Below are 57671 nucleotides of genomic sequence, written 5' to 3'. Positions count from 1 at the left end.
ACCTGTCGCATCCGTGGTCATAGTTTGGCCATTGACTACTTCAGTGCCACTTGCAGCTAAAATAGTCGCTGGGTTAATTGGGTCTAATTTACCATTCTGGTTAGCATCTTCTAGAGCATCCAAAATACCATTGTTGTTGGCATCTTCGTTAAGACACATCACAGCACCAGGTGTGGTAACGCCCCAACTGTCATAATGTCTAATTCCCCATTTTGCTGGAACTTCAGGTACTGCTGGACTAGACTCATCTTGAGCAGTGTTAGGATCATCTTTTACTTCAGGTACAGCTGGTATTTTTGGAATTACATAGTATTCTCCTAACAGATACTGTACAGGAATAATCGACACTGACACAGGCTGATTGGCAGCTGGCTGACTAATATTGTTATTAACAAAAATAGAACCATCGTAAACATAGTAAATATTGCGACCATCTGGATGCTGGCGAATCTTATCAGCAAAACCGAAACCAATAAATGTTGCATTGGTCTGTACAGTCAAGGTCTTAATTTCGGAAGTCAATGGGGTAACTGTTTGTGCATTGCCATTTACCTGAATTGAATTAACCGTCGTACGAATTTGTACAGCATCGTTTGCTGTTGGAGTACGACCTGAATAGTATTTAACTGTCGCATTACCGCTATCATCTGTAATGGCATAACCTTTCTCGAGACGTCCACCTGAAGCGTCTTGAACAAGTGAAAATTCAACAATCGCATTCTTAACAGGCAAGTCGTTTGAGTCTTTAACAGTGGCAATCACATTGGTTTCGCCATTGGTCGATAATGTTGTACGCTCAATTTGAAGTAATAGCTTTTTAACATCTGTGGTTAGGAAGCTAATGCTATCTGTAAATACTTGCTCACCATTGTATTCAAGAACTAGATTGGCTGTATTGGCAACAGACGAGTTAATAGAGAAAATTAATTGCTGATTTTTATCTACTATACCTTCAACTCTAGTACCTTGACCATTTAATGCACCTTTATTGGTTGATAAATAGACCTTTGAGCCCTCAACAAGTAAATTACCTGCTTTATCTTTAGGTCTTAAAATCGTAATTTGACCTGTGGTATTGACCAAGATTTCATTATTTGCCATTAACACATTATTGGCTCTTACTTCTAACTTGGTTTCAGTTTGGCTAACAACCTTCAGTTCAGTCAAAGCTATTGGTGAAGAGCTAATCTCAACGCCTTGTGAATTAGTACCAAATAACTTCACTGATAGCGGATATTTGGTTGCTTGTCCACCGAGTTCTGCTTGAGAAACGGTAAAGGTAAACTTACCCTGTGCATCTGTGGTAACAAATTTAGGCATGGCTAATGACTTATCATTCAACAATAATTCAACTTTAGTATTGGCAAAAGGTTTGCCACTACCATCTAAAGCCGTTGCTGAAATAGTGCTGTTAGTGGTAGCACTGATTTCTTTATTAGAAACAAATAAGTTATCAATCGTTGTGCCTGTAATTGGGATTGTGACTTCCTCTTTTTCAGCTCTATATACACCATCGTTTACGATTACGCTGATTTTACCAGTGCCATTGAGTCGAGAAACTAGACCAATATCATTTTGTGATAAATCAACAGTGACAAGTCCTTTATCATCTGTTTTTAAGGTTGAAACTTTGTTAAATGATAAACCACGTGCAATGCCGTCTTCAAGAATTTGTAGATAAACTGGCACATTTGCCTTAATACCACCATTAATATCTGTTACTCGGATAGTCATTGACAGGCTATCATTACCAGTTCTCAGTTCATCTTTAGATTTACTGACAAATACATTGTAAGCTTGGGTTGCTGATTGACTGCTTGCACTGACGATAGTGGTCGTACCTACAGACACACCAGATTGGGCAGTGACGACTAAACCCTTTTGTAAAGCAGTCGTTGCCTTGGCAAGGTCTTTGATTTCAACTTCAATGGTTGCTTCACCATTGGCGTTGGTATTGACAACCGCACCTGTGTTATTGACCAAGCCAGAATCCGTTGGAACTTTGAAGCTGACTTGCGCATTTGGCACGACGGCGCCGTTTTTATCTATTGCAAGCGCTGTGACTTTAACTTTTGAGCCAACAGCCAATTGAATTGCTGAATCACTGGTTAATAGCAATGTGTTGACGCTATTGGCCGTAATCGCTTCTTGGGTTCTTAAGGTGACCGTTGAGCTAGTGATAGCACCGGCAGTTGCTTTAAATGATAGACCACTGGTTTGTAGATAATATTTTTGGTCTGGGGTGAGCGCACCGACTTTTAAGGTTAATACCGCTTCACCATTGACATTGGTGGTTGCCTGAAGTGGGGTGGTATTAGTTATACCCGTTGCAGCTGCCGCATCCAATAGCGTAAAGCTGACAGGCATGTTCGCTAGGCTGAAATTTTTGGCATCACGCACTTGGGCAGTCACATTGATAGTATCACCATTATTGGTAGTTAGGGTATTAACATCTGTAACCAAATTGACTTTAGCAATGTCATTCACTGTCGGTTGTGAGGCGGTTTTAGTGAGGGGTACATTGAGTGTTTGTGTTACATTACCGTTAGATACGGCTGTTACCATATAGCCACTTGCAATCAATTTTTCTGCTTTGGTTGGGTCTATCACGCGTAAACGGATATAAGCCGTACCCTTAGGAATAATTACCGCTCGCTCGCCAATCATCGGCTCTACAGGTGCAGCGACTTCACTGGTCAATACCGTAGAAGGCGATAAGCTCACGATGCCAGTGGTTGTCGGGTCTGGTAGGTTGAAAGTAACAGGGGCATTGGTGACAGCACCGTTTTGGGCATCGACCGTGTGAGCCATCACAATGAACTCATTGCCTTGGCTCAATACGACTGGCGTATTTGGGAAATTCTCTAAGACCACTTTGTCAATGCTCACTTCATTGACAGCTTTGGCTTTTAGGGTGATTTCACCTGTGGCGCCACTTGGGGCAGTGACTTTAACTTTTAGACCATTTTGTAGATAGGCTTTTTGACTAGCGGTTAATAAGTTTTTGACTTCTAAATCGATACTGGCTTCGCCTTTCTCGTCCGTTTTCACGGTTGTACCCGTGATATTAAAGACATTAGTCAATGCTGGATCTGGAATGCTAAATGTCAAATCACTTGCAGCGACGCCGCCAAAGTTACCATTCAACGCAGAAGCAGTCACATGGACTTTAGAGCCTGCCATCATCAAGATATCATCTCTATCAGCGGTGACAGCAATAGAGGTAACCACGCTATCAATCCCTGCATCTCTAGCAGAGAGTTTCATCGGGTTGATTTTGGTGCCATTTGGTACTGTCGCGTTGACTACTAAACCATTGGTAAGTAGATAAGTACGCTGGGCAGCGGATAAAGAGTCAATACGTAGCTTGATAACGGCTTTACCTTGGGCATCGGTAGTAACCGTTGACCCTGATAAGTTAGCAATACCCGTTGATTCCAACCCTGGCAATGAGAAAGTGACAGGTACTTTGCTTAATGGACCCTGATTGGCATCTGCTACTGTCGCAGTAACATCAAAGGTGATACCCACGGTCAAATCAAAAATATTACTAGGTAAACTACTACTTAATGCACCTTGTTTTACCAACGCAATATTAGCTTCGACTGGCACAGATGAAGGATCGATGCCTTTTAGGGTGGTATTACCTTTAACGTCAGTTGGTGTCGAGTTCATGGTATTCTTAGACACCGCTTGGATGCTGATGCCGTTTTGAATCAGGTAGTCTTTGGCAGCTGTCGATTTGACTTCTAGCTCAATCGTGGCTTCACCACTGGCATTGGTGGTGATATTTGAGGTATCAGAAACTGCATACACACCCGATACGGATGGGTTAGTTAGCAGATTGAATTCAACAGGTGCGCCGCCAATACCAGTATTATTACCATTGAGTACTGACGCAGTCACAGTGAAGCGTTCGCCAATTTTGATATTAAATGGATTAACGGGTGAGGTTAATTTGACCGATTTGACATCAAGGCGTTTGACACTGGTATCCACGCCTTTTAATGTTAAGGCAGGTGCAGCTTTACCGTTAGATGTGGCATTGATGGTAAAACCGTTAAGCAAGGCTTGTTTTTGCGCATCTGTAAGCGATTTTACCTCTAAAGTAATAACCGCTTCACCCTTATCATCTGTTAATACCGTAGAAGCGGATAAACTGGCTACACCTGTATCTGCAAAGCTTGGCAGAGTAAACGTGACAGGCGTGTTTTTAACCACACCTTTTTGGTCGTCCAATACAGTAGCGACCACTTTAACTTGACTACCAATAGTTAAAGGAATATTTGAGCCTGTTAGATTAACTGTGCTTACCGATACTTCATTGGCCGCTTTGGCAGCAAGATTAATAACACCTTGTCGACCATTTTGTGCGGCTACAGTCACATTTAAACCATTTAAAAGTGCCGCTTTCTGAGCATCAGTCAAGGTTGTTTTAACTTCAAGGTCAATAATGGCTTCGCCTTTGTCATCAGTAGTAACGGTAGAGCCGCTTAAATTAAACACACCTGTTAATGCTGGATTTGGAATATTGACGGTTAGGTTTTGGCCTTTAATCCCACCGAAATTCTTGTCAAGTGCAACAGCGGTGACACGTACACGACTACCTGCCGCCATAATAATATTGTTGGAATCAGCCGTGACTGAAATTGAATCAATTGTATTATCAGGCGTCGTAACGTTTTTAGCAGAGAGCTGTAGCGGTGAAATTACTGTACCATTAGGCACTGTGGCTTTAACTGTCAAGCCATTGGTAAGTAAATAGTTACGTTGGTCTGCAGACAATGATTTAATTTCAAGATTAATGATTGCTTCACCATTGGCATTGGTGACGATGGTAGAACCTGACAGATTAGCGATACCTGTTTTATCTAAATCAGGTAAGGTGAAACTAACAGGTACGCCATCTAATTTGCCATTGTTAGCATCTGCGATGGATGCGGTGATTGACAGCTTATTACCTACCGTCAGATCAAATGGGTTCACGCTAGATACTAATAAAGCTTTACTGACTTTAGCAATATTGGCACTTAACGTTGGATCGGTGCCAAGAATAGTTTTCTTGCCGCTGACATCAGTAGGTGGATTATTTAACGTGTTTTTAGCAATCGCAGTGATAGTTACGCCATCAGTTAACAGTAATTGCTTAGCGGCTTCTGACTTAACTTCAAGCTCAATAGTCGCCTCACCATTTACGTTAGTAATAACATTGGTCGTATCAGAGACAGCATAAACACCAGTCAAACTAGGATTATCAATAGTAAACTCAACAGGAGCGCCACCTATACCTGTATTGTTAGCACCTAATACAGATGCAGTAACCGTAAATCTTTCTCCTGTTTTGATATTAAATTTACTAATAGGACTTGATAAATTGACTGCTTTTACATCAAAGCGCTTGATAGTATCCATGCCTGTTAAAGTAAGCGCAGGTGCCACTTTACCATTGGCAGTTGCATTAATGGTAAAGCCTTTTAATAAGTTGGCTCTTTGGGTATCAGTCAGCGACTGAACTTGCAATGTAATAATAGCCTGACCCTTGTCATCGGTAATAATGGTTGAGGGCGACAAACTTGTCACACCATAATCCGCTAAAGATGGTAGGTTAAAAGTTACTGGTGAGTTGGCAATGGCACCGTTTTGTGCATCGCTCACATTAGCAGTGACTGTGAACTGGCTACCGACAGATAGAGGGATATTAGTGACATTGGAAGTTAGGTTAACATTTGAAACTACAACATCATTGACTGCTTTTGCCGATAATTTGATTTGACCAGTTTTGCCATTGGCGGCAGTGATATCAACTACCAAACCATTAGCCAGTGCCTGTTTTTGTGCAGCAGTTAAGGCAGATTTGATTTGTAGGTTAAAAATCGCTTCGCCTTTTGAGTCAGTGGTAATCGTTGAGCCTGTAATATTGTACACGCCCGTAGCTGATGGGTCTGGAATTTTAACCATTAGAGTTTGATTCGCCAATCCACCAAAATTTTTGTCTAATGCTATAGCTGTGACTTTGACAGTACTGCCTGCAGCCATCAAGATATTATCACTATCCGCTATTACTGAAATTGAGTTAATATCAGTTTCACTAGAAACTTGTTTTGTGTTAAGTTTTAGTGGACTGACTGGTGTGCCATTAGGTACAGAAGCATTAACTTGCAAACCATTTTTTAATAAGTAATCACGCTGCGTAGCATTAAGTGAACTAATTGATAAATTGATAGTTGCTTTACCTTCACTATCTGTCTTGACGGTTGAGCCCGACAGATTGGCAATACCCGTTTGATCTAGTCCAGGCAAGGTAAATGTCACTGGTACGTTTGCTAACGCGCCTTGTCCCGAATCCACCACATTGGCAGTCACGGTAAAGGTATTGCCGACTGTTAAATCAAAGGTATTATTGGCAGCCGTCGTTGATAGAACAACTCGGGCGACTTTAGCGATATTACTGTCGATGGTTGGGTCTACGCCATATAGTTTTACGCTACCAGTAACAGGTACTGGGGTAGTGCCAGTCGTATTTTTTGCAGTGGCTGTGATATTAATGCCCTGTGACAATAGTTTGGCTTTAGCAGCTTCAGATTTTACTTCAAGCTCGATGGTCGCCTCGCCACTGGCATTTGTTACGACATTAGAGGTATCAGAAACCGCATAAACACCTGTCGTACTTGGGTCATCAAGTTTAAATTGGACAGGTACACCACCTAGACCAGTGTTTGAACTATTTAACACTGAAGCAGTAACTGTGAATTTTTCACCAACTTGTACATTAAAGTTGGGCTTTGGTGTCGTTAGATTGACCTTTTGCACATCTAGCTTAGTCGTCGTACTACCTTGCTCGACTCCCTTTAAATTAATAGTATTAGATGCAATACTACCTGTTCTCGCAGTTGAGTTAATAGTTAGTCCACTGTTTAACAGATAACTTTTTTGTTCATCTGACAAGGATTTGAGCTCTAACTCTAAATTCGCTTCGCCTCTGTCATTGGTTAACACACTTAAATTACTATTAGCAAAAATACCACTAAGAACTGAATTTCCAATATTAAAATCGATGGTCGTGTTCGGAATGATATTATTGTCTTTATCCACTGCCAATGCCGTAACATTAACTTTCGTACCTTTTACTAACGCGATATTTTGGCTGTCGGTAATTAATAGTAAATTACTGACAGTCACGGTAGGCGTTGGGGTCGTGGTATTAACATCGGTGCCTTTGAGGGTTTTACTTGTTGAAACTGTACCTACTGTGGTAGTCACAACCAAACCATTTTGTTTTAAATAGTTTTTTTGATCATTGGTCAAAGACTTAATATCAAGTTTGATAACCGCTTTACCCGTGTCATCAGTGACTAAATTTGGACTAATTCCACTAAACACGCCTGTTACGCTTGGGTCTGTAATCTGAACGCTTATCGGTACATTAGCAACACCGATATTATTACTGTTCAAAGCGTAGACAGTTAACTCTACACTATCGCCAACATTCATATAAAAATCAGAACTGGTACTGACTAATTGAACTTTCTTCACACTGGCAAGATTGGTCGTAGTGGTCGAATCTGTACCGGTGCTTGGGTTGGTAACACTGACTGTACCTGTTTTCACAGGCGGCGGCAATGTATCATTACCCCCACCACCGCCACAACCAGCGAGGGCAAGTGCGGTCGTCAATGCAGAAAGTTGAAAGGACTTGATTAGGTTGGTAGAGATAGCCATAAAGTTATCCTAAAGTGAGTAAGGCTGCTAAATAAATCGATAGAGATAAATAGAATCAGAAAAAATTACCAATTTTTCGATGAGCAGAAAATGTTACGTGATTGATGCTAAAATATAATTTTTGATGTTGTCTACTTTACTAAGTTTGCACAAAAGTTACAACAAATTCTAATCATAATTTGATGAATTTAATCGAAGTGAAATGGTAAGGTATCAACAAGATTTCTAAATTTAACGCTATTTTTTTAGAGAGCGTATAAAGAAGTTGCCCTGTATCTACGATATTGCTAAAAACTCACTAACCACCCCAAAGCCAAAAAATGTAAATTAAGTGACAAAATATGCTGTCAAAAAATCCTTCAACGCCTTGTAATATCATTGACCATATATCGTTATATCATTTTTGGGCAAACGCTCTGCCACCATTGCTACCGCTAGTCGCAGATGAGTCACACGTATCAATTTGTTATCTAAAAAAAGTCATGCCTGAGCTGTTCAAAGTTGTGCTTTATCAGTTATCGGCAAAAATTCAGCAAAATCCGTCATTAATCCATCAAAATTTGCCGCAGGTAACAGATAAGAATAGTTTTACCCCCGAATTTTTCACGACTTTAGTTACAAAAAAATTCCCTGAAAACGGCATTAATTTTGTAACTCTAAAACAACTTTCTAAAAATAGCCCATCGATTTTTGAGCAGTTGTTTGATGATGAAACCCAAAAAAAGATGATTGCCGGCGTGCTACTGGAAAAAACCCATCTGCCCTTAGATAACCTGTTAACTATTTGGCAAACCATCACTGCATTGGCGGTGATAAATTTGGCAGATATGATAAGTTCGCTACAAAATACCATAGAATCAAGGCAGATTACTGAGTGGCTTGTGATGCAGCCAGTTTTTTTTATGTCGCCACAAGATACAGGACTGATGAATGCAGTGGGTTTTAGGCGCGCTGTCAGTTTTCAAGCAATACAAAAACAGCAATTAAAATGGTCACAAATTCAAAATGTTGCGGACTTGTCTGTCTATCAACAGCATGTTATTCAGCAAATGGCTATTTATAAAGCGTCCAATTTTTTTAACATTGCGCCAATGACCATTCCGCAGGCTCACTTCAATCAACATGTGATTTCAAACGGTAACCGCCAAATAAACAAAGCGGTGACGTCAAACACACAAACAGCCACTTCAGCCAGCGATATTTTTGCCAAACCGCAAGTTCGCAAACCTGCTTATTGGATGGATAAGTTACAAAAAAATTGGATTGCGACCGCCACCGTATTATCTGTCGCCGTTTTTGGCGGGGTAGGCGCGTTGGTGAGCGTCAAAGATAAGCCTTCCGCCACTCAACCATCCGCAAAAATGTCAGTGGCACGCCCAGTTTATCACGATGTGGCGATAGTAAAAGTCGCCTCTGTAGCGGATATGAATAATCCGATAACAATGACTGAGCCTAGTAAAAAAGCAGCTATCTCTGAATTACAAGAGAATAATAAACCACGAGATAATCACAAATCACAAGATAATAAGCATTCAGCGCAAGCTGAAAAAGCGCGAGATACGAAAAAATCCGACGCAAAGCAGCCTAACAAAGACCGCAAAAAAACGACCAGCCCTGATTCTGGCACTGACTCTAACCGTGATTCTAGCCCTAACTCTAGAAATAATGCTAAAACAGATAACAAAAAAGCTAACTTAGCGACCAAAGGCGACAAGCAACCTTCTGAAAAAACCACTAGCGCTAGCAAAAAATCAGCAGCTAACGATAAAACTGTAAAACAAAAATCGCAGAAAGCCTCATCGTCAACAACCGCCACTGACAAAAAATCGGCTAAAAAGCCTGACAAAAAGGCAAATAACACGATAGATAATAAGGCAGATGACAAAGCGAATAAAAAAGTGGATAACAAAGCGAATAACAAGGTGGGTAATAAAGTAAACAATAAGGCGAATAACGAACCTAGCAATAAATCCAAAATCCATTAACACCGTTATAAAAACGACATAAACTGACGTATTATTTGTCGGTGTATGGGCCTTGCGAATATTTTCATGTCGTTTTTTGCCTAAAACTGCTATGATGCACAAGTTTTTCAACGCTTCAATTGTCGGTTTTTGACGTTTTTTTAAGGCATTCTCAAAACTGTTCGAGGAAATCATGAGCGCAGCGACTGCACCTATCAATACTTTTACTATTACTGCCCCTGATGATTGGCATATTCATTTACGGGACGGGCAAGCGCTTGCCACGACGGTGCCCCATGCTGCGGCCAATTTTCGCCGCGCTATTTGTATGCCAAATTTGGTGCCACCGGTCAAAACAGCCGCTGATGCCATCGCTTACCGTGAGCGTATTTTGGCGCAAGTGCCCAACGACAGTATCTCCCAGCAGTTTGAGCCATTGATGACGCTTTACTTAACCGAGTCACTGACGGCAGAAGACATTGAAGCCGCCGTTGGTTCAGGGGTAGTAAAAGCAGTCAAGTTATATCCTGCAGGTGCGACCACCAATTCTGCGGATGGGGTGAGCCATATCAATCATTGCACCGATGTATTTGCCAAGATGGAAGCGTTAGGTTTGCCGCTGCTTGTGCATGGTGAAGTGACGCACCATCATATTGATATTTTTGACCGTGAAAAACGCTTTATTGATGAAGTGATGGTCAATCTCATTGATAAATTTCCAAAACTAAAAATCGTCTTTGAGCACATTACCACCAGTGATGCCGCTGACTTTGTGTTGTCACAGGGCAAAAATGTTGCAGCGACGATTACCCCGCAGCATTTATTGTTTAATCGTAATCACCTGCTGGTGGGCGGGATTAAACCGCATTTTTATTGCTTGCCGATTTTAAAACGCCAAAGTCACCAAAAAGTATTACTAGATGTGGCAACCAGTGGCAATCCCAAATTCTTTATTGGTACTGACTCTGCGCCCCATGCGACGCATACCAAAGAAAATGCTTGCGGTTGTGCAGGCTGTTATAGCGCATCGATTGCGCTGCCCTTGTATGCCCAAGCCTTTGAAAGCGTGGGCAAACTTGACAAGTTAGAAGGCTTTACCAGTATTCACGGCGCAAAATTTTATGGCTTACCTATCAATAGTGATAAAGTCACCTTGGTGCGTGAAGCATGGCAAGTCCCCGAGCATTATCCTTATCTTGACGGTAAAGATTTGACCCCGTTGATGGCTGGACAAACGCTGGACTGGAAAGTGATGCCATTTAATTTAGCCGTATGATTTTTCACCCTTTATTTTTTCTGTTTTTTTCCGCAAGGTAACGTATGACCACCACAACTGAACCCATGACTATTGCCAACCGTTTTCGCAATTACTTGCCCGTGGTGGTGGATGTAGAGACAGCAGGGTTCAATCCAAAAACCGATGCCTTGCTTGAGATTGCCTGTATTCCAATTTTGATGGATGATGCCGGGCGTTTTTACCCAGGGGAGGCGGTCAATGCCCATATTGAGCCGTTTGAAGGGGCAAATCTTGAAGCGCGCGCCCTGCAATTCACCGGCATCAATCCCCACAGCCCGATGCGAAAAGCCATTGCCGAAGATGAAAAAACCGCCATTCGCCGTATTTTTAAATACTTAAAAACGGTGCGCCAATCCACCCAATGTACCAAATGTATTTTGGTGGGGCATAATGCGCATTTTGACCTGGGCTTTTTAAATGCTTTAATTGAGCGTACCAATAGCAAAAATCAAAGCCAATTTCACCAGTTCTCCGTGTTAGATACCGTCACCTTATCCGCGCTTGCGTTTGGTCAAACGGTACTGGCGAGAGCATGCAAACTCGCTGGACTAGAATTTGATGGCAATGAAGCGCATTCTGCCTTATATGACACCCAGAAAACGGCTGAATTGTTTTGTTATATCTTAAACAATTATCCGCTGCTGACGCCAAACTTGGCGAGCGATGAGCCTAATGATGAGGACGTACTAGTGCAATCTGACGGCCCAACTGATGGCTAAATTTTTTTAAATGCTGTGATTTGGATGTTTAACCTTGTTTAATACCCAAATTACGTCATTCATCCAAATCTTTAAACTTTAACTGCCACAAATATCAGTATCATGAACATAATCAGCGCCGCAGTCGCAAGCGCCATTTTTTTGCCATAGCTAGTATCTTCGCGTTGGGTTTGCTTGAGTAATGACAGGGTGGCAATACCTTGTGAAATTCGCATGGCGTCAGGGTGACCATGTGCCGCAGCCAGCTCTAGCCAGTATTTACCGATCTCGTTATCTTGCTCGACCCCATGTCCTGCATAGTAGAGTTTACTGAGTAATTTCTCCGCACGATTATCATGCTGCGAGGCTGCTTGTTGCAACAGTAGCAAAGCTTGTTGGGAGTTTTGAGAAATCCTGAGTAAGTGATTGCCTTCAAATAGCCACAGCGCTTGACGAAGTAATGCATCAGTAAGACCATTCTCGGCAAATTTATCAATCACTTGTACGGCTTTTGCCAAATTGTCTGCTGATATAGGGTTTTCCCCTACATTTTCTGCTGGGAAATTTTCTTCGAGTACATCATTTTCTAATAAATTGTTTTCTAATACGTTGCTTTCTAATAAATTGCTTTCTAATAAATTGCCACTTGATTGCGCTGTTTGAATCAGCGCAACTGCTTTTTCATACATTGTTCGGCTTTGTTCTGCTATGTCTAAATCAAGCCATTGAATGGTCTGCAAATCCTGTGCAAGCTCGCCAAAAATCGCATGTTTGTTGACTATTGCCTGTGATTCGGCAATGGATTTGCGCTGATTGAGCAGTCCTTCATGCAGTGTGGGGTTGAGTAGCGCGGCTTCAACTTCTGCCCTGTAGCGGGCGATTTCTTGTGCTTGGCGTTGCTGTTCTTGTTGTTGTTTTTGCTGTTCAATCTGTTTGGCTTGGGCTCTTGCTTGCGCAATGACTTGGCGATTTGAGCGTGTTTTTGATGGGATTTTGCTAGTTAGCGATTGAGAAGTAAGGGGTTTTTTGAGCGAAGTGGGCGCCGCCGATGACGCCGTTTGTTGAGCCATGTGCACAGATTTATCAGTAGCAAGGGTGACATTTTCTGATACTGCTTCATGATCATTGGGCATAACCATGATATTGGGCTCATCAATCACCGGGGTGATTTGCATCACTGTTTGGCTAAAATCTGGCACCTCGGTAAAGTCAAACCGATAAATTTGCGGCAATGCCACCCCGTCATCGGCTGCCATCTCATTGGGATACTTACGATCAATCAGCGGATTGTCTTCATCGGTGATAAATTTGGGATGAGATAAGCGAGATGCAATCATGGTGTTGGATAAATGTTGATAGTGATGCCATTATAGAGGACAAATCAGCGAAAGTAAAAAAGCCAAAACCATAATAAAGGACAGCGTCACTGTCCTTTTAATGGCAATTTAACGCTGACTTGTGACAGCGTTATTATTTTACAGCTGTTATTGTGCAATGGTTACAGGTGTTTTTGATTGTAATTCTTCAAACGTGACACCGTCTGCCAGCTCAACCAGTTTTAGACCGTTATCGGTCACATCCATGATGGCTAAATCAGAGATGATACGATTCACCACTTTTTTGCCTGTCAGGGGTAGCGTACATTCAGCCAATACTTTTGGCTCACCATGTTTGTTGGTATGTTCCATCAATACAATGACGCGTTGAACGCCTGCGACCAAGTCCATCGCGCCGCCCATGCCTTTAACCATCTTGCCAGGAATCATCCAGTTGGCAAGATCGCCATTGTCTGAAACTTCCATCGCCCCCAAGATAGCAAGGTTGACTTTGCCGCCACGAATCATGGCAAATGATTGTGAGCTTGAAAAAAAGCTCGCACCAGTCGCTGTGGTGACGGTTTGTTTGCCCGCATTGATTAAATCTGGGTCAACTTTATCGGGTGTTGGGAATTCATCAATCCCAAGCAGCCCATTTTCTGATTGGAGCCAAACGTTGACGCCTTCTGGAATATAGTTCGCCACTAAGGTCGGTAAACCGATACCTAGATTGACATAAAAGCCGTCTTGTAGTTCTTTAGCGGCTCTTTGTGCCATTTGTTCACGAGTCCATGCCATGGTAATCTCCTTATATCCTAGTTTGTCTGTTCTTTGGTCGTCACTTTTTCGATGCGTTTTTCTGGGTTGGCATTGACCACGATGCGATGCACATAAATACCCGGCAAATGAATTTGGTCAGGGTCTAGCTCGCCAGTTTCCACCAACTGCTCAACTTCGACAATGGTGACTTTACCTGCAGTGGCGACATCTGGGTTAAAGTTACGCGCCGTTTTGTTAAACATCAAGTTACCTGCTTTATCGGCTTTTTGGGCTTTGACCAGTGCCACATCAGCGACTAATGAGCGCTCAAGGATATATTGACGACCGTCAAATTCACGCTCTTCTTTACCTTCAGCAATTTGGGTGCCTACGCCAGTTGCGGTAAAGAACGCAGGGATACCCGCACCCCCGGCACGCAATTTTTCAGCTAGCGTCCCTTGTGGGGTCAATTCAACTTCCAATTCACCCGATAAAAACTGCCGTTCAAATTCTTTGTTTTCACCGACATAAGATGCAATCATTTTTTTGACTTGGCGAGTCTCTAGCAATAATCCCAAACCAAAACCATCGACACCCGCGTTATTGCTGATACAGGTCAAATCTTTAACGCCGCTATCTCGCAACGCTTCAATTAAAGCTTCGGGGATACCACACAGACCAAAACCACCCACCGCAATCGTTTGTCCATCTTTGATGACGCCTTCAAGTGCGCTAGCTGCACTGTCATATACTTTGCTGGTCATACATTCACTCCTTGTCGCTAACCAATGTTGTTAATATCATTTACCAAAAATAAAAACATTTACCAAAAATAAAAATCACGCTCAAACCTAAAATTTCCAAAACGAAACAGATTGTATCGTTATAGGTTTTATATAACAAATTTCGTCTTAAGTAAATCACATTGCAGGAATTTTTGCAAAAAGTAAACCCAGTTTTCGCAAAAATAGGGCATAAAAAAAGGCATCCTAGGGATGCCTTAAGTTTATTAATTTTTAACAGTCAATTTTTTATCCATTGTCTAGTCATCATTGGCAGAGCGGGTGATGCGTTTGGCGTTCGAGTTGACCGTTTTGGCTTGTCCGTCAATGGTCGTGCCAAATTTACCGCCGTTGTTATTTTTGCTACCAAAGCCCCCGAACGGATTTTGTCCGCCCATACCGCCAAATGGATTTTGACTGCCAAAGGGGTTTTGTCCACCCATGCCACCAAGACCCCCTAAGCCCCCCATTTTTGAGGGATCGATACCGCCCATTTTGCTTGCCATCATTTGCATCAATTTTTCTGGGTTTTTAGTGGCATAGTCTTTGGCAAAGGCTTTGAACTTATTTTGTACCGCAGGTAATAGCACAATAAGTGCCGCAATATCACTCAAAATACCGGGCAGTACCAACAAGATACCTGCCACCGCAAAAGCAATCGCTTTCACTACGGAGTTTTCATTGGGGCGCATCGCAGGGTTAAGCATGGCGGCTTGGGCTTGTCCAGCCATCGGTTTTAAGGTGGCTATGCCTTTTTTAATGAGTGCTGCACCCACAAAGCCCGCTACGACAAACCACAAAAACACCCACCAGCCACTGACAAATTGTGCGATTAGATACCAAATCAGCATCTCAATAATCAACCAGACAATGGCAATCCCAACTATGTTTCCCATGAAAATACGATTCCTAAATTGTGAATAAACTATAAAGAACAAACGATGAATCATTAACCAGTGCAATAATGATGGGGGTAATGAATAAAACTATCAAATAGTTTTTTAAAATTCAGCAATTTTTTCGTTAAATTTTTGATAAATGCTATAATTTGACTACATTTTTAGTTTTGATATTTTCAGTTTCGGTGTTTTTAGCTTCGACTGCATTTTTAGCAAAATTGTTTTGTGGGTATCTTTTTTTACGAGTATGTTTTACGAGCATCTTTTATGAGTATCTTTATTGGTATTGACCCAGGCTCACGTCTGACAGGCTATGGAATCATTCGGTTGAGTGGGGATAAACTTGAACATTTGGATGCAGGCACGATTCATGCTTACAGCCAAGGGGAAACCATGCCCGAGCGGTTAAAGCGGATATTTGATGGGGTTAGCCGTATCGTTGAGCATTATCAAAAATATACCAATGAACCCATGACCGCCGCCATCGAGCAAGTATTTATGGCATCAAACCCCGATACCGCGCTTAAGCTTGGGCAGGCGCGGGGTGCAGCGATTGCCGCTATGGTTGCCAAAGATTTGCAAGTAGCTGAATATACCGCGCGGCAAATCAAACAAGCGGTATGTGGCTATGGCGCAGCAGACAAAGAGCAGATTCAGCTTATGGTCATGCGCTTGTTGAGCCTTGAGATACAGCCGCAAGCGGATGCGGCAGATGGCTTGGCGTGTGCGATTTGTCATGCCTACCATAGTCAGACACTGAATAAATTGCTCGGCGGTGCAGCCCTAATCGGTGGTCAAAGCGCAGGTGGACGCTCAAAGAAAAAAGGACGCTGGCGCTTGACCGACGTTGATTTGGGTAATTTAAGTTAAAAGGCAGGTTAAAAGGCAGGGGGTAAACGAATCTCAAGAAAATTTTATATCCAACAAGGCTTTTGACGGGTTTAGACTTCTTTGTCAGCACAAAAATCGCTACAATGGCATCTTTTGAAAACTGAACACAAGAAGTACCTCATGAGCCAACTAGCTACTGCAACTTTATTGATCAAATGCCAAGACCGCGCAGGCATTGTGCAAGCTGTATCCGAATTTTTTTATCGTTATGGCGCCAATATTATCAGCCTTGACCAATACTCGACTGAGCCCGAAGGCGGTCAATATTTTATGCGCCTTGAATTGGCTATCAATGATTTAGACAATATCATCGATAATATGAAAGGCAGTTTTGAGCATACCGTCGCCCGCATCTATCAAATGGAATGGAAACTATTTGACAACAGCAAACGTAAAAAAGTGGCGATTTTGGTGTCCAAATATGACCATGCACTCCTTGATTTGCTGTGGCGTTGGCAACAAGGGCAATTAGATTGTGAGATTACCTGTGTCGTCAGTAATCACCATGATTTGCGCCAAGCGGTAGAAAATTTTGGTGTGCCATTTCATCAAGTAACTGTGAGCAAAGACAATAAAGTACAAGCAGAAGCCGAGATTCAAGCGCTGGTAAAAGACTGTGATTTGTTGGTGCTGGCGCGATATATGCAGATTTTGTCCGCTGAATTTACCGCCGCTTGGCACATGAAAATTATCAATATCCACCACTCATTCTTGCCAGCCTTTGTCGGCGCTGATCCATACCGCCAAGCCTATGAAAAAGGCGTCAAACTGATTGGTGCCACCGCGCATTATGTCACAGCCGACCTTGACCAAGGACCGATTATTGAGCAAGACGTGCACCGTGTCAGCCATCGCCACCATGTGGCAGAATTGCGGGCGATTGGGCAAGATGTCGAGCGTAGCGTGCTGACCCGTGCCGTGCGTTGGCATCTACAAAACCGGGTGATTGTCACAGGCAATAAAACCGTGGTATTTAACTAATTTTTCATCCGTTATTTGCTATCATTGCAGTTTATCTTGTTATTAGGGCGTAGGTTTTACGCCCTTCTCATTATTATAAAAATAATTTACCTGTGGTAGTCCTATGCCGTTATCAAAGTCGCCAGCGCCACCATCCAACACTCATTTGACCCACTATAAAACCTTAGGCTTACTACTTACCTTATATTTGGCTCAAGGCTTGCCCGCAGGATTTATCACCCAAGCCTTGCCAGCGATTTTACGTGAATACAAAGTCTCACTGGTTGCCATTGGTTGGTCGGGGCTGATTTTGGTACCTTGGGGGCTTAAATTCTTGTGGGCTACTGTCGTGGACGGCTATTATTCACAAAAAATCGGACGCGCCAAAAGCTGGATTTTGCCGATGCAAGGGCTGTCGATTGTCATACTGGTTGCGGTGGCATTTTTTGAACCGCATAATTTGGCACAGACCAGTTCGGTGATGAGATTGTACGGGATGTTATTTACCTTAAGTCTCATTGGTGCGACACACGATGTGGCGACCGATGGGCTAGCAACCCGTTTGCTTAAAACGGCTATGGCGCCCAAAGAACCGCTGACCCACGATATGCCTGCGCCTGATTCGGTGACTCAGACGACCAATCACCATCATCGCCAAAGCCAAGGCAATGCGGTACAAGTCATCGGCTATCGGCTGGGGCTTATTGTCGGTGGCGGTGTTTTACTGATGCTGTTACAACAATGGGGCTGGCGCAACAGTTTTCTTGCCATGGCGGCTTTGGTGGCAATGAATACCGTGCCCATTGTGTTTTTTAAAGAGCACACCCACACCTCGGTTATACCTTCCAAAAAACAAGTACAGTCAGTAAAATCTGGCAGTTTTAAGGCACTAAAAAATTACCTTAGCCACCATTATCAGTATTTCTGGTCATCGCGAGAGATGCTGGCTTGGCTAGGGGTGTTATTGACCTATAAAATTGCTGATGGTATTTCAAGCGGTATGGTCAAACCGATGATGGTCGATGTCGGTATCAACTTGCAGCAAATTGGCTTTTGGGCAACTATTTTGGGCTCTGCAGCCTCAGTCGCTGGGGCAGGGGTCGCCACAATCTTGATGAAACGACTCACTCGCTTTACGTCACTGCTATATTTTAATCTTGCCCAAGCGCTGACCACAGGGTTATATGGCTTGGTCGCTTATGGGTTTTATCATCAATTTTTGACTGATTTTTTGTGGCTATATGCCGTCAATGCGCTGGAGCATTTTTGTGCATCGTTGGCGCTGATTGCGATGCTCACGACCATTATGCATTATTCACGCCCTGCCAATGCGGGGAGCGATTTTACCGTGCAGGTTTGTCTGTTGACGGTGTTGGGCGGCTCAGCGCATTTTGCCAGCGGCTATATGGCGCATTTTTTGGGCTATCAATGGCATTTTTGGGTGAGTATGTTGATTGGTTTTGTGTGCCTTGTACCAATAATTTACTGGCATAAATTACAAAATAATGAGAAATAATTTCATTTTTAATTGATTTTTGATATTTTTGACCATATTATCTATTTATATGATAAATTAGAAAATATAGATAGAGCGGAGGGGATATGGCAAAAACATTTTGGCTGAACCAAAAATTTAATATCAATTTACCCATTTGGACGTTATTGTCGCCAAGTATTGCCGCTTTAGTGCTTGCGGTGCATTTGATTTGGCATCCCTCGGGTATCATCATGAATACCGTGACGGCGATTTTTTTGATGGGGTCAGTTTTTGCTGCCGTGCATCATGCTGAGGTGATTGCTCACAAAGTGGGTGAGCCTTTTGGTACGTTAGTTTTGGCATTGGCGGTCACTGTGATTGAAGTGGCACTTATTTTGGCACTCATGAGTAGTAGTACACCCACCGATGCCGCGGTGCTTGCCCGTGATACGGTATTTGCAGCAGTGATGCTGATTTGTAACGGGATTATTGGTATTTGCCTGTTAATTGGTGGTATCAAAAATTATGTACAGCGTTATAGTTTGCACGGCAGTAAAGCGGCAATTAGTGTGTTATTGGCGATTGCATTAATCGTATTTATTTTACCCAATTTTACCACCTCTGCCGCAGGCGGTTTTATGATTGGCGCTCAGCTGATGTTTGTAGCAATTTGCTGTTTGATTTTGTATGCCGCCTTTATCTTTACCCAAACCATTCGTCACCGAGATTATTTTATTGCCGACGGTGTAGATGATCAGCATCACAGTGATAATGCGCTAACCACGGCGATGAGTGTGGGATTTTTGTTTTTCAGTTTGGTGACGGTGGTAGGTCTTGCTAAGATGTTGTCGCCTGCGATGGAAGCGGCGCTACTAGCGATGGGTATGCCAAAAATCGTGTTAGGGATTATCATTGCTGCCTTGGTACTGTTGCCTGAATCTATTGCTGCGGTAAAAGCTGCCTATAACGACCAGCTGCAAAACAGTTTAAATTTGGGACTAGGCTCGGCTTTGGCGTCTATTTCGTTGACAATTCCTGTTATCGCGCTTTATTCAATCTTCACAGCAACGCCTGTCATGTTTGGGTTGTCTGCCAAAGAAGGGGTAATGCTAGTCATTACGCTGATGATAACTATCAATACTTTAAGTACCGGGCGCACCACTTTTTTACATGGCATCATCCATTTGGTCATGTTAGCCACTTTTGTGTTTTTCTCCATTATTCCCTAATCCTAAAGGAATAAATTGCATAGAAAATTGGCGTAATAAATGACGTAATAAATGACGTAATAAATGAAAAGACTACTTGCAATCAGTAACATTCCTTTACTAAATACTTATGCTCATCGATTTAAGTTTTTGCTAATCTAGAGGGCAACTAGAATAACGCCATAATTAACACGATTTGAGGTCGTTCTAGTCATTTGAGGTGTTGAAACGGTCATTTAAGAGTTTCAACAAACCATACATTAAAAATCGTATATTAAAATATTAAAACATAAGGAAAAACAAATGGGACTATTTAGTTTTGCAAAAGACATCGGTGATAAAATCTTTCATCGTAACAAAGACGCTGCGCCAGCATCGACACCCGCATCAAACGTTGCACCAACCACAGCGCCTGCAGCTTCTACTGAGCCATCTGCACAAGAAATTGCGAACTTATTGATTCAGCGCATCCAACAAAACGCTAAAATTGACAACCTATCTGTCAACTATGACGGTAACACTGACAAAGTAACCATTAATGGTTCTGCTGCTAACCAAGCAGAGCGCGAAAAAGCCATTCTAGCAGCAGGTAATGTACAGTATGTTGCACAAGTGGAAGACAATATCACGGTTGCGACGCAAGAGCCAGAATCTCGTATGTACACAGTGAAATCAGGCGATACGCTGTCAAAAATTTCAAAAGAAGTGTATGGCGATACTAACCAATATAACAAAATCTTTGAAGCCAACAAACCATTATTATCTGACCCAAATAAAATCTATCCAGGTCAAGTGCTTCGTATTCCAGCTTAATTTTTACCTTAAGCCTTATAAACAACCAGTGACCCCTGTCGCTGGTTTTTTTGTAAAAAAATTTGCATATCGACAAATAAAGTTTTATAGTATGCCGATTATTCATTAGTTTTGATAACATATCAAACTGTGAATGCACCTAAACTTTTATTTCAGCTCTGTTTTGGCATTTTGATGTTAGTACCATCGCCAAAACCGCCACCCTAGCAAAAGGGAAAAAGGAGACACATGATGTCCGTACTTACTCACAACGTAAAACGTCTAAACAACACTGTTGATGTGTCTGCCGTCTGTTTTAACTAATTAAAATTTGGTTTTTAACAGCGTATATCCCATACGCCCCTATATTTACCGATTTTGATTTACTAAACCCAAAGCATCACCATCAATAGTAACTGACTGAGAATAAAGCGAATATTGGCTTTTGATTGTGTTTATTGTGATGGTAATAATTTGGGTTTTTTGTTGTCTAAAATTTTCCTATTTCCCCATGTCCCTATTTTTACATGCCATAGAAATCGTCGGATAGCTAAAGCGCACCCTGCGGTAACAAACTTTTTCAGAGCAGTTAGTTTTTCAAACGCATTTATGTGTGTCAGTCTTATTTGCCAGTCATGTTAAACGATTGGGCGGCGTTTTATTGTTTAAATTTACTTATCAAACTTATTTCGAAAAATTTTGATTATCATTTATCGGTCTAAATTTGCTACGCTAAAAATTTTAAGGGTGTGTGAATTTAGCATTAAAATAGAAAAAATATATGAGTATTCAATTAGTATTAAATAAATCTGCGCAACATGGCGTACCTGTCAAAGTATTTACCAAAGATATTGAACAAGAAGCCATCCAGCAGTTACGTAATCTTGCCCAGCTTGAATTTGTCCATCATCACATTGCGGTGATGCCTGATGTGCATGTGGGCAAGGGTGCGACTGTGGGTAGTGTGATTCCGACTAAAGATGCGATTATTCCTGCGGCGGTGGGTGTGGATATCGGCTGCGGAATGAACGCGGTGCGACTGTCGCTCAAAGCCCACCAATTGCCCGATAATCTAGCTAAAATCCGTACAGCGATTGAAGCCAAAGTCCCTGTCGGTTTTAACCAGCATCAAGCCATCACGGTGAAAATGACTACGCTTGACCCACTTGCCAAACGCTTAAAGCGCATCACCGATAAGCACAAGGGGCTGCTTAAAATGCTGCGCAACTTTGAGCGAACTTGGGCAAAACAGCTCGGCACGCTGGGTGGTGGTAATCATTTTATTGAGCTGTGTATCGATGAAAATGAGGATGTCTGGGTGATGCTGCATTCGGGCAGTCGCGGTATTGGCAACTGTATTGGCGAGTATTTTATTACCCTTGCCAAAAAGGAACAGCAAAGCCGATTTGGGCATGTGCCTGACCGTGATTTGGCGTATTTTGCCCAAGGCTCCCATAGTTTTGACGATTACCTTGAGGCGGTGCAGTGGGGGCAGGATTATGCGTTGGAGAATCGCCGTGAAATGATGCGGCTGATTATCAATGTGCTACAGCGTGAACTGCCGCATTTTACGCTGACGAAAGAGGCGATTAATTGCCATCACAATTATGTCAGCCAAGAACATCACTATGGTGAGGATGTGTACGTCACCCGTAAAGGGGCAATTTCTGCTTTCGAGGGTGAGCTTGGTATTATACCTGGCTCGATGGGGGCAAAATCCTATATCGTCAAAGGCAAGGGCAATAGCGAGGCGTTGTGTTCCTGTTCACATGGGGCAGGGCGACGCATGAGCCGTGGCAAAGCGATTCGGCATTTTAACCTTGATGATTTAAGAGCACAGACGGCGGGCGTGGAGTGCCGTAAAGACAAGGGCGTGATGGATGAAATTCCAGAGGCGTATAAAGATATTGATGCAGTGATGGCGAATCAGTCAGAGCTTGTCGAAGTCGTCCATACGCTCAAACAAGTGATGTGTATTAAAGGATAAACCATGAAAAACCAAAAACAATTAATCAAATTGGGTGAGCAACTGGAGAAAAATCCGTCAATCGCTCAATCCAATTTGGCTGTTAAACCCCGTAATTACTTGGCGTTAAATCCGCTTTTGCAAAAAGGCGGACTGCATGAAAAAGACGATGTCGAAATCGCCCGTAAGAAACAACGCAGACAGACCAAGCAGGATTTGCGAAAACAAGTTTGGCGACAGGAGTCGTAATAATCAAACACCCCAAATTTTGGGGTGTTTAGTTGACGCCTATAAAATATAAACTTATTCAAATACCACGTCTGCGCCATCGGCTATCGTACCATACAGACTTAGCGCATCCCAATTGGTCAAACGCACACAACCGTGTGATTTTTGCGCGCTGATTAACTCAGGCTCAGGCGAGCCATGAATGCCATAGCCCCGTTTTGATAACCCAATCCAAGCGCGCCCCACAGGGTTGTTGGGTCCTGGTGGTAGCCACTTTTCTTTGGAAGAAAAATCAGTATTATAGGTGGGGTTCAATACCCGATTTTTAACTTTTAAACTGCCAGACGGTGAGGGGGTGTAGTTCGAACCCACGGTTGTTGGATAGCTTGCAACGAGCTCACCACTAGCAGCATAGGCGTACAAGATGTTTTTCTTTTTATCGCTTATAACCTTGGTCACTTCCGTCATATTGGGCTGATAAGGATTGTAAACGGTGATAACGTTACCTGCTTTGAGTGGCGTGGTGGGGTTTAATCGACTTACCAGTTTTTGACTCATATGGAATTTTTCAGCTACCGCTTCACGCGCTGATTTGTATTGCATGTCTTTAGGCGCTTTGGTGATAACCAAATCATCGCGCGTTAGCTGATAATTGATAAAAATCGGCTGCTTATTTAACGTCTCGTTGCTGGTTAACGCTGACCAAGTGGCTTCATCCATCGTGGTGGTTACGGGCAGATTGTGTTTTTGCTGAAAAATCTGCATCGCTTTGATGGTGTTTTTATTCATTATCCCTGTCAGCGCACCCACACTATGCCCATGCCAGTTAAGCAGGGCTTGGGTCTTAAATACCAGCAGTTCATCAGGCTTAATGAACACTTGTTTTGATGGTAACGCGTCTTTGTTAGCCACGGATGATTGATTGCCATTGGTAGATTGTTTGAGCGCAGCATAGTCAATAGTTGATTGAAAACCCGTCACAGATGGAGTCGCTGAGGCAGGCGAGGTTGATGCGACTTGTGACGCCACCACCGCAGAGGCAGGCATGGCTTTTAATTCAATAGCGCCTGTGGGTGACCAACTCACTTGGTTGACTTGCTGGGCAACCATCGGTAAATTATCAGTGGTGTAGGCAATCTCTGGCAAGGCTTGTTTCAGTCGTTGCTGCACCAAGCTTGTGCCAATAAACTGTTGACTGACATTGGCTTTTAGCGTTGGGGCAGGCGAAGAGGCAGTAACACTTGCGGTTGTGCTGGCTGCAGTACTAGCTGTAGCAACTGTGGGTACATCCATCGCTTGATTGGGTGACTGTTGACAGGCAGATAAACTGATAGCAAGCACGATGCTTGTAAAGCAAGGTAATATTTTATGATAAGCAGACATAGTCATTGAATTTTAAGAAAAATTTAGCAAGTGAGGATGGAAGGTTATCGAGGTTTTAGAGAAACGATAATGGCATACTATAGCAAAACTCGGTTGAATATAAGCAGGATTTTACAAATTTTTCAAAAAATTGTTGGTAAAAATGCCGTAAAAAAAGGCAGGTTAGACCAGCTAACACTACCTTTAGCGCACGGTAAAAATTAGGATAATCAAAGATTATAAGTTAGCGATGACCGCATCACCCATGTCTGAGCAAGAAACCAGCGTGGTGCCTTGTTCAAAGATATCGCCTGTACGTAACCCTTGCTGCAATACTTTTTGCACTGCTTGCTCAACTTGTGTGGCACGGGCTTCATCATTGAGGCTATAACGTAACAGCATCGCCAATGACAAAATGGTTGCTAATGGGTTGGCTTTATTTTGACCTGCGATATCAGGGGCAGAACCATGCGATGGTTCATATAGCCCTTTGCCTGTATCATTTAAGCTTGCTGATGGTAGCATACCAATAGAACCAGTCAGCATCGAGGCTTGATCTGACAAAATATCGCCAAAAATATTGCCTGTGGCAATCACATCAAACTGTTTTGGGGCTTTGACCAGCTGCATCGCTGCATTGTCGACATACATGTGAGTCAATTCAACATCTGGGTATTGGGCAGCGACTTCGGTGAAAATCTGCTTCCAAAACTCTGTGGTCTCAAGTACGTTGGCTTTATCAACTGAGCAGAGTTTTTTACCGCGTTTTTGTGCTGCTTCAAAGGCAACTTTGGCAATACGGCGAATTTCTGATTCGCTGTATTTCATGGTGTTGTAGCCTTCTTTCTCGCCGTTTTCAAGCGTGCGAATACCGCGTGGTTCACCAAAATAAATATCGCCGGTGAGCTCACGGACAATCAAAATATCTAAGCCAGATACCACATCAGGTTTTAAAGTTGAGGCATTGGCAAGCTCTGGATAAAGAATCGCTGGGCGAAGATTGGCAAATAAATTTAAGTCTTTACGAATCGCCAGTAATCCACGCTCTGGGCGCACTGAGCGTTCAAGGTTGTCATACTGTGGGCCACCGACAGCACCAAGCAATACCGCATCAGCCTTGCGGCACAAATTTTGGGTAGCTTCTGGATAGGGTGAGCCATGCACATCATACGCTGACCCGCCTAACAGCCCATACTCATAGTCGGCGTCTAAGCCTTGCTCGATTAATTTGTCCAATACTTTGACAGCTTGTCCAATGATTTCAGGACCAATACCATCACCTTGTAATACGGCGATCTGTTTTGTCATGTTACTTCCTTCACGTTAATCTACAACTTTGTGCTGACAATTCAGCTTTTAAAATTTTGTTGGTTTCTAAAAAATAATCGAATCAGGCGTTATTGAATGACGCTTTCTTGGATAAAGCTTTTTGTGAGAAAAGCTTTTAGGCGCATCTATAAAGCAATCTTGATAAATTCATTCGATAAAGCGCCTTGCTGATTGGGTTTTTTACACCATCGATTGGTAAGTTTGGCATTTTCATACAAATCGATACACAGGGGCGTTGGGGCAGATTGCGCTAGCAAACTATAATCGGTCTTTTGAATTTGGCGGTAGGCTCTGAGCGCATAGCGTTTACCGCTTTCAAAACGATGGATAAAACTAAAACTTTCAACCGTCGTCAAGTCCTCATCCAAATAAAAACGGGTGGCAACCATGTGCTGACCACTGGGAAAACTTACTAAGTAATTTGGTATAGTAGATTTGCTCTGCGGCTTACTGATCAAAGGTGTGACGGCCACTGGGCTGGTAACTGAGTTATAGTTGCCAAGGGTAGCACTCGGGGTATGAGTCGATTGATTGATAACTGACAACGTGCCAATACGATTGATTTCACAGGCATAAATACCCGTACATTTTAGTGTGCTTTTGCCTGCAGCAATCGGTTGCGACGCTGTTACCACTGAGGGTTTGGCGCGTGCGCTTGGCTGATTTGTCATTGATTGACAGCCAGATAGCGCCACTGCTGAACAAATCGCAATTGCTACAACAGGCAAACAGTCAGGGCGAAAAAAGCGCTTAGTGAACATCATGGTCGTTATTCCCTCAAATCAAAAAAAGCAATTAAAAAATTGCAGTAACAGGGTGCCTGCCATAGTTAGATGATGATAATCATGGCGGGTGATGCCGTGATTTAAACACAGTCATAGGCACGCTAAAATGTGACTAACATAACCAATATGCCAACCTTTGTCAAAAAATGCCTTTGTCAAAAAATGCCTTTGTCAAAAAATGCCTTTTTTATACGCGGCTTGTACGCAGGTTGGGATACATGATGGATAAGCTCTCAATAATAAATTATCAATGATGAAACGCTACTAACAGTAGACATTTACCTAAGCAAGCAGCACTTTAAGCCGCGCCTGTGCCAAATACCCAAGGGCGTGATTGTTTGGCGTTCTCTTCATACGCTTTGATGCTATCAGCTTGCTGCAATGTCAGACCAATATCGTCTAAACCGTTGAGCAGACAGTGCTTACGGAATTCATCGACGTCAAATGCATAGCTTTTACCTGAGGGTGAAATCACTTGCTGTTTTTCTAAATCCACGGTTAATTGATAGCCATCTTGGGCAAAACATTCGGCAAACAATTCACTGACCGCATCTTCACTTAAAATCACTGGCAACATGCCATTTTTAAAGCAGTTATTGTAGAAAATATCGGCAAAACTGGGCGCAATCACCGTGCGAAAACCGTATTCTTCAAGCGCCCAAGGGGCATGCTCACGGCTTGAACCACAGCCAAAGTTTTTACGCGCAAGCAAAATGTTAGCACCTTGATAACGGGGCTGATTCAAAATAAAATCAGGATTAATGGGGCGTTCGCTATTGTCTTGACCAGGATAGCCTTCGTCCAAATAACGCCATTCATCAAATAGATTGGCACCAAATCCTGTACGTTTGATAGATTTCAAAAACTGTTTTGGAATGATTTGGTCAGTGTCCACGTTTGAGCGGTCTAGTGGGCAGACAATGCCTTGCTCAAGGGTATATTTTTTCATAGTTCTACCTTAATAATTTCTCACGTCAACAAAATGACCGGCTAATGCCGCGGCAGCTGCCATGGCAGGGCTGACCAAATGGGTGCGTCCGCCATTGCCTTGACGACCTTCAAAGTTACGATTCGAGGTACTGGCGCAATGTTCTTTTGGCTGCAATTTATCCGCGTTCATGGCGAGGCACATCGAGCAGCCTGGCTCCCGCCATTCAAAACCCGCTGCGGTAAAGATTTTATCCAGCCCTTCGCTTTCTGCTTGTTGTTTAACTAACCCAGAACCGGCTACCACAATCGCTTCTTTGACGCTATCTGCGACTCTACGACCTTTGATAACCGCCGCTGCTGCGCGAATATCTTCAATACGTGAATTGGTACAAGAGCCGATAAACACCCGATCGACTTTGATGTCAGTGACAGGTTGGCCTGCGGTCAAACCCATATACTCATAGGCACGTGTCCAAGCCTCTTTCTGTACGTCATCTTTTGCGGCATCTAGGGTAGGGACGTGTGCGCTGATATCCACCACCATCTCAGGGGAGGTGCCCCAAGATACTTGGGGTGCGATGTCCGCGCCTGCCATTTCAATGACGGTATCAAACACGGCATCGGCATCTGAGTGTAGGGTTTGCCAGTAAGCCACGGCTTTATCCCACATTTCACCCGTAGGCGCATAGGGACGACCTTTGACGTATTCAATGGTGGTGTCATCAACTGCCACCATACCAACGCGCGCGCCCGCTTCAATCGCCATGTTACACACGGTCATACGTCCTTCCATGCTCATGTCACGGAACACATCGCCTGCAAATTCAATGGCGTAACCTGTGCCACCCGCGGTGCCGATTTTTGCAATAATCGCTAGTACCACGTCTTTTGGCGTGACACCTTCACCCAATTTGCCATCGACTTTGATGAGCATATTTTTCATCTTGGTTTGCACAAGGCACTGTGTTGCCAATACATGCTCAACTTCACTGGTACCGATGCCGTGGGCAAGACAGCCTAACGCACCATGCGTTGCGGTATGTGAGTCGCCACACACCACCGTCATCCCAGGTAACACTAAACCTTGTTCTGGGCCTACCACATGCACAATGCCTTGGCGCACGTCATTGATGGTAAATTCAGTGATGTTAAATTTGGCACAGTTTTCATCGAGTGTGGCTACTTGCAAGCGAGAGACATCATCTTTAATGCCTGCCACCCCTTCTTTACGTTCGCTTGCCACCGTCGGGACATTATGGTCAGGGGTGGCGACGTTTGCTGACAAACGCCAAGGGTCACGATTTGCCAATGACAAGCCTTCAAATGCTTGTGGGCTTGTGACTTCGTGTAATAAATGACGGTCGATATAGATAAGACTCGAACCGTCGTCTCGTTGATTGACTAAATGGTCTTGCCAAAGTTTATCATAAAGCGTTTGCGCTGCCATGACACATATCCTATGGTTTTTTTATAAAAGGGGGTAGTAATCGGGTAAACAATAACGCCATTATAACAAAGAAAAATGATAATTTTAATTGATGATTTTTATATTTTATAAAAATTTTAGGAATGTATTGAGCGATTAAATAAATTGTATTTGTCTATACGTTGTCTTATAATCTTATTTAATGTATTTTTTAAAGAATAAAACTTTTATTTATATCAAATGGTAGGGTTTTAGTTTTGGGGGAAAGATGAATACCACAAATTTAAATACTTTTTTAGCGGTTATGCAAACAGGTAGTATCTCGCAGGCGGCTGATAAACTATTTATTACACAGCCTGCAGTAAGTAAGCGTATCAAAAACTTAGAAGACGAATTTGATGTCACCCTTTTTGATACCGTGGGTCGTGGTATTATCCCAACCCAAGCGGCACATGACTTGATTCCCCATGCCAAACGCTGGCTAGATGATTACGACAATCTAAAAATTAATCTTAAAAACCGCCAGCAAACGGTGTCAGGCAAACTGATTATTGGTACCAGTCATCATATTGGCTTACATCATCTGCCAGCTGTCCTCAAACAATTTATCCAAAGCTATCCTGCGGTACAGCTTGAAGTGCATTTTGTCGATTCTGAGCAAGCGCATAAAGCAGTCCTTGATGGCGACTTGTCATTGGCTTTTTTAACGCTACCCCCTGTGTATGATAAACGTCTAAATTATCATATGCTATGGTCAGATCCGCTGCATTTTGTGACCGGCATTTTATCGCCACTGGCGCATAAAATGAACGTGACGCTTGAACAATTGGCCAACTATCCAGCGATTCTACCCGCTGCCAATACCTTTACCAGCCAAATCACTTTAGCTGAATTTGCCAAATATAACTTAAAACCGTATGCCACGATGAGCACCAATCCGCTAGAATCGATTCGTATGTTAGTATCGGTTGGGCTAGGCTGGTCGGTGTTACCGCAAACATTAGTCAATCAAGATTTACAGCCGATTAATATGGATACCCCCGTTGAGTTGCAACGCTATTTGGGATTGGTTACTAACCCCAATATCACAGTATCTGCAAGTATGGCAGCCTTACTTGACATGTTAGGATTAGAGATGGATGGTAAACATCGCGATTAATAGGTCAAAATAAAAAAAGCCTATCGATGTGATAGGCTTTTTTTATGAGATTTACTTCTTCTGATAAGTTAAACGCAGCCCATAAATCCAAGCATCGTTGTTTTGGAAATCACCCACTAAGTCGCCATTGGGGATTTTTGATTTGGCATCGCCAAACATCAAGTATTTCACGCCTGCCGACACGGCGACTTCGGGTGTAACATTGTACTTGGCGCCTAGACCCACATTCCAATGACCTTCCACAGGCCCTAAGGTGGTGGTAGGATCACCCGCGCCGCTATCCCAACCCACTGAGCCTGATACCGCCCATTGATTACTTAATTTTTTACCCAAGCCCACTTCTGCTGCCCAGCCATCATCTGAGTAATCAATCAAGTTTAAACCATTGGGATATAGGGGTTTAAAATCCGCGCCGGTGGCTTTTTTGGTCGTTGCATTATACAGAGGCGGTTTGATTGAAAAATCACTCCACGGTACCCAGCGCAGTTTTGCGGTCAATAGGGTGGTTGGATTGAGACCTGTTTGAAAGTCAATATTCACGGATTTTGGGGTAGTGATGGTCATGTCATAACTGCCTGATTCGCCAGTTGCAGGCATGGACTCATACGCTACGGTGTCATGATCAATGTCAGAGCGATAAGTCAACGCCGCTTTAAGCGCAATCTCAGGTTTGCTATAGGCTAAACCTGCCATCCAACCATAACCATTCGATTGGGCAAAGATACCATCATAACCTTGGGTAGAATTGTAGGCTGTACCGCGTAAATGCACCTCACCTTCTAATTTTTGTAATACCGGCCCACCATACACTTGCCAGTTATTTTTTTCGCCAAATTTGACCCCCACCAAACCCGTGAAGTTTTTACTATCAACAGAGACGTTGGTTCCTTCGTTGGGATGCTGAGCGATATTGCTAGCTAGATTGTAGACTGCCCCTGCTTGCTGTGCGGTTTTAAGCGCAGTAGCCGCATTATAAGCGAGTGTTTGGTTGGTTGGATCTGCTTGATAAGCAGCAGCAGCGGTTTTTGCAGCTGTGGCGGCGGCTAGCGCCGCTTGTCCTGCACCAGCAACCTGCTGCGCGCTGACTGTACCATTAACAAAGTTGTTATTGCCGGTGAACTCAACATCCGCGCCCCACGGCTGGTCAAAAAACACACCCACACTGACTTTATCGTTGACGTCTGCTTTTGCCCCATAATTGATAAAATCATAGTTTAGCGCCATGTTATTAATATCGCGACCTTCTTCGTACGTGGTTGGCGAAGGGGTGGTGGCCGCATTGTCTTTGCCAGTAATCGATGGGTCAATGGTGATTCGTTCGATGTAAGCAAAAGTGCCATCTTGTGTAAACCCCCAACTTGGCTGAGTTGAGCGGTCGAGCCCCGCGGCTTGGGCAGCGCTAGCAAATGAGATGCTGGCAATAGCGAGTGTTAAGGATTGCAATCTTAATGACATGAAATACTCCCTTTTACATGGATATTGATATAGTGCGAATTGGAGAGCTTGCTAAAGGTTGCTAAAAAGTATGAAAAACTTAGACAGGATAGTGAGGCCTTCCAATGGACCCACAAAGAATAGTTAAAAACTTACGCCTTGACAACTTATGGCTTACAAAAATAGCGCCAATTTCTGACCTCATAAGTCATTAATAGAGTATTTACAATAACACAGACATAAAAAAACACCGATTAATATAATCGGTGTTTGAGTCAAAACATGACAAAGTATTAATTTACTCTAGCCAAATTCATTTCCATTTTTCTACCATCATTGTTTTGAACGACTTTAACAGGTAGATAATCAAGTTTTGGGGCTAACCAAAAGCTGGTTTGACGGTCTTTGTCATCATGCACGCGATCGATACGCACCACGTCAAAAGTACCCGCTGGCACGGTAATGCGAGTCATGGCAGATTTTTTGAAGGGCACCGCTTCAACGGTATTGCGATCTGCCATGTAATAGTTACCACGGAACTTGCCTGCTTTTAAATCTTCCCGAATTTGAATCTCTAAACTCAAATCATCATAAGCAGGCTGTGGCAAAGCAATAACTTTATTTTGACCTTTATAATTGGTGACCAGTTGTTTTTTTGCATTATTAAAGTTCAAGGTGGTAGTACGACCCGCCCCAAAAATTTTGTATTGGGTTAACGCGCTCACCGGCAGAATAGCGCCATTGGCATTGACAAAATTGGCGGTTTGCTTGGCACTGGCTAATTTACCGACACTTGCATTAACATTATAAAAATACTGATTGCCAGTTTGGGTCAATACACGGCTTGCGGTACCATTGTATTTGCCTTCAATATTAAAATTATAGGTTGCATTAAAAGGGGCAACTGCCGCATTCGCCATAGAGGTGATAGCCAGCGCTGACACGAGTGAAGTACTTAATAACAGTTTTTTTACTAAAGAATTTGTCATGTTTCATCCATCAAATAACGTTCATAAGATAAGGTTAAATCTATTTGGTATGCATACAGTAGTATTGACGCCCAATAAATACAAGCCAGTTAACAAAAGATTGTGATTGTGCAATAAACGGCAGTCTTTATGAGGTATTTGGGTGAAGGGGTTAAAAAATTGACAACAAATTGCAAAATTTCGTAATTTTCTGCTTGAACAAATTGGCATACATCCCCACTGTTAGACAGTGAATTGATAACTTGTGATAAGCATAGGATCATTTATGCAAACAGATAGTTATCATCTTTTTGTGGTCGGCAAAATAGCGGTGGTCTTTTGCGCTAACCTCTGAGCTGATCACAGCTTTCAAAGCTAACTAAGGCTTTCAAACAATAATTTAACAGTTAATTTATGGAGTAGATTATGGCAATTCGTCCTTTACATGATCGTATCGTCGTGCGTCGCAGCGAAGAAGAACAAAAAACGGCTGGCGGTTTATTACTAGCAGGGGCTGCCCAAGAAAAACCCTCTCAAGGTGAAGTCATTGCAGTAGGTAATGGTCAAATCCGTGAAAACGGCGATGTACGTGCGCTCGATGTCAAAGTTGGCGACAAAGTACTATTTGGTCAATATGCCGGCTCAACAGTTAAAGTAGATGGTGAAGAATTATTGATTATGAAAGAAAGTGATGTATTAGGTGTGATTGAAGGTTAATCAGTCATTGCGCTAAACAATCGTTTTTTACCTAAAAGCTAATTTACCCAGTCTTAATCTAACTGGTTAAGTACTTAGTAAAGTAATTGATAGCAACCTTGGTAGCAATTTGGACTACCTTATACAAATAAAAATTTATAATTTGGAGAATTTAACATGGCTAAAGATGTAAAATTTGGTATTGATGCCCGTGCAAAAATGATTGACGGCGTCAACGTATTGGCAAATGCGGTTAAAGTAACATTGGGCCCTAAAGGTCGTAACGTGGTTATCGACAAATCTTTTGGCGCACCAACCATCACTAAAGATGGCGTATCAGTGGCTAAAGAAATCGAACTTGATGACAAATTCGAGAACATGGGCGCACAGCTCGTTCGTGAAGTTGCAAGCAAAACTAATGATGTTGCAGGTGACGGTACTACCACAGCGACTGTTTTAGCCCAAGCGATTTTGCAAGAAGGCATGAAATCAGTTGCCGCTGGCATGAACCCAATGGACTTAAAACGTGGTATCGATAAAGGTGTGCGTGCCGTTGTTGCACAAATCCACGCGTTTTCAACCCCAGCCAATGACACCAAAGCTATCGCGCAAGTCGGCTCTATCTCAGCTAACTCTGACCAAACTATCGGTGATTTAATCGCGCAAGCGATGGAAAAAGTGGGTAAAGAAGGTGTAATCACGGTTGAAGAAGGTTCAGGCTTTGAAGATACCCTTGAAGTTGTTGAAGGTATGCAGTTTGACCGTGGCTATATCAGCCCATACTTTGCCAATAAAGCAGATACGTTGACCGCTGAACTAGAAAACCCATTAATCTTGTTAGTCGACAAAAAAATCAGCAACATCCGTGAGTTGATTCCACTGCTTGAAAACGTGATGAAATCTGGTAAAGCCTTACTGATCATTGCTGAAGATGTTGAAAACGAAGCCTTGGCTACTTTAGTTGTGAATAACATGCGCGGCGGTTTAAAAGTCTGTGCTGTTAAAGCCCCTGGTTTTGGTGACCGTCGTAAAGCGATGCTTCAAGATATCGCTATCTTAACGGGTGGTACGGTTGTATCAGAAGAAATGGGCATGAGCTTAGAAACTGCGGATTTATCAGTATTAGGTACTGCCAAAAAAGTGACGGTTGGTAAAGAAAACACCGTGATTGTCGATGGTGCAGGTCAAAAAACTGAAATCGATGACCGTGTTGCCTCTATCCGTCGCCAAGTGGAAGAATCAACCTCTGATTACGACAAAGAAAAGCTACAAGAGCGTATTGCCAAACTCGCAGGTGGTGTGGCAGTTATCAAAGTCGGTGCGGCGACTGAAACTGAAATGAAAGAGAAAAAAGACCGTGTGGATGATGCCTTGCATGCAACTCGTGCTGCTGTCGAAGAAGGCGTGGTAGCAGGTGGTGGTGTGGCATTGGTTCGTGCTATCGCTGCGCTTGACAATGTCAAAGGTGACAATGACGACCAAGCCGCTGGTATCAACATTCTACGCCGTGCGATGGAAGCACCACTTCGTCAAATCGTCAGCAACGCAGGTGATGAAGCCTCTGTGGTGGTAAACCAAGTCAAAGGCGGTCAAGGTAACTACGGTTATAACGCAGCGACTGGGGAATACGGCGATATGCTAGAAATGGGTATCTTAGACCCAGCCAAAGTCACTCGCTCAGCGCTTGAAAACGCGGCGTCTGTCGCAGGCTTGATGCTTACCACAGAAGCAATGATTACTGACTTGCCAAAAGACGACGCTGGCGCTGCTGCCATGGGTGGTATGGGCGGCATGGGTGGTATGGGCGGCATGATGTAATCGAAAGATTATATCCCATTCAAGCCATTTAGCTAAAATCAAAACCCTATTAAACTTCAGTTTAATAGGGTTTTTTAATTAGGGAAATTATCACAACTATGACGATGGAAACTACCGACCGCTTTACTACCACAAGCCAACATCATCGGTGTATTCAATGAAACTGTGTTAAAAGATAGTGTGAGTGGGGATTTATGGGCGGATATTTTGCGTTAAATGGCGGCGCAGTTAATCATTATCCCGTCTAAAAACATATTCGGTTGTGCTTGAGGCATTTTCAACAAACTGATAGCCTTCCAAGTTAAAGTCTTTTAGCTGTTGCGCGGTTGTCAGCTGATTTTCAGCCGCAAAACGCACCATCAACCCGCGTGCCTTTTTAGCATAGAAGCTTACCACCTTATATACGCCATCTTTGCCGTCTTCAAAACGGGGTGTGATAATTTCTGCGTTGATTTTTTTGGGATTGACCGACTTGAAGTATTCGTTGGAAGCCAAGTTTACCAAAACTTTGTGTTTATTTTCTGCCATGCGTTGATTGATTAAATCGGCAATTGTATCGCCCCAAAATTGATACAAATTCTCGCCTTTGGGATTTTTTAGTTTTGTGCCCATTTCCAAGCGATAGGGTAGCATCAAATCAAGCGGTTTTAACAAGCCGTACAACCCAGACAATATTCCTAATCGCTCATTGACATAATGGACTTGTTGCTCAGTCATTTGCTGCGCTGCCAAACCTGTATAGACATCGCCATCAAATAAATACAGCGCCGCTTTAGCAGGTATGTCAGCATGATCGGTGCTAAATGGCTGGGTAGTATCCCATCGCCAATTTTGGTTGCGCACCGCATTTAATTGCCCAAGTTTACCTGAGATACTCATCAACGCCGACAAATCGGTTGGCGCTAGTGTTTTTAATTCACTCATCAATTCGCAAGCGTGCGCCATCAAAGCAGGCTGGGTGTAATGTTGACTAAAATCGAAAGGTAAATCATTTTTTTCATTCAAATTTTTGGCAGGCGAGAGCACAAAGTACATGGCTATGTTCCGTTTGCTTTATCGGTTAACAACTAGAGCGGTTAAGATAATGATAATGATAATGGCAGCGCAGGGCGCAAAGATAACGCCCAGGCTCAATAGATTAGGCGAGTTTGATTTTATCTTTAAGTAAAAATTCCATCAGCGCTTTTTGCGCATGTAGGCGATTTTCTGCCTCATCCCATACCACAGCACGCGGATCCTCTAGCAAATCATAGGAGATTTCTTCCCCGCGGTGGGCAGGCAGACAATGCATAAACAAGACCTCTGGATCGGCTTTATCCAGTAATGAGCGGGTCACCATATACTGGGCAAATCGCCGCGCACGAGTATTTTGCTCGCTTTCTTGTCCCATACTTGCCCATACATCGGTGGCAACCAAATGCGAGCCTTTGACCGCCTCATTAACATCTTCGACCAGCTCGACACAGTGCGAATACTGTTTGATGAGGTCGGCATTGGGTTCAAATCCATAAGGGGCGGAAACCCGCAGTTGAAAGCCAAATTGATGCGCGGCATGGATAAAAGAAGCGCACATATTGTTGCCATCTCCAATCCAAGTCACCGTTTTGCCTTCGATGCTGCCACGGTGTTCCATAAAGGTTTGGATATCGGCTAGTAGCTGACAAGGATGCTGCTCGTCAGTGAGCGCATTGATAACAGGCACTTGCGAATACTGGGCGAATTTTTCAACAATACTGTGTTCAAAGGTGCGAATCATGACGATATCGACCATGCGTGAGATGACACGTGCTGAATCTTCAATCGGTTCGCCACGACCAAGCTGGGTATCACGAGGTGATAGAAATATGGCATGACCGCCAAATTGTCCCATCCCTGTTTCAAACGAAATACGGGTACGGGTGCTCGATTTTTCAAAAATCATCCCCAAGGTACGACCGACAAAAGGCTGATAAATAACCCCTTCATGCTGCATCAAACGCAGTTCACTGCCGCGTTTAATCACTTGCATTAATTCTTCTTTGCTAAAATCCAATAACGTCAAAAAATGGCGGGTACTCATTGCCTGTCCTACATCCCAATTTTGTCAATAAACATTACAATAAACTATCAGTATAGCGGATTTATCCAAACTGTCTAGCAAATTGACGTATTTGTCTGACTTTAACCTCAGTAAAGTAATTAACAGTTACGACTGATAAATCCATGTTGGACGCTGGGTGACCACACTTAACAGCTCATAGCTAATGGTATCATTCCAGCTACCCACTTCATCAATGGTCGGTGCGTTACCCCAAAGTTGGACAGGGCAGTCAAGGTTTACCTCGGTAGTATGGGTCAAATCAACCATCAACATATCCATCGCCACGCGACCGATGATAGGCGCCTGTTGACCTGCGACGACGACATACGCATCATCGCTAATCACCCTTGGATAACCATCAGCATAACCCACACTGACAATGCCGATGCGCGCTGGGGCTTGGGCAGTCCAGCGACTACCATAACCCACGCTATCGCCCGCTTTTAGCGTATGAATTGCCATGATATTGGCGTTAAAATGCATGACAGGTTGTAGGTTTAGCTGTTTGGCAGTGGCATGGTTTACAGGCGTTGCCCCATACAAGATAATGCCTGGGCGCACCCAATCATAATGGCGGTCTGACCAGTTGACAATCCCTGCTGAATTACACAAAGAGCCTTTAATCGTTGGGCTTACTTGGTCACGTAGCATTTGTAAGGTTGAATCAAATAACTCAAATTGTTGTTGGTTATTGGGATGATCGATGACGTCAGCGTTGGCAAAATGGGTGGTCAAAACAATCTCGTAGCCTGACCTAGTTAATTGCTGGGCAATTTCCCTGATTTCACCCGATGTAAAGCCAAGGCGGTTCATGCCAGTGTTTAGTTTTAACCAGACGGTTGCGCCGGTTTTTGCAGGCTGCTGCAACGCCCAGTCTAATTGGCGTTGGTGATGTACCACGCATTGGATTTGATGCGCTGTACAATATTGCCATTCTGCTAACGAAAACGCGCCTTCAATCACTACCATTAATTTTTCCCAGCCAGCCTGTTGCAGTTCTATTGCTTCTTGCAAACAAGCGACACCTAAGGCATCGGCTTGTGCTACGGCGGGTAAACAGTTGACGGCGCCATGCCCGTAGGCATTGGCTTTGACCATGGCTAATACCTTGGCGGTCGGGGCATAATCTTTGACGCGTTGTAGGTTATGGCTAAGCGCTGCTAAATCGATGGTGATGCTGGTTTGACGCACAATCTTGACCTTGTTGCAGTAAAATTTTTATTCATCAGGTTCGCTAAAGGAAGCGGTTTGGTAAAATTCAGGGGTTAAGTTACCAAAACGGGTAAATTGCCCTTCAAAGGATAGGCGCACTGTCCCAATAGGTCCATTACGCTGTTTACCGATAATGATCTCAGCTGTGCCTTTAGCATCGCTGTTTTCATTATAAACCTCATCCCGATAAATGAACATAATCAAATCGGCATCCTGCTCAATGGCACCCGATTCGCGTAAGTCCGACATAATCGGGCGTTTGTTGGGGCGATTCTCCAAACTTCGATTGAGCTGTGATAAAGCGACCACCGGGCAATTCATCTCACGAGCCAGCGCTTTTAAGCTTCGTGAAATCTCCGAAATCTCACCCACGCGGTTGTCGCCTAAGCCTGGTACTTTCATCAGTTGTAGATAGTCGACCATTACCATCCCAAGTTTGCCATCGTTGTCTTTGGCAATACGGCGACAGCGAGAACGAACCTCAGATGGCGGTAGCGCAGTACTGTCATCGATGTACAATTTTTTAGCATGCAGATGAGCGATGGCATTGGAAAGTTTACCCCATTCATCTTCGTTCATTTGACCTGAGCGCAAATGGGTTTGGTTGATAGCCCCCCAAGAGGACAATAGACGCATCACAATTGACTCGGCAGGCATTTCCATCGAAAACACCACTACGGGTAAATCGGTATGAAATAAAATACTCTCTGCCAAATTCATCGCAAACGTGGTTTTACCCATCGAAGGACGCGCTGCCACGATAATGAGATCGCCTGCTTGTAGCCCTTGGGTTTTGTTATTGAGTTCTTCAAACGGGGTCTTAAGCCCAATCATGCCTTCAGGATGGTCTTTAAGTTCTTGGATATTGTTGACGACATTGGTAATAACATCGCTTAGTTGGGTAGGACCCTTGTGTTTTGACTGGCGGCTATGGGTTTCATTGATGGCAAAAATTTCGCTTTCAACGGTGTCTAAAATATCACTTACACTTTGATTTTTTGGGTCAAAGGCAAGCTCTAGCATATGACTGCCTGCTTTGATGATTTGGCGTAAGGTCGAGAATTCTCTGACCCGCTGCGCATAAGCAGTCAAGTTAAACAGCGTCGCTGGGCTTTGTGATAGGATATCGCCTAGATAATCGCTACCCCCCGCAGACTCAAGCAGTTTTTGCATATCGAGCCAGTCCATCACCATGGTGGCATCATACGGCTCATTGGCATTGGCAAGATGAGAGATGGCATCAAAAATATATTGATGGCGCTGTGCATAAAAATCATATTTGGTAATAATATCTGAGATGCGATCAAACGACTCTTCAAGGCTCATCAGCGACGCTAGGACGGACTTTTCTAAGTCCATACTGTGCGGTGGGTGCTGGGTCAGCGAAGTAGTCTTAAGATCGTTGTCTTTGGTTTTATCGTCTGCCATGATGACCTGTGATAAAGTTATTTTAAATAGTTTGAAAGGGCAAAAGTTTGCTAAATGTTATCGGTTACAACTCGTGAGTCTAACACACGCATCGAAATAGAACAGACAATATACCGAAAAAACCATCCAAATTCTAATGAGAAAAATATAAAAAAACGGCAATTTTTTTGAATGAAATCAGCTTGAATTTTAGGCTTTTTTGTTGAATTTTTACGCCGCAAACAATAAAAAAAAGAGACAGCAAAGCCATCTCTTTTTTAAAGTAAACTATCAATTAAGCAGCTGAATCTTCTGCCAAGATAGTGACTTGGATGTTGATCATTACATCGTGATGTAATTGGATATCAACATTGTATTCGCCAATTTGACGTAATGTACCTTCAGGCAATTTAACTTCTGAACGGTCAACAGGTAAACCAGATTTGGTTAAGGCATCGGCGATATCGCGAGTACCAATAGAACCAAATAGTTTGCCTTCATCACCTGATTTTGCACGGATGATAACATTGACGTCTTGTAGCGCTTCAGCACGGGCATTAGCAGCGGCTAATTCATCAGCTTCTACTTTTTCAAGTTCTGCACGGCGTGCTTCAAATTTTTCGATGTTAGAAGCAGTGGCTGGTAATGCTTTACCTTGTGGTATAAGGAAGTTACGACCGTAACCTGCTTTTACATTAACAGTATCGCCTAGTTTACCTAGGTTAGCGATACGTTGTAATAAAATAACTTGCATATATCACTCCTCGGTTTATTTTTGGCTGTCAGTGTAAGGAACCAACGCAAGATAACGCGCTTGTTTGATTGCTACAGCCAATTGGCGTTGATATTTGTTTGAAGTACCAGTGATACGGCTTGGTACGATTTTGCCACTTTCAGTGACATACTGTTTTAGGATTTCGATATCTTTATAATCGATATGGGTAATGCCTTCAGCAGTAAAACGGCAAAATTTACGGCGGCGATAAAAACGTGCCATGATTAGTCTCCTTAATTATTCGTCGTTGTTGTCATCAGCATCAACTTCTGACTCATCATCATTTGATTGATAGTCATCTTGAGCTGTATCGTTACGGCGTGAAGCTTTACGAGCACGTTTTTCTTCAGCACTTTTTGCTAATGGTGATTCTTCAGTAATCGCTTCGTCACGACGGATAACTAAGCTACGGATGATAGCATCGTTATAACGGAATAATTCTTCAAGCTCATCAAGCGTTTGTTGACCCGCTTCAATATTTAATAGCACATAGTGAGCTTTGTGAACTTTGTTGATTGGGTAAGCTAACTGACGACGACCCCAATCTTCTAGGCGATGGATAGCACCACCTTGTTCTTTTACTAAGTTGATATAGCGCTCAACCATGCCAACCACTTGGTCGCTTTGGTCTGGGTGAACCAATAATACCAGTTCATAATGTCTCATAAAGACTCCTCACGGATTAAACAGCCGTTGACCCCGTGTCAACAGCAAGGAGATTGAATGCACCTAAGTTAGAATCATCTAACTATATTGGTATAAACAAGGTGCGCTATTATATAGTAGCGCACACTCAGTAGCAAGTTAATATTTACTTAACAAATTCGCCCACGCATTGCTGCAAGGTATTCGATACCGCCCGCGCCACAATGACATTGCGCGCGGTCGGGTCGACTGCGGCTGTGGTCAAATCGACAATGGTGACGGACTGCGGGGCTTTTTCGCTGACGCAGCCACAGACATTGCTCGCCACCTGTGCTTGCTTCTCGGAAGTCATCAATACACTGCCCAGGCGCCAGTATTGGTTATTTTGTAATTGAGTTTGGCATTGTTGATTTACCGCGGCTTTAAATATCGCCATGCCGACATTGTTGGCAGTGCCGATGGTGCTATTAGCATCCATCACACCGGTACCTGTGGTAGCGGCGCAACCGCCCAAAGCAAGGGCTGAACCAATCACTGCAGCGGCACTTCTTAGGCGTTTAGTAGCTAGGCGTTTTGTTGATGGCCTAATAGCGGCGAAAAAAGAAAATTGTTGGTGCATGTTAAATACTCCTGTCCTTTACTGTGTCAAACAATTGATAAACACCGCTAACATAGCAGATTATAGAAAATTTTTTTACCCAAATTTTTAACCCAAGTCATGTTATTGGGTCATAGTTACTAAAAATAGTTACTAAAAATAATTACTAAAAAATGTGCCATCAAACCTAAAAAACTGGGTGGGATTTTTTTTCATCAAGGTTGACTAAGCCAATTAAATTCCTCAACCTCAGTGACATTAGTTGGAAAAAAACGCGGGTTTTTTGGATTTTTCGATAGATTTGATTCAAATTAAACCTTACTAAAAATGTGGGATTGATAACCAATTGTTTTAGATTTTGCATTTGTTTAATCTTTTTTTCCCTTGTTTTGAGTGTGGGATTGGATTATAACTATACGTAACAAATACATCTAATTACACAATGATAAGGAATTGTTATGAACTGGCAATTATTTAGCGTAATTTTTACAATCGCTTCTGGTGTGACTATCGGTGTTTTAATGACCATTGCGCTTATAACTGGTTTTGACCAAATTCCACACATTATAGCCACAGCGATTGTTGGCTTAATCCTATCTATCCCAATTGCATGGATTGTCGCCAAAAAAATGCAAACACTGACTACTGCCAAAACCCCAGTAACCCCAGTTGCGCGATAACAAAGTACGCTAGATAAATAACTAAAATCACTAAAACCGCTTAACTAATAATAGCTAAGCGGTTTTTTTATGGCTAATAAGGTTAAAAGTGTATAGCACTCACGCTAGACTACGGTGCTAAACGCTGTGGCTCAACCGCTACTGTAAATCTACCTTGGTGCCTGTATTAACATTGGCATACACTTCAAGCACATCCCAATTGGTTAACCGGACACAACCGTGCGAGGCTTGACGGCTAATGCCTTCAGGAACGGGCGAGCCATGAATGCCGTATGAGGGTTTACTCAGTCCCATCCATACCACACCGACTGGACCGTTGGGTCCTGGCGGCAACATAAACACTTTTTTATCTTTGCCTTCACCGCTACTGGCGCGGTACCAAGGGTTTTTAACACGATTGACAATACTAAAGGTACCCGTAGGAGACGGTGTATCACTACTACCGACTGTGGTAGGATAAGTGGCAATGAGCTTGTCACCGTTATAAGCGTACAAGATATTGTCCGCTTTTTTGGCAACCAAATGGGTGATTTTCTCATTGAGTGGCGCGCCTGGGTTAAAGACAGTGATGGTTTCACCCACAGTGAATTTTTTATCGCCATTAAGCTTTTTAAGATAGCGAATATCCATGTGGAAACGTTCAGCCAGCATTTCTTGGACGTCTTGATAGTATAGACCTTTCATTTTAGATTTGGCTTCACTACCACTCGGTGTTGGCTGATACGGACCTTTAAGGTCTTCTTGTGTCAAGGTATAACCGACCAACACAGGCTGATTGGCAGTGATTTTTTCATTTAACAGTTGCCAAACTTCCGCGCTCATACGGCCATCTTGGGGTAGTCCGTGCATGGCTTGGAAATTTTTGAGCGCTTTTTTGGCATTCATACCCCAACCGCCATCAATCGGACCCGGTGAAGCATGATTCCAATCTAACAAGGCTTGAAGTTTTAAGGTCGTTGCTGAATTAACATTCTGACCTGGTTTCCAGTCGGCGCTATTGACTAGCTGTGCATAGTCAGACAAATTTAGGTTAGAAAAACTGGCAGGTGTCGTTGCTGTTTTATTGTTACCCACTGTTGTCGGGTCAAAAGTTGGCGCAGCCGTCGTGGTACTGTTGAGCTCTTCAGAGCTCGCGCCTGCGACACCTGCCCCCGAGGTATAGTCACTGTCGATACCTGTTTGGGTGGCATCTTCTTTAATGCCCAATGCCGTGGTAGTGGCTGGGATTGCGGTCAAAGGAATATCGGTTGCTGCTGGCGTTGGTTTTGCCGCCGTCACCGCAGTAGCCGAGGCGACTTTCGGCATGGTGGTAGATTGTGTGACGCTAGCTGCGGGCTTGGCTGGTTGCGGTTTTTTAGCAGTAGTGGTTGCGGTTTTGGGTTGCGGTTTTTTAGCCGTTTTGCTATCACTGGTGGTTTTTTTAGCAGTCGCGGCTGCGGTAGAGGTGCTGGCCGCTTTCGTGGTGGCAGTTTTAGTCGTGGTCGTTTTTTTGGTCACAGCTTTGGTGGCGGGTGCCGTTTTGGCGGTGGTCGTGTCTGAGACCGTGTTGGTGGCTGCAAATGCTTGATTGGCAATCAGACAAGCTAGGGTAGACAGTACAAATTTTTTCATAGATTGACTCAATAATGGGCAATAACAAATAAAAATAAGGGACAATAATAAAAGTATAAATTGGCAGCAATTATACTATAAAAAACAACTTTTCGGGCAATGGCTCATTTGTTGGCAGCATGCCATTCTAAGTAGCGTTTGCCAAGGTGTTTAACAGCCTTGCGCCATGAAACCTTGCTGCATAGTTAAATTTTTCCACAGCTAAACAGTTAAATTGTTGTATGAATAAACTGTCCCATAGGCGAATTTACATGCTTTAAGTCTAACATTAACAAATCGCGCGATAGACAATGGTAAAATTTTTTAACCAAGCGGTATTTTTATAGCAAGATTAAGGCAAAAAAGTGTTTAAAATATTTAACCCTGCGAGCAACATTTATTTTTACCATGCTTATTGAACAGATTGATGATGAAAAATTGAATTGTACAAATCTGCGAAGCTTTAGCTTGTTAAATAACTTTAGCTCGTTAAATAATTTGTAAAAAAATCAAAGTATATTATAATTTTAATTCAAAATTTTTTAGGTTAACCACTATGTCATCATCGCCATTTGCATCAGCCAATGTTTCTCACACGCCATCTTTTGACCAAACTCAAGATTCACAAAATTTTGATGACTTGCAAATCGATTTGCAAGCACTTGATATGGATGAAGAAACCGAGTCAGATGACATCTTTGACACCATGCAGCAAGAGTTTGCTGAAGCCCACCAAACCCTAAAAACGATTCGCGATTTTATCCGTTTTGGGGTCAGTAAATTACGGGAGCACGATGTAGTAGTCGCGCAAGGTACCACAGATGAGTTTGCTGAGGCTTCTGCCATTGTGCTACAAACCTTGTCGCTTGATTGGTCTGCCGATGAGCAAATTTTAGATTGCCGCCTGACCAATAGCGAAAAATCAGAAGTGTTGACATTATTGCAGCGCCGTATCGTAGAACGTAAACCTTTGAGCTATTTAATTAATTTATCTTATTTTTGCGATTTGCCATTTTATGTGGATGAGCGGGTATTGATTCCACGCTCGCCGATTGCTGAGCTGATTCGTCAGCAGTTTTATCCGTATTTTGAGCCGAATGATTTGGTTGAAAAAATCAGTGGCACTACTAATGAAAAAAAATTTCATGACCACGGATTGTATGATAAGCAGTTAGCACAGCCAGAGCGTATGCTCGATTTGTGTACAGGGTCAGGCTGTATTGCCATTGCCTTGGCAAGCCGTTTCCCTGATGCAATGGTCGATGCCAGTGATATCGACAAGAACGCGCTAGAAGTGGCAGCGGTCAATGTGGAACATCACCACATGAACCATCAGGTCAACTTGATTGAGTCAAACTTATTTGAAAAAGTGCCTGCAGAAAATCAATATGATTTGATTGTCACCAACCCGCCGTATGTCGATGCGGCAACGATGGCAGATTTACCACCCGAGTTCTTGCATGAGCCAGACCACGCGTTGGCAGCGGGACAAGATGGCTTGGATTTGGTGCATCATATTTTATACAACGCCCCAGATTATCTAACTCGTGACGGCTTGCTGGTGTGCGAGGTGGGGGATAGTGAATGGGCACTGCGCCAAGCCTATCCTGAAATCCAGTTTGATTGGTTAACCTTTGCGCATGGGGGACATGGGGTTTTTGCCATGGATTATGATGAATTAATGGAAAATCGGGCATATTTTGAGCAGTATGTGAGTGCTTCTTAGTAAGCAGTTGTTTGGGGTTGCTGTCTTTAACTTGTTGTTTGGGCTTGTTGTTTGAACACGTTAGATAATGGCTAAAAAAAGCAATATATGAACAGGGTACAACAAACCTATTATTTTATTTGTAAGTATTGATGAAAAATTAAGCGGAGCGTAAATGGCAGGCAATACCATCGGGCAAGTTTTTACCGTCACCACCTGTGGCGAATCACATGGCGCAGGACTTATGGCAATCGTTGACGGTATGCCACCAGGGTTGCCTTTAACCGAAGCAGATCTGCAAATTGACCTGGATCGTCGTAAGCCGGGCACGTCAAAATTTGCGACCCAGCGCCGTGAAGACGATGCAGTTGAAATTATCTCTGGCGTGTTTGAGGGTAAAACGACAGGCACTTCTATTGGGCTTTTGATTCGCAATACCAACCAAAAATCCAAAGATTATAGCGATATTAAAGACACCTTTCGCCCCAACCATGCCGATTATACCTATAGCATGAAATATGGGTTTCGCGATTATCGTGGCGGTGGTCGCTCATCAGCGCGCGAAACGGCAATGCGGGTGGCGGCGGGCGCGATTGCCAAGAAATATTTGAAACAACGGCTGGGGGTAGAAGTCCGCGGTTATGTCACCCAAATTGGTGATGTGGTTGCCAAACACATACCTGAAGATACGATTGATTGGGAATTTGTCAACAGTAACCCATTTTTTTGTGCGGATATAGATGCCTTGCCAAAGTTTGAGCAGCTGATTACCCAATGCCGTGAGCAAGGGACAAGCTGTGGCGCAAAACTTACCATATTGGCATCGGGTGTGCCTGTGGGATTGGGCGAGCCTGTGTTTGATAGGCTTGATGCGGATATTGCGCATGCGATGATGAGCATCAATGCGGTCAAAGGCGTTGAAATTGGCGATGGCATGGCAGTGGCGGGACAGTTTGGGCATGAGTCTCGCGATGAGTTAACCTTGCACGGCTTTAATGCCAACCATGCCGGGGGAATTTTAGGGGGAATTTCATCGGGTCAGACGATTGTAGTGAGTATTGCGCTAAAACCTACTGCCAGTATCACCACCCCGGGTCAAAGCATTGATATTCACGGCAATGCAGTAGAGATGCTCACCAAAGGTCGGCATGATCCTTGTGTCGGCGTGCGTGCTACACCGATAGCAGAAGCCATGCTTGCCATTGTGCTGTTAGACCATTATCTGCGTCATCGTGGGCAAAATGCGGATGTCACTGTGCCGCTCGCCCCGATTGTATAATTTTTTAATAGGGGTGCTGGGTTGCCATAAGGTTGCTACAATGCGTTGCCCCATTCAACTTGAGTTAACATTGGTATGACTGTACCTGACCTTACCCTTGATGAGCAGCAGTACCATACTTTGGAAATTTGGCAAAGTGAAATACTGGCGCAGATGGGTATTACGCGTTGGGTGCGCCAAGATTGCCCTGTCAAAACGTTTGCTAATCTAGAAGATTTTGAGGTTGTTTCTAGCTATCAAGCGGTTGAGACCCTTGCTGCCACGCCACAGCAGTTACAACCCGCTCAAACTGGGTTAACTAGCAAACGTGCGCCCATTGATACAACGCCAGACTTCAATCGTCCTGTTATTGCGGATGATGCCGTTGGGGGCGTAGCAGAATTACCGCCAGCGAGTCTGGCAGATTTTCACTCCCATGATTTACCTTTACCCAACGATTCATTTTTACCTCATGATTCACCTTTAAAAAGCGACCTTGCGCCAAATAATGATGGATACAGTAATAACGGGCACAGTGATGAACGGTTCAATAATGAACAGCTCAGTGATGAATTACTCACTGCCAGTTTTGATCTGCAGGCGATAGTGGTCGGTGAGTGGACACTGGTGGTTGACAGTCATTTTTTGCAGACCGACAGCCGCCAACACCAGTTATGGCAACAAATCATCAGTGGGTTAAAAGCGTCAGTGCATTTTTTTAACTTTCCTTTGCTCACCGATAGTCAGCATTTACCCAAAGCCACGGTGCAATTAATGAGCAGCTACCCGATGGCAGTCGCAGGGTTTTCGGGATTTTTATACCGTATCAATCAAGGCAATCCCAAGGTGGGGGCATTAACGCCATTACCTGACTGTTTGGATGAACAACCGATACAGCGTCTGCCTTATCTGCTAGATATGCTCGATGATTATCGCCTAAAACGCCAACTTTGGCAGTTGCTATCAAGTTGAGCGCAATAAGCCACCGATTGATGACTCATCTTTATGATTCATCGACTAGCCATATTGTGGTAAAGTGTTTTTTTATTTTATTTCACACGATAACATTTCACACGATAAAAAGGAACGTGCTATGAGTGTCAGCTTTGATCAACGTGTTGCTAACTTTTGTGCAGGACCAGCATCTATGCCGACTGCGGTGCTGCAAAAAGCGCAAGCCGAATTGTTAAATTGGCATGGTTCAGGCATGTCGGTGATGGAGATGAGCCACCGTAGCAGTGAATTTGTGGGCATTGCCTCAAAAGCCGAGCAGGATTTGCGCAAGCTGATGAATATTCCTAACAATTATAAAGTGCTATTTTTGCAAGGTGGCGCAAGCCTGCAGTTTTCAGCCATTCCATTGAATTTACTTAAAGGGGAAGCTGATTATTTAGACACTGGCATTTGGTCTAAAAAAGCCATCAGCGAAGCCAAACGCTATGAGCAAGCAGGGCTAGGCAAAATCAATGTCATCGCTTCTGCCAAAGACAGCAACTATACCATTGTCCCTCCACGTGATAGCTGGCAACTTAATGACAACGCCGATTATTTCCATTATTGCCCCAACGAGACCATTAATGGTTTGGCGATGTTTGATGTGCCAGCGGTCAATGTACCCATCGTGGCGGATATGTCATCTTGCATCCTATCTAGCCCAATAGATGTATCAAAATTTGGACTGATTTATGCAGGTGCGCAAAAAAATATCGGTCCTGCGGGTTTGACACTTGTGATTGTCCGTGATGATTTGATCGGTCATGCCAACTTGGTTTGCCCAAGTATCTTGGACTATAAAAACCAAGCCGACAATGATTCGATGGTCAATACGCCAGCAACTTTTTCTTGGTATTTGGCAGGTTTGGTGTTTGAATGGTTGCTTGAGCAAGGGGGTGTCGAGGCAATCTATCAACAAAATTTGTTAAAAGCGCAAAAACTGTATGAATTTATCGACCAAAGCGATTTTTACCAAAACCCTGTCAACAAAGACAACCGCTCAATCATGAATGTACCCTTCACCTTGGCAGATAGTCAACTTGATAAAACCTTCTTAGCTAAAGCCGACGAAGCAGGATTTTTGAATCTTAAAGGGCACCGAACAGTGGGCGGCATGCGCGCCAGTATTTATAACGCGATTGATTTGGTGACCATTGAAAAGTTAATCAAATTTATGCAGCAGTTTGAACAAACTAGCGTATAAAAAGATTTAACAATCATGCTACATTAAGACTTAACAGCTAAAATGCTTGTTAAGTCTTTTTTATAGTTAGCGGGTGTGGGGCATATGAGGGATAACAGTTAGCAATACCAAGTTTTTTTGAAAAATAGTTGAAGGGGTCAGCGGGATGCAAGTGAAAAAAGACAGGATGATAAAACCAGCCCACTGGATGAGGGCAGTCACTCGCCAGACATTCGGCAAAAAATACTGGGTGCTGGGCTTATTAGTGGTCGCGTCCGCTGCCAATACCGCTATCATCACGGGCACGTCTATTGCTCACAACAGCACCGCACAATTTGCCAATGTTTCTCATTTACCCTATGCCAATCCCAATGCCCCCAAAGGCGGTGTGTTGAGCCTATCTGCCATCGGCACTTTTGACAGTATTAATAAGTGGATTGATGTCGGTACACCTGTGATAGGAACCGATTATTTGTTTGAAAGTTTGATGACAGGCTCGCTGTCTGAAGCGTTTGTGCAGTACCCACTACTGGCGGATAAAGTCACTTATGACCCAGATGACCCAAGCTGGGTGATTTATCACATCAACCCCAAAGCCTATTTTTGGGATGGCACGCCTGTGACGGCGCAAGATGTCAAAGCAAGTATGGATGCCCTGCTCACAAAAGGCGTGATGAGTATGCGTAGTTACCTATCAGATGTCAAAGAAACGCAAGTGATAGATCGACAAACCGTCAAATTTATTTTTAAATCCAAAGACAATCAAGAAATCAAACTGACCGTCGCACAAATGCCAATTTGGTCAAAAAAATCGATTGATGGCTATTTTGATAAAGTCGGACTGACGCCACTGATGGGCAGTGGCGCGTATAAAGTCGGCACAATCGATGCAGGACGCGCCATTACCTATGTGCGTGACCCCAATTATTGGGGCGCCAAACCTGAAGCGGGCGTGGTGGTAAATGTCGGTCGTTATAATTTTGACCAAATTAAGTATGTATATTATCAAAACCCCGAAGTGGCATTTGAAGGCTTTAAATCCGGCGAATATTTTTTCCGTGCTGAAAACAAAGCGCGGACATGGTCGACGGGTTATAATTTTCCTGCCGTCAAAGCAGGCATGATCACCAAAGCGCAAATCGCCAATAACAACCCCGTACCGATGCAAGCGATGGTGATGAATTTGCGCCGACCGATTTTTCAAGATATTCGGGTGCGCCAAGCGATGACATTGGCGTATGATTTTGAATGGCTCAATAAAACCATGTTTTATGGCCAATATGAACGTTTGCAAAGCTTTTTTCATGGCTCAGAACTTGCCGCCACCGGCGCGCCAACGCCCCAAGAGCTGGCGGTTATCAATCCGCTATTACCTGACCTTGAGCCCATTCAAAGACAGGCTGTTTTAAGCGATTGGCAAGCCCCCAAATCAACTGGCGATGGATTTAATCGAGACAATTTATTAAAAGCGCGTGAATTGCTGCTACAAGCGGGTTTCAAATACCAAAATATGAAGCTGTATCAGCCCAATGGTCAGCCTGCCAAACTGGAATTTTTATCCGCAGATGACAAGAATGCGCGCATTGTGCTACCTTTTTTACGTAACCTGCAGCGGCTCGGGTTTGATGCCAGCTTTCGCCAAGCCGATGTCCCCCAGTACTTAGAGCGCACTCGCAGATACGACTACGACATGATTATCGATATGTTTGCCCAAAGTTTGTCACCTGGCGCCGAGCAAACCTATATGTGGGGCTCACAAGCCGCAGACGAAAAAGGCAACCAAAACTCGGCAGGTATCAAAAACAAAGCCATTGATGCGGTGATTGCCAAACTCATAGTGTCAAAGAATCGTGACGATATTGTGCTGTACAGCAAAGTATTAGACCGTCTGCTACGGGCGGGCTATTATGTCGTGCCGACTTATGGCAAGCACACTGACAATGTGGCGTATTGGAAATTTTATGAACATGGGCCACTGCCAAGCAATGCCATCGGTATCGATTATTGGTGGGCGAACAAAGACAAACAATCACAAGTCATGCAATATTTAGGAAAATAATAAGGAATAAAACAATGCTAAAAATCCACCCAATCCCAGCCTTCACTGACAACTACATTTGGGCGATTATCAATGATGAAACACAAGAAGTGATTATTGTTGATGCTGGCGATGCTGAGCCTGTTTTAGAGTTTGTAAACCGTGAAAATCTAACCATCACCCAAATATGGGTGACCCATCATCACAGCGACCACATCGGCGGCGTAACAGCATTGGCAAATGCGTTTCCAAACGCACAGATTTTTGCGCATGCCAATATTCAACCGTTAATCAATGCCACGCAGTTAATCCCCGTCGCTGAAGGGCGCGAATTAACCGCGTGGGGCAGTCCTGTGCAGGTGTGGCAGGTGGCAGGGCATACCGAAAATCATTTAGCGTACTTAGTGACGCTTGATAACCGTCTGCATATTTTTTGTGGGGATACGCTATTTCGCGCAGGGTGTGGCCGTGTTTTTACCGGCACGATTGAGACGTTGTTTGAAAGCTTTGACCGTTTTGCGCAGTTACATGACGATGAAACGCTATTTTATCCTGCCCATGAGTATACTTTGTCAAATCTTAACTTTGCCCAGTTTATCGAGCCCAATAATCCAGCCATTGCACAGGCAATAGCGCATGACAGTGAGTTACGCCAGCAAAATACGCCAACCTTGCCGACCTCGTTAGCCGATGAAAAAGCCATCAATCCATTTATGCGTGCGGTGATTGCACCCAGTGATGAGATGATAACAACCGTACAAACGCAGACAGGAATTGAAGATGACAGCCCGTTTGAGATATTTAAAGCCTTACGTCAACTAAAGAATAACTTTTAAGGCTAATAGTGAGGGGTAACCATGGGCAAATATATTGTTAAACGGCTGTTATTAATCATCCCCACCTTGTTTTTGATTCTACTCACAAATTTTGCCATTGTCCAATCTGCCCCTGGTGGTCCTGTCGAGCAAAAAATATCGCAAATTGAAGCAGAACAAAAACAGGGCGCCACCCAAACCCAACTGTCAACGACTACTTATCAAGGCAGTCGCGGTTTATCGCCAGACATGGTCGAGGCTATCAAAAAACAATACGGCTTTGATAAATCCGCGCCCGAGCGGTTTTGGCTCATGCTGACAAGCTATGCCAAGGGCGATTTTGGTACCTCATTTTTTAAGGGTAAACCCGTGGGCGAGTTGATTTTGGATAAAATGCCCGTGTCGATTTCGCTAGGGCTTTGGAGTACGCTACTGATTTATTTAATCGCTGTGCCGCTTGGGATTGCCAAAGCCAGACGCCATAATTCACTGATGGATAAAACCACCGCGTTGCTGCTTGCGGTGAGTTATGCCGTGCCTGTGTTTGTGCTTGCGGTGGTGTTACTGGTAATGTTGGCAGGAGGGAGTTATTGGCAGATTTTTCCGCTACAAGGCTTGGTGAGTGAGAATTTTGATAAGCTGTCCACGTTTGGCAAAATCAAAGATTATTTTTGGCATTTGGCATTACCCATCACGGCAAGCATGATTGGCGGGTTTGCAGGCCTAGCGTATTTGACCAAGTTTAGTTTTATGGAAGAATTAAACAAACAATACGTGCTGACTGCTCGCAGTAAAGGGTTAAGCGAAAAAAAAGTGCTATACGGTCATGTATTTCGCAATGCGATGATGATTATTATTGCAGGCTTGCCGTCGGCGATTGTGGGAATATTTTTTACCGGCAATTTTTTGATTGAAGTAATTTTTAACTTGGATGGTTTGGGACGACTGGGGTTTGAAGCGATTGGGCAACGCGATTATCCGGTGATTTTTGGCACACTGTTTATTTTTACGTTGATGGGGCTGATTTTGCAGTTGATAAGTGATGTGACTTATCATCTCATTGATCCCCGTATTGATTTTGAGGGTCGCTAATGCTGATAAAACATCCTGTTTGGCAAGCCCGCATTCACCGCTTTCGGCGTAATCGGTTGGGATTTTTTTCGCTCATCATGTTTAGCCTGATTTTCCTTGCCTGCATGGGGGCAAACCTTATCGCCAATGACAAGCCGATGCTGGTCAATTACCAAAATCACTGGTATTTTCCCATCGTCAAGTCTTACCCCGAAACCACCTTTGGCGGGGTGTTTGAGACCGAAACCAATTACCAAGACCCTGTGGTCAAAGACCTAATCAACCAACATGGCTATATGATTGAGCCTGTGATACCGTTTGCCGACCAAACGCCAAGTGTGAGTCGTGATGTGCCGTTTCCTGCGCCGCCAAATAGCGAGAACTGGCTCGGTACCGATGACCAAGGTCGAGATGTGCTGGCAAGGGTATTGTATGGCTTGCGTGTATCGCTATTATTCGGGTTGGCGTTGACGGTGGCAGGGTCAATTATTGGCATTGCGGTGGGGGCGGTGCAAGGGTATTTTGGCGGCTGGACAGATTTGGTGGGTCAGCGGTTGATGGAAGTGTGGGGTGGTCTACCACAGCTGTTTATGATTATTATTTTGGTCAGTCTGTTTAGCCCAAGCGTGTTTGTATTGTTTGGCTTAATGCTGCTTTTTGGCTGGATGGGGCTGGTTGGTCTGGTGCGTGCTGAGTTTTTGCGAGCGAGAAATTTTGATTATGTGCGGTCGGCAAAAGCGATGGGGGTGTCAGATGGTAAGATTATGTTTCGCCATATTTTGCCCAATGCGATGTCGTCGAGTCTGTCGCAGTTGCCATTTATTTTGACGGCAAATATCACGGCACTCACCACGCTTGATTATTTGGGTTATGGCTTGCCTGCAGGGTCGCCGTCTTTAGGGGAGCTAATCTCACAGGGAAAAGATAATTTGGATTCACCGTGGCTGGCTTTGGCAGGGTTTTTTAGTTTGACGATTGTGTTGTCGCTGCTGATTTTTATTGGGGAAGCGCTGCGAGATGCGTTTGACCCAAGGCAGTCTTGAATTAACTAAAATTCAATGCAGCAATCAACCCAAAATGCTGAGTAAACGGAATAAAATCCCTATCGCAAAATAACAGGGGTAATTGATGTTCAACGCAGAAACTAGCAATCATCACATCATTGGCTTTACGAATGGTAATGCCTTGCTTGCGTAATTGGCGGTAATAATCAGCGTATTTAATCGCATTTTGTTGGTTTAAAATATCGTAACATAATAAACTATCAAGGGCATTTTTGGCTTGATTGTAGTCTGTATCAAGGCGAAAACCTTGCAAGATTTCCATCAAAATCACATCAAAAATCGCCACATTAGTTGCCTCAAGTTGCGTGTCCAAAAAATCGGTGTGAGGTGTTGAATGACCGTTAAAATAGTCTATCCAAACACTAGTATCAGCGATGATAGGCAAGTTCACGTTTCAACACCTGTTTTACGCATTTCGGCTAAGTCGCCTTCCCAATGCAGTTTGCCCCGTAAGTCACGGATTTTTTGTTGTTGGCTTTTTTGCAAGAGTAGCTTTAGCCCTTGTTCGACGGCTTCTTTTTTAGTTTTAATGCCTGTGGCTTGTAGGGTCTGTTGCATTAGATTGTCATCTATTATGATGTTAGTTCGCATATCATTTCGCCTTTGTGTATGATTATTTGATATTATACACATTTTAATAAATAGTTAAAAGGATAAAAATATGAGTTCAGGTTTTGTGGCGGGGACGCTCGTGCATACGGATAAAAGTTCGACCATTCAAGGAAATGATAAATGAGCGAGTTACTCAAAGTCGAAAACCTAACGATAAAATCTGCAACCCAAACGCTGGTTGATAACCTATCTTACGCCCTGCGCACAGGCGAAACCCTCGCCATCGTGGGCGAATCTGGCTCGGGCAAATCCATATCAAGCCTAGCCTTACTCGGACTATTGTTAAATAGCCTAAGTATCACCGGACAAGCCATTTTATTTGACCAAAAAAACGAACAAGAAATCATTTTACCAATTGAAAATAATAGCCTAAGCAATAAAAATCAGACCAAACAAAACGAAAATATCTTCCGCCAAATCCGTGGCAAACGCATCGGCATGATTTTTCAAGAGCCCATGACCGCTTTAAACCCCTTGCACACGGTGGGCAAACAAATCGCCGAATCGTTAAGTCTGGCTGGCGTGGCAAAAAAACACTGGCGACAGCGTACCATTGACCTACTTACTCAAGTCAATATTGCCAACCCTGAAAGCAAACTTGCGCGCTATCCGCACGAGCTCTCGGGTGGCCAACGACAACGTATCATGATAGCGATGGTACTCGCGCAAGACCCTGACATTATTATCGCAGACGAGCCAACCACCGCCCTAGATGTGACTTTACGCCATGAGATTTTGGGGTTACTGCATCGGCTAAAAAACGAGCGGGGCATGGCGATGATACTCATTAGCCATGACTTAAACCTTGTCAAACGCTACAGCGACAACCTCATCGTCATGCAACAAGGCAAGGTCATAGAGCAGGGGGCGACCCAAGCAATTTTTGACCATCCGCAGCAGGATTATACTCGCTCATTGATTTATCAATATTTTGGAAAAAGTTTGCCCATCATTGCCAATTCACCCAGCGTTTTGGAAGTTAAACAGTTAACCATCGCTTTCCCCCAAAAAAACAATATATTGGGTCAAACTATCCAATGGTTTGAGGCGGTCAAAGGGTTAAATTTGACCCTTAATCAAGGGCAATCCTTGGGTATAGTGGGCGAGTCGGGTTCTGGCAAAACCACCACGGCTTTGGCACTCATCAAATTATTGGCTAATGCTGTCAAAGTGGAAGGTCAGATTTTGCTGTCAGCCAATGCTCACATGACGGACGTTTTAGCGTTGACGAATAAAGCCTTTTTGCCGTATCGCTCAGATATTCAAATGGTATTTCAAGATCCGTATGCCAGTATCAATCCACGGTTTAGTGTGTTTGAGATAATTGAAGAAGGGCTAAGCATTCAAGGGATGGCAAAAACGGAGCGTGAAAAAGCCGTGTTAGCAGCCTTAGACACGGTGCGGTTGCCACGAGATTTTATCAGTCGTTATCCGCATGAGCTTTCAGGCGGTCAGCGTCAGCGGGTGGCACTCGCGCGGGCATTGGTGATGAAACCCAAAATTTTGTTACTCGATGAGCCCACATCCGCGCTTGATAGCAGCACCCAAGTGGCAATGGTGAAGTTATTGCGAGATATTCAAGCAAAATTTGGCTTAAGCTATATTTTTATCAGCCATGATTTGCAGGTGGTTAAGGCATTGTGCCAAACGATACTGGTATTGAAAAATGGCGAAACGCAAGCGTATGATACGACAGACAATATCTTCACTCAACCACAAAATCAGTATGTGACTGCCCTAATTGCGCACAGCAGTAAAAGCTAGCGGGTTTGGTGTCAAAAAATTAGAAAGTTAACAATTATCGTGAACCACGTTGTTATATAAGTTTGCTTGGTTATAGCCAATTTACTCTAGTCATTTTACCATAGTTATTTTATTACAAGCACTTATACAGCCACTTGATTACATGCATTTGATTACAGCCCCTTTAGCAATTGTTAAAAGTTAACCATGCCAAATTCCATCATTACCGAAGAAAAAAAGCCACAGCATGACGTATTTACTATAGCAGCCTTGACCCCCGCGCAAACCAAATATTTGCCAATCGTGGTGGCAATCGCCTTGTTTATGCAAATTTTAGACTCAACGGTGCTCAATACCGCTTTGCCTGCGATGGCGCATGATTTGAATCAGCCTGCGTTATCAATGCAGTGGACGGTGATTAGCTATGCGCTCACCTTAGCAATTTTTACCCCGATTAGTGGTTTTATTGCTGATAAGTATGGCACTAAGACCACCTTTATGGTGGCGATTGGCGTGTTTACCGCAGGCTCGATGATGTGTGCGGTGTCACCAACGCTCAATAGCCTAATTTTTTCTCGCGTGGTGCAAGGATTGGGCGGTGCGATGCTGATGCCTGTGGGCAAGTTAACCCTGATTAAAAGCTATCCGCGAGAACGTATGCTGTCGGTGATGAATTATGCGGTGATGCCTGCGATGATTGCGCCAGTAATTGGACCTTTGGTCGGGGGGTATTTGGTGGAGCTTGCAAGCTGGCATTGGATTTTTTTGATTAATATTCCCATGGGCGCATTGGGGATGTGGGCAGGGTGGAAACTGATGCCCAACTATCTACAGCGCAATCCCAGCATGGATTTGCTTGGATTTTTGCTGTTTGGTGGCGCGATGGCAAGCTTTACCTTTGCGCTCGAATTTGCCAATAACATTCATGCCGATAATCTGGCTTCAGCGGTTTTTCCCGTGATGGTTGCTTTATTGGCGATTATGCTGCTCATTGGCTATTATTATCACGCCAAATACTCAGAATCGCGTAATGGGCAACAACCGCTATTTGGCTTGGATTTGTTTCAAGTGCGTACCTTTCGCGTGGGCATCGTTGGCAATTTGCTAACCCGTTTGGGGATGAGTGCGATTCCTTTTTTACTGCCGCTACTGCTGCAAGTGGTGCAGGGCTATTCGCCGTCACAAGCGGGTTGGATGTTGGCACCGATTGCGGTGGGCGCGCTGTTGACCAAGCCGCTGGTCACGCGTATTGTGAAGCGATTTGGCTATCGTAGAACATTGGTGGGCAATACCTTGTTGATTGGCATCAATATCATGCTGCTATCACAACTCAATCAAA

47 protein-coding genes (2 of these 47 only partly in view) are annotated in these 57671 nt (G+C 43.6%); 24 read left to right on the top strand and 23 right to left on the bottom strand.

Features of this window, described 5'->3' with window-relative positions; genetic code table 11:
* Nucleotides 1–7719, bottom strand: the 5' portion of a protein-coding gene (locus ACAM39_RS07180) for a beta strand repeat-containing protein (RefSeq protein WP_369627166.1). The gene continues 249 nt to the left of window position 1, outside the view; only the first 7719 of its 7968 coding nucleotides appear in the window; the start codon lies at nucleotides 7717–7719; the stop codon falls past the left edge of the window.
* A 341-nt stretch (nucleotides 7720–8060) separates the two neighbouring features.
* Here ACAM39_RS07180 and ACAM39_RS07175 point away from each other — a divergent pair, with 341 nt between their 5' ends.
* The 3 genes from ACAM39_RS07175 (at nucleotide 8061) to rnt (ending at nucleotide 11699) form a co-directional block, all read left to right on the top strand.
* Complete coding sequence (locus ACAM39_RS07175; protein ID WP_369627165.1) at nucleotides 8061–9704, top strand: hypothetical protein; 1644 nt, start codon at nucleotides 8061–8063, stop codon at nucleotides 9702–9704.
* Between the two features lie 172 nt (nucleotides 9705–9876).
* Entirely contained in the window at nucleotides 9877–10959 is a 1083-nt protein-coding gene (pyrC, locus tag ACAM39_RS07170) for a dihydroorotase (protein ID WP_369627164.1), read from the top strand.
* 44 nt (nucleotides 10960–11003) lie between these two features.
* Nucleotides 11004–11699, top strand: a complete 696-nt coding sequence (gene rnt, locus ACAM39_RS07165; RefSeq protein WP_369627163.1) for a ribonuclease T — start codon at nucleotides 11004–11006, stop codon at nucleotides 11697–11699.
* 71 nt (nucleotides 11700–11770) lie between these two features.
* Here the strand turns inward: rnt and ACAM39_RS07160 are convergent, their stop codons facing one another.
* The 4 genes from ACAM39_RS07160 to ACAM39_RS07145 all read right to left on the bottom strand — a co-directional run bounded on the left by ACAM39_RS07160 (nucleotide 11771) and on the right by ACAM39_RS07145 (nucleotide 15431).
* Nucleotides 11771–13015 (bottom strand): SEL1-like repeat protein, encoded by a 1245-nt coding sequence (locus tag ACAM39_RS07160; RefSeq protein ID WP_369627162.1) that lies wholly within the window; start codon nucleotides 13013–13015, stop codon nucleotides 11771–11773.
* Nucleotides 13016–13162: 147 nt separating this feature from the next.
* Nucleotides 13163–13792, bottom strand: coding sequence for a 3-oxoacid CoA-transferase subunit B (locus ACAM39_RS07155; protein ID WP_007114899.1), 630 nt, complete (start codon nucleotides 13790–13792; stop codon nucleotides 13163–13165).
* A 17-nt stretch (nucleotides 13793–13809) separates the two neighbouring features.
* Nucleotides 13810–14517 (bottom strand): CoA transferase subunit A, encoded by a 708-nt coding sequence (locus tag ACAM39_RS07150; RefSeq protein ID WP_060994364.1) that lies wholly within the window; start codon nucleotides 14515–14517, stop codon nucleotides 13810–13812.
* A 278-nt stretch (nucleotides 14518–14795) separates the two neighbouring features.
* Nucleotides 14796–15431, bottom strand: a complete 636-nt coding sequence (locus ACAM39_RS07145) for an FxsA family protein (protein ID WP_100270231.1) — start codon at nucleotides 15429–15431, stop codon at nucleotides 14796–14798.
* Between the two features lie 270 nt (nucleotides 15432–15701).
* Between ACAM39_RS07145 and ruvC the strand changes: the two genes are divergently transcribed.
* The 7 genes from ruvC to ACAM39_RS07110 all read left to right on the top strand — a co-directional run bounded on the left by ruvC (nucleotide 15702) and on the right by ACAM39_RS07110 (nucleotide 22977).
* Nucleotides 15702–16304, top strand: a complete 603-nt coding sequence (ruvC, locus tag ACAM39_RS07140) for a crossover junction endodeoxyribonuclease RuvC (protein ID WP_369627161.1) — start codon at nucleotides 15702–15704, stop codon at nucleotides 16302–16304.
* Nucleotides 16305–16445: 141 nt separating this feature from the next.
* A complete protein-coding gene (gene purU / locus ACAM39_RS07135; RefSeq protein WP_369627160.1) occupies nucleotides 16446–17306 on the top strand; it encodes a formyltetrahydrofolate deformylase in 861 nt (286 codons plus the stop codon).
* A gap of 103 nt (nucleotides 17307–17409) precedes the next feature.
* A complete protein-coding gene (locus ACAM39_RS07130) occupies nucleotides 17410–18801 on the top strand; it encodes an MFS transporter (RefSeq protein ID WP_369627159.1) in 1392 nt (463 codons plus the stop codon).
* An 86-nt stretch (nucleotides 18802–18887) separates the two neighbouring features.
* The gene (locus ACAM39_RS07125; RefSeq protein WP_369627158.1) at nucleotides 18888–19991 is read left to right on the top strand and encodes a calcium:cation antiporter; all 1104 of its coding nucleotides are present in this window, start codon (nucleotides 18888–18890) and stop codon (nucleotides 19989–19991) included.
* Nucleotides 19992–20273: 282 nt separating this feature from the next.
* Nucleotides 20274–20783, top strand: a complete 510-nt coding sequence (gene lysM / locus ACAM39_RS07120) for a peptidoglycan-binding protein LysM (protein WP_369627157.1) — start codon at nucleotides 20274–20276, stop codon at nucleotides 20781–20783.
* A 760-nt stretch (nucleotides 20784–21543) separates the two neighbouring features.
* Nucleotides 21544–22749, top strand: a complete 1206-nt coding sequence (locus ACAM39_RS07115; protein ID WP_369627156.1) for an RtcB family protein — start codon at nucleotides 21544–21546, stop codon at nucleotides 22747–22749.
* Nucleotides 22750–22752: 3 nt separating this feature from the next.
* Nucleotides 22753–22977 (top strand): hypothetical protein, encoded by a 225-nt coding sequence (locus tag ACAM39_RS07110; protein WP_160001443.1) that lies wholly within the window; start codon nucleotides 22753–22755, stop codon nucleotides 22975–22977.
* Between the two features lie 54 nt (nucleotides 22978–23031).
* Here the strand turns inward: ACAM39_RS07110 and ACAM39_RS07105 are convergent, their stop codons facing one another.
* The 5 genes from ACAM39_RS07105 to leuC form a co-directional block, all read right to left on the bottom strand.
* Nucleotides 23032–24339 carry a L,D-transpeptidase family protein gene (locus ACAM39_RS07105; protein WP_369627155.1) on the bottom strand — a complete coding sequence of 436 codons (1308 nt, stop codon included), beginning with the start codon at nucleotides 24337–24339 and terminating at the stop codon, nucleotides 23032–23034.
* Between the two features lie 216 nt (nucleotides 24340–24555).
* Nucleotides 24556–25626 carry a 3-isopropylmalate dehydrogenase gene (gene leuB, locus ACAM39_RS07100; protein ID WP_369627154.1) on the bottom strand — a complete coding sequence of 357 codons (1071 nt, stop codon included), beginning with the start codon at nucleotides 25624–25626 and terminating at the stop codon, nucleotides 24556–24558.
* 146 nt (nucleotides 25627–25772) lie between these two features.
* Nucleotides 25773–26411 carry a hypothetical protein gene (locus ACAM39_RS07095; RefSeq protein ID WP_128679857.1) on the bottom strand — a complete coding sequence of 213 codons (639 nt, stop codon included), beginning with the start codon at nucleotides 26409–26411 and terminating at the stop codon, nucleotides 25773–25775.
* 319 nt (nucleotides 26412–26730) lie between these two features.
* Entirely contained in the window at nucleotides 26731–27381 is a 651-nt protein-coding gene (leuD, locus tag ACAM39_RS07090) for a 3-isopropylmalate dehydratase small subunit (RefSeq protein WP_128679856.1), read from the bottom strand.
* Between the two features lie 9 nt (nucleotides 27382–27390).
* Nucleotides 27391–28809 (bottom strand): 3-isopropylmalate dehydratase large subunit, encoded by a 1419-nt coding sequence (leuC, locus tag ACAM39_RS07085; protein ID WP_099808268.1) that lies wholly within the window; start codon nucleotides 28807–28809, stop codon nucleotides 27391–27393.
* Between the two features lie 247 nt (nucleotides 28810–29056).
* Between leuC and ACAM39_RS07080 the strand changes: the two genes are divergently transcribed.
* Nucleotides 29057–29947, top strand: coding sequence for a LysR family transcriptional regulator (locus ACAM39_RS07080; protein ID WP_060994372.1), 891 nt, complete (start codon nucleotides 29057–29059; stop codon nucleotides 29945–29947).
* A 51-nt stretch (nucleotides 29948–29998) separates the two neighbouring features.
* Here the strand turns inward: ACAM39_RS07080 and ACAM39_RS07075 are convergent, their stop codons facing one another.
* Nucleotides 29999–31402 (bottom strand): outer membrane protein transport protein, encoded by a 1404-nt coding sequence (locus ACAM39_RS07075; RefSeq protein WP_369627153.1) that lies wholly within the window; start codon nucleotides 31400–31402, stop codon nucleotides 29999–30001.
* Between the two features lie 272 nt (nucleotides 31403–31674).
* Entirely contained in the window at nucleotides 31675–32370 is a 696-nt protein-coding gene (locus ACAM39_RS07070; protein WP_369627152.1) for a DUF3108 domain-containing protein, read from the bottom strand.
* A 402-nt stretch (nucleotides 32371–32772) separates the two neighbouring features.
* On the opposite strand from ACAM39_RS07070, the gene ACAM39_RS07065 reads away from it, so the two are divergent.
* Both ACAM39_RS07065 and groL read left to right on the top strand, forming a co-directional pair.
* The gene (locus ACAM39_RS07065) at nucleotides 32773–33066 is read left to right on the top strand and encodes a co-chaperone GroES (RefSeq protein ID WP_201666394.1); all 294 of its coding nucleotides are present in this window, start codon (nucleotides 32773–32775) and stop codon (nucleotides 33064–33066) included.
* A 156-nt stretch (nucleotides 33067–33222) separates the two neighbouring features.
* Nucleotides 33223–34863 carry a chaperonin GroEL gene (gene groL, locus ACAM39_RS07060; RefSeq protein ID WP_369627151.1) on the top strand — a complete coding sequence of 547 codons (1641 nt, stop codon included), beginning with the start codon at nucleotides 33223–33225 and terminating at the stop codon, nucleotides 34861–34863.
* Nucleotides 34864–35091: 228 nt separating this feature from the next.
* On the opposite strand, the gene yaaA is transcribed toward groL, so the two are convergent.
* The 8 genes from yaaA to ACAM39_RS07020 form a co-directional block, all read right to left on the bottom strand.
* Entirely contained in the window at nucleotides 35092–35898 is an 807-nt protein-coding gene (yaaA, locus tag ACAM39_RS07055; protein WP_369627150.1) for a peroxide stress protein YaaA, read from the bottom strand.
* 103 nt (nucleotides 35899–36001) lie between these two features.
* Nucleotides 36002–36922, bottom strand: coding sequence for an ornithine carbamoyltransferase (argF, locus tag ACAM39_RS07050; RefSeq protein WP_369627149.1), 921 nt, complete (start codon nucleotides 36920–36922; stop codon nucleotides 36002–36004).
* A gap of 126 nt (nucleotides 36923–37048) precedes the next feature.
* Nucleotides 37049–38134 carry an alanine racemase gene (gene alr, locus ACAM39_RS07045; RefSeq protein WP_369627148.1) on the bottom strand — a complete coding sequence of 362 codons (1086 nt, stop codon included), beginning with the start codon at nucleotides 38132–38134 and terminating at the stop codon, nucleotides 37049–37051.
* A 27-nt stretch (nucleotides 38135–38161) separates the two neighbouring features.
* A complete protein-coding gene (dnaB, locus tag ACAM39_RS07040; protein WP_369627147.1) occupies nucleotides 38162–39583 on the bottom strand; it encodes a replicative DNA helicase in 1422 nt (473 codons plus the stop codon).
* Nucleotides 39584–39857: 274 nt separating this feature from the next.
* Nucleotides 39858–40316 carry a 50S ribosomal protein L9 gene (rplI, locus tag ACAM39_RS07035; RefSeq protein WP_160001454.1) on the bottom strand — a complete coding sequence of 153 codons (459 nt, stop codon included), beginning with the start codon at nucleotides 40314–40316 and terminating at the stop codon, nucleotides 39858–39860.
* 15 nt (nucleotides 40317–40331) lie between these two features.
* Nucleotides 40332–40559 carry a 30S ribosomal protein S18 gene (gene rpsR, locus ACAM39_RS07030; RefSeq protein ID WP_036594162.1) on the bottom strand — a complete coding sequence of 76 codons (228 nt, stop codon included), beginning with the start codon at nucleotides 40557–40559 and terminating at the stop codon, nucleotides 40332–40334.
* A 15-nt stretch (nucleotides 40560–40574) separates the two neighbouring features.
* Nucleotides 40575–41003, bottom strand: a complete 429-nt coding sequence (gene rpsF / locus ACAM39_RS07025) for a 30S ribosomal protein S6 (RefSeq protein ID WP_100270219.1) — start codon at nucleotides 41001–41003, stop codon at nucleotides 40575–40577.
* A gap of 145 nt (nucleotides 41004–41148) precedes the next feature.
* The gene (locus ACAM39_RS07020) at nucleotides 41149–41601 is read right to left on the bottom strand and encodes a hypothetical protein (protein ID WP_369627146.1); all 453 of its coding nucleotides are present in this window, start codon (nucleotides 41599–41601) and stop codon (nucleotides 41149–41151) included.
* 437 nt (nucleotides 41602–42038) lie between these two features.
* Between ACAM39_RS07020 and ACAM39_RS07015 the strand changes: the two genes are divergently transcribed.
* A complete protein-coding gene (locus ACAM39_RS07015) occupies nucleotides 42039–42260 on the top strand; it encodes a hypothetical protein (protein WP_369627145.1) in 222 nt (73 codons plus the stop codon).
* Between the two features lie 138 nt (nucleotides 42261–42398).
* Here the strand turns inward: ACAM39_RS07015 and ACAM39_RS07010 are convergent, their stop codons facing one another.
* On the bottom strand, nucleotides 42399–43871 hold the full coding sequence (locus ACAM39_RS07010; protein ID WP_369627144.1) for a L,D-transpeptidase family protein: 1473 nt from the start codon (nucleotides 43869–43871) through the stop codon (nucleotides 42399–42401).
* A 685-nt stretch (nucleotides 43872–44556) separates the two neighbouring features.
* On the opposite strand from ACAM39_RS07010, the gene prmB reads away from it, so the two are divergent.
* The 8 genes from prmB to ACAM39_RS06970 all read left to right on the top strand — a co-directional run bounded on the left by prmB (nucleotide 44557) and on the right by ACAM39_RS06970 (nucleotide 53956).
* Nucleotides 44557–45576, top strand: coding sequence for a 50S ribosomal protein L3 N(5)-glutamine methyltransferase (prmB, locus tag ACAM39_RS07005; protein ID WP_472828275.1), 1020 nt, complete (start codon nucleotides 44557–44559; stop codon nucleotides 45574–45576).
* Between the two features lie 154 nt (nucleotides 45577–45730).
* Nucleotides 45731–46834: a chorismate synthase gene (gene aroC / locus ACAM39_RS07000; protein ID WP_369627143.1), complete on the top strand. Its 1104-nt coding sequence runs from the start codon at nucleotides 45731–45733 to the stop codon at nucleotides 46832–46834.
* 75 nt (nucleotides 46835–46909) lie between these two features.
* A complete protein-coding gene (locus ACAM39_RS06995) occupies nucleotides 46910–47785 on the top strand; it encodes a hypothetical protein (RefSeq protein ID WP_369627142.1) in 876 nt (291 codons plus the stop codon).
* A gap of 121 nt (nucleotides 47786–47906) precedes the next feature.
* Entirely contained in the window at nucleotides 47907–49010 is a 1104-nt protein-coding gene (gene serC, locus ACAM39_RS06990) for a 3-phosphoserine/phosphohydroxythreonine transaminase (RefSeq protein WP_369627141.1), read from the top strand.
* Between the two features lie 166 nt (nucleotides 49011–49176).
* A complete protein-coding gene (locus ACAM39_RS06985; RefSeq protein ID WP_369627140.1) occupies nucleotides 49177–51048 on the top strand; it encodes an extracellular solute-binding protein in 1872 nt (623 codons plus the stop codon).
* Nucleotides 51049–51062: 14 nt separating this feature from the next.
* Nucleotides 51063–51863, top strand: coding sequence for a hydroxyacylglutathione hydrolase (gloB, locus tag ACAM39_RS06980; RefSeq protein ID WP_369627139.1), 801 nt, complete (start codon nucleotides 51063–51065; stop codon nucleotides 51861–51863).
* Between the two features lie 21 nt (nucleotides 51864–51884).
* A complete protein-coding gene (yejB, locus tag ACAM39_RS06975) occupies nucleotides 51885–52934 on the top strand; it encodes a microcin C ABC transporter permease YejB (protein ID WP_369627138.1) in 1050 nt (349 codons plus the stop codon).
* Entirely contained in the window at nucleotides 52934–53956 is a 1023-nt protein-coding gene (locus ACAM39_RS06970) for an ABC transporter permease (RefSeq protein ID WP_369627137.1), read from the top strand. The genes yejB and ACAM39_RS06970 overlap by 1 nt, the downstream gene beginning before the upstream one ends.
* Before the next feature lies 1 nt (nucleotide 53957).
* Here the strand turns inward: ACAM39_RS06970 and vapC are convergent, their stop codons facing one another.
* Entirely contained in the window at nucleotides 53958–54368 is a 411-nt protein-coding gene (vapC, locus tag ACAM39_RS06965) for a type II toxin-antitoxin system VapC family toxin (RefSeq protein WP_353550937.1), read from the bottom strand.
* On the bottom strand, nucleotides 54365–54568 hold the full coding sequence (locus ACAM39_RS06960; RefSeq protein WP_036603824.1) for a type II toxin-antitoxin system VapB family antitoxin: 204 nt from the start codon (nucleotides 54566–54568) through the stop codon (nucleotides 54365–54367). Before ACAM39_RS06960 ends, vapC begins: the two co-directional genes overlap by 4 nt.
* 141 nt (nucleotides 54569–54709) lie before the next feature.
* On the opposite strand from ACAM39_RS06960, the gene ACAM39_RS06955 reads away from it, so the two are divergent.
* Together ACAM39_RS06955 and ACAM39_RS06950 are read left to right on the top strand one after the other, a co-directional pair.
* Nucleotides 54710–56353 carry an ATP-binding cassette domain-containing protein gene (locus tag ACAM39_RS06955; protein WP_369627136.1) on the top strand — a complete coding sequence of 548 codons (1644 nt, stop codon included), beginning with the start codon at nucleotides 54710–54712 and terminating at the stop codon, nucleotides 56351–56353.
* Nucleotides 56354–56539: 186 nt separating this feature from the next.
* Nucleotides 56540–57671 carry the 5' portion of a DHA2 family efflux MFS transporter permease subunit gene (locus ACAM39_RS06950; RefSeq protein ID WP_369627135.1) on the top strand. Its footprint extends 338 nt past the window's final position, so the window shows 1132 of its 1470 coding nt (coding positions 1–1132); the start codon lies at nucleotides 56540–56542; the stop codon falls past the right edge of the window.

The sequence above is a fragment of the Moraxella sp. K02 genome (genome assembly GCF_041154755.1).
Taxonomy (GTDB): Bacteria; Pseudomonadota; Gammaproteobacteria; order Pseudomonadales; family Moraxellaceae; genus Faucicola.
The sequence above is the reverse complement of the archived record's forward strand: the minus strand, read 5'-3'. Positions and strand labels throughout refer to the sequence as shown.

Excerpts from the sequence above, each read along its gene's own strand:
- pyrC (WP_369627164.1), top strand. The coding sequence starts at position 9,877 with ATGAGCGCAGCGACTGCACCTATCAATACTTTTACTATTACTGCCCCT.
- ACAM39_RS07070 (WP_369627152.1), bottom strand. The coding sequence starts at position 32,370 with ATGACAAATTCTTTAGTAAAAAAACTGTTATTAAGTACTTCACTCGTG.
- purU (WP_369627160.1), top strand. The coding sequence starts at position 16,446 with ATGAGCCAACTAGCTACTGCAACTTTATTGATCAAATGCCAAGACCGC.
- dnaB (WP_369627147.1), bottom strand. The coding sequence starts at position 39,583 with ATGGCAGACGATAAAACCAAAGACAACGATCTTAAGACTACTTCGCTG.
- ACAM39_RS07130 (WP_369627159.1), top strand. The coding sequence starts at position 17,410 with ATGCCGTTATCAAAGTCGCCAGCGCCACCATCCAACACTCATTTGACC.
- ACAM39_RS06960 (WP_036603824.1), bottom strand. The coding sequence starts at position 54,568 with ATGCGAACTAACATCATAATAGATGACAATCTAATGCAACAGACCCTA.
- ACAM39_RS07010 (WP_369627144.1), bottom strand. The coding sequence starts at position 43,871 with ATGAAAAAATTTGTACTGTCTACCCTAGCTTGTCTGATTGCCAATCAA.
- leuB (WP_369627154.1), bottom strand. The coding sequence starts at position 25,626 with ATGACAAAACAGATCGCCGTATTACAAGGTGATGGTATTGGTCCTGAA.
- rplI (WP_160001454.1), bottom strand. The coding sequence starts at position 40,316 with ATGCAAGTTATTTTATTACAACGTATCGCTAACCTAGGTAAACTAGGC.
- rpsF (WP_100270219.1), bottom strand. The coding sequence starts at position 41,003 with ATGAGACATTATGAACTGGTATTATTGGTTCACCCAGACCAAAGCGAC.
- ACAM39_RS07080 (WP_060994372.1), top strand. The coding sequence starts at position 29,057 with ATGAATACCACAAATTTAAATACTTTTTTAGCGGTTATGCAAACAGGT.
- ACAM39_RS06985 (WP_369627140.1), top strand. The coding sequence starts at position 49,177 with ATGATAAAACCAGCCCACTGGATGAGGGCAGTCACTCGCCAGACATTC.
- ACAM39_RS07105 (WP_369627155.1), bottom strand. The coding sequence starts at position 24,339 with ATGTCTGCTTATCATAAAATATTACCTTGCTTTACAAGCATCGTGCTT.
- ruvC (WP_369627161.1), top strand. The coding sequence starts at position 15,702 with ATGAGTATCTTTATTGGTATTGACCCAGGCTCACGTCTGACAGGCTAT.
- ACAM39_RS07155 (WP_007114899.1), bottom strand. The coding sequence starts at position 13,792 with ATGGCATGGACTCGTGAACAAATGGCACAAAGAGCCGCTAAAGAACTA.
- ACAM39_RS07175 (WP_369627165.1), top strand. The coding sequence starts at position 8,061 with ATGCTGTCAAAAAATCCTTCAACGCCTTGTAATATCATTGACCATATA.
- ACAM39_RS07145 (WP_100270231.1), bottom strand. The coding sequence starts at position 15,431 with ATGGGAAACATAGTTGGGATTGCCATTGTCTGGTTGATTATTGAGATG.
- ACAM39_RS07020 (WP_369627146.1), bottom strand. The coding sequence starts at position 41,601 with ATGCACCAACAATTTTCTTTTTTCGCCGCTATTAGGCCATCAACAAAA.
- prmB (WP_472828275.1), top strand. The coding sequence starts at position 44,557 with ATGCAGCAAGAGTTTGCTGAAGCCCACCAAACCCTAAAAACGATTCGC.
- ACAM39_RS06970 (WP_369627137.1), top strand. The coding sequence starts at position 52,934 with ATGCTGATAAAACATCCTGTTTGGCAAGCCCGCATTCACCGCTTTCGG.
- ACAM39_RS06995 (WP_369627142.1), top strand. The coding sequence starts at position 46,910 with ATGACTGTACCTGACCTTACCCTTGATGAGCAGCAGTACCATACTTTG.
- gloB (WP_369627139.1), top strand. The coding sequence starts at position 51,063 with ATGCTAAAAATCCACCCAATCCCAGCCTTCACTGACAACTACATTTGG.
- leuC (WP_099808268.1), bottom strand. The coding sequence starts at position 28,809 with ATGGCAGCGCAAACGCTTTATGATAAACTTTGGCAAGACCATTTAGTC.
- serC (WP_369627141.1), top strand. The coding sequence starts at position 47,907 with ATGAGTGTCAGCTTTGATCAACGTGTTGCTAACTTTTGTGCAGGACCA.
- yejB (WP_369627138.1), top strand. The coding sequence starts at position 51,885 with ATGGGCAAATATATTGTTAAACGGCTGTTATTAATCATCCCCACCTTG.
- rpsR (WP_036594162.1), bottom strand. The coding sequence starts at position 40,559 with ATGGCACGTTTTTATCGCCGCCGTAAATTTTGCCGTTTTACTGCTGAA.
- ACAM39_RS06955 (WP_369627136.1), top strand. The coding sequence starts at position 54,710 with ATGAGCGAGTTACTCAAAGTCGAAAACCTAACGATAAAATCTGCAACC.
- rnt (WP_369627163.1), top strand. The coding sequence starts at position 11,004 with ATGACCACCACAACTGAACCCATGACTATTGCCAACCGTTTTCGCAAT.
- ACAM39_RS07150 (WP_060994364.1), bottom strand. The coding sequence starts at position 14,517 with ATGACCAGCAAAGTATATGACAGTGCAGCTAGCGCACTTGAAGGCGTC.
- ACAM39_RS07115 (WP_369627156.1), top strand. The coding sequence starts at position 21,544 with ATGAGTATTCAATTAGTATTAAATAAATCTGCGCAACATGGCGTACCT.
- ACAM39_RS07075 (WP_369627153.1), bottom strand. The coding sequence starts at position 31,402 with ATGTCATTAAGATTGCAATCCTTAACACTCGCTATTGCCAGCATCTCA.
- ACAM39_RS07160 (WP_369627162.1), bottom strand. The coding sequence starts at position 13,015 with ATGATTGCATCTCGCTTATCTCATCCCAAATTTATCACCGATGAAGAC.
- ACAM39_RS07125 (WP_369627158.1), top strand. The coding sequence starts at position 18,888 with ATGGCAAAAACATTTTGGCTGAACCAAAAATTTAATATCAATTTACCC.
- argF (WP_369627149.1), bottom strand. The coding sequence starts at position 36,922 with ATGAGTACCCGCCATTTTTTGACGTTATTGGATTTTAGCAAAGAAGAA.
- ACAM39_RS07095 (WP_128679857.1), bottom strand. The coding sequence starts at position 26,411 with ATGATGTTCACTAAGCGCTTTTTTCGCCCTGACTGTTTGCCTGTTGTA.
- yaaA (WP_369627150.1), bottom strand. The coding sequence starts at position 35,898 with ATGTACTTTGTGCTCTCGCCTGCCAAAAATTTGAATGAAAAAAATGAT.
- ACAM39_RS07110 (WP_160001443.1), top strand. The coding sequence starts at position 22,753 with ATGAAAAACCAAAAACAATTAATCAAATTGGGTGAGCAACTGGAGAAA.
- leuD (WP_128679856.1), bottom strand. The coding sequence starts at position 27,381 with ATGAAAAAATATACCCTTGAGCAAGGCATTGTCTGCCCACTAGACCGC.
- lysM (WP_369627157.1), top strand. The coding sequence starts at position 20,274 with ATGGGACTATTTAGTTTTGCAAAAGACATCGGTGATAAAATCTTTCAT.
- groL (WP_369627151.1), top strand. The coding sequence starts at position 33,223 with ATGGCTAAAGATGTAAAATTTGGTATTGATGCCCGTGCAAAAATGATT.
- aroC (WP_369627143.1), top strand. The coding sequence starts at position 45,731 with ATGGCAGGCAATACCATCGGGCAAGTTTTTACCGTCACCACCTGTGGC.
- ACAM39_RS07015 (WP_369627145.1), top strand. The coding sequence starts at position 42,039 with ATGAACTGGCAATTATTTAGCGTAATTTTTACAATCGCTTCTGGTGTG.